Here is a 57,671-nt window from a genome sequence, read left to right as displayed (position 1 = left end):
TTCATCTTCATTAAAACGCTTATATTTAATGTATTTTCCGTTTATAAAATAGCGGTAAGCATTATCCCTTTTTTCATCAGGTTTACGTTCAAACCCTTTTTCTTCTTTCGCATGAGCATCATCATCAAGTTGAATTTCTTGATGTTTGGAGGGGTCGATATCGTAAAAGAAATTACGGATTTCGATGTCTTCAGACAACTCCCCAAGTTCTCTCATTTCTCTCAAATCTTTCTGTAGGTTCCGTTGATAAGAAATAGTAAGCAGCTGCACATCTACTTCAGGAAATTCATTCCTAAACATCTTCATGCGATTAACAACTGCTTTTGTCAACCCGCCTCTTTTAGAGGCGATAGTATTCAAGATAAAATATGGTTTCACTTGGATAGAAGACATTAGAAACTCCTCCTAACTAGTTCATAGCCCTGTAGTTTTAACCACAGGGCTACGTCATTACTTTCAAAAAACCTCTTTTACTACTCGCTCCGTTGCTTTTCCATCTTCTAAATAACAGAACTTATCATAAAAAGCTTGATATTTGTCTTTATAATCTTCTTTTATTTGATCAAGTCCAGAGAGGGCCTCAATGACTTCTGATGTTGTTTTTACAATGGGGCCTGGAGCTTTCTCTTCAAAATCAAAATAAAACCCGCGCAAGTCATCTCGGTATTCATCCAGGTCGAATGCAAAAAATACCATCGGCTTTTGAGTATTGGCATAATCGAACATGACGGAAGAGTAGTCTGTTATCAAGCAGTCTGTAATTGTATATAATTCTTGCACCTCTGGATACTTGGATACATCTATTACAAAATCCTGCATTTCTTCCGGTATCACTAATTTATTGCTGACAATGACATGCATTCGCAATAATATAATGAAATCTTCTCCCAGTTCCTTTTGCATTTGCTCTAAGTCCAGATCAAGTTTGAAAGTGAATTTATTTTTTGATTTTTGATTATCTCTGAACGTAGGTGCATATAAAACTACTTTCTTTCCTTCTGGTATACCCAGTTGCTTTTTCAGCTGTTCAGCAACTTGATAACGTTCTTTCTTGTAGAACAAATCATTCCTTGGGTATCCGGTTTCCAAAATAGTCCCTTGAAAACGAAACGCAGAACGAAAAGACTTGGTAGCATACTCACTTGGAGAAATCAGATAATCCCAATTTTTAATAGCATTACTGACTCTCTCGAGGTAATCATCGCTTCTTCCATGAATTTCTTCGATATCAAACAGCATTTTCTTTAAAGGAGTGCCATGCCATGTTTGCAAATACACAGTTTCCTTAGGTTTCTTCATGTAGGTAGGGAAATTTTGATTGTTGACCCAATATCCTGCCGTTGCCAAGTAATAGTAATATTTCGGACTTAATCGTTTGATTTTTTTCGTATTAGGGTCTTTGAAGCGGTGATTGCGATTATACACCCATACCTTTTTGTAGTTTAAGTCTTTCCTTACTATTTCTTCATAGATATATCGTGGGCTGTCAGCGTATTGTTTTCCTGTGCCACTTTCAAATAAAATAAGTGATTTGTCTACAGGAAAGCGGCGAAGTACTGAATAAAAAGCCTTCATAGTTGGGAAATACCATTTACTTTTCCTAAACCTTTTCCCCAGTTCATCCCAAATATAACTATTCTCTTTAATTATTCGTAATTTGTTGTTTTTCTTTGCCCTTTCAATTACTGAATAGATTCGTTCATTAGCACTCTGATCCTTATGTGTGATGAATTTATCACTGCGGATTTTGAATTCTTCTTTCATTTTGAAACCATCGTTTATTCTTTGCTGCAGCTTATCCAAAACCTCATCTACTTCAAAGACAATATCTCCGGGTAAGTCATTGTCCAAATCCAAATGGGAAGGACGTTTTCCGATAAACCTGCTGCGGTCGAATTGGTAGTAGACGATAGGTTTATGCAGGAAACTAAAATCAAATGCAACACTAGAATAATCCGTAATCATCAATTTACTTTCTTTTAGCAATTGCTGTACATCTACTTCTCCTTGAGTGATGACTTTTACAGGGGAATCTTCAAACGCATAACTATATTTTTGCATATTCGGATGCAAGCAGAATAGTACTTCTAAGTTATTTTCGTCTGCAATTCTGTGTAAGTCTGGATGATGGATCAATTCGTGATACCTTTGGTAATATTCAGTTTCTGTAAAGTTTTCTAGAGATCCTATATAATCACGCCAAGTCGGGATGATTAAAATCTGGTTTTTTACAGGGGTATCGGACTCGAACAATTTATCAAACCTCGAAAGTCCAGTAACAAATACCTCCTCCTCTTCATAACGGAAATCATTAATAATCATCTCTTTTTCAAATTCGGAACTAACTAAAAACAAATCAGTATCAAAAGCTGGCGAATTCTTCCCATAGTTAGCTACCATATTTTTCGTCCCCATAACACCATGCTGCAAAAACACCTTAACTGCTGTCACTTTCTTTTTAAACTTCGGTGACCGAACCGGATACAGATAGTCGGGGTGATGGGAACCAATAATCCTATTAGCTAATAAGGTATAGAGGATGTGACGTTTTGAACCGAATTCAATAACGTTACCTAAATGATCAATATTTTTTCTTTCAGGTGAATCTTTTTCTATTACATAATAAACTTCTTTGTCCGGATGATTTTCTCGCATATATTTAAAAAAGTGATAGCCGGTGTCTTGTGCTTTATATGGACGCTCCCCCACTAACCAAATATCTCTGCCACGATTCATCCACTTCAAAACCCTGGCAATTTTAAGCAATCTTTTCATGTATTGATAATTTTCATTTTTTAATTCAAACACTTCAAAAGAAAGGTTTGATTGCTTAAATGTGTAATACGGTGAAATAATACTGGCAGTATTTGAAGACTTAGTATCCGCGCCCCTTGTCAATAACCGTGTTTTAAAGGTGGGTCTTCCTACCCTTACCCATTTTTCCTCACTAAGGTCATGTATGTTTAATCTAAGGTATAAATCATATACCCCCTCATTAAGTAAAGGAGCTCCTGTTGTTTTATACAAAGGTACGTCCACCGTATATTGGTACCTATTCAACCCGAATTTCTTTCTTGTACCTTCAAAGTCATGTATTAAGGTTAATTTAACAACGTGCTGCTCTTGAGTCTCCCTCTTCACCAAAACAGCCTCTCCATTATTTACAGCTGAATTCCTGGTGAATAACTTACCAGAGATCATGTATTTATCTTTATCACGATCAGCTTTTTCTATTTGTATTTTTGTAGGGGATTGAGGTTCCTCATTAATTGTTAAAGAAATATTACCCTTTTTAGTGATATAAAATTGAAAAACATTTTCTTGGATGTGAATCGGACCATATGGCTCAACCTCTGTCTGTTGGAATCTTCCAAGTCTAATTAAGTAAAATGCTATATCTATGCCATTTTTATTGATTACCTCGGCCTTTTCTTTAATTCGATTCCATGTCTTCTCTTTAAGTGAACTTTTAGGAGTGGCCACTTTCAAATATAAATCAAAAATGTTAGTTGAGACTTCCTGTTGTAGTTTTTCTAAATCAGAGTACGTAACCTCAAATAAAAATTCATTACTTGGTTTTATTTTTCCGAGTCTACTTTCCGATGATGAGTCACGTGCTATAGCCCATAACTCCACTGCAGTATAGTTATTTCGTGCAAATTCCCCACTAAAGAAGACGGCCTTTTCTCCATACTTTATATCAAATTTGTTTTTTAATTTTTTTCCATTTTCACCTTTTTTGTTTTGCCTCAAGTTGAACAACATCAAATTCACCTGCCACTATTTTAATAAGTATATTCCTTCTTCACATAACTTCTCCATTTTCCCAGTTAACTTCAAAAGTTGTCGAACTTCTATTTCCTTTCTGTTCTGTAACTATCATTGTATAAATTGAACACTTAGATTATTGTGGTCACTTATAAGTGAAATCATAAAAAAAGCAGCTCTCCCAAACTGAGAGAGCTATAGGCTACCCTCAAATTGATTATTCTAACTTCTTCGCTTAATCTTAACTTATGCTACACCAATTTTTGTTGTATTATCAACTATTATTCCTGCAAACCGTTCTCCTTAACGATTAATCCCAATACGTACCAAAGTTCACCAACAATAGTTCGAAATTTAATCAGAGAATTAGTACGTTTGCTGGTTAAATTCAAAAAACTCCCCTGTAGCTATCCTTCACTGCTACTTGGGGAGCTTTTTGTATATTTTTGTAAACTATTGGATAGGCTTGTCTTTTTGTCCTGTTCCCTATAAAATGATTATAGCAATACCTATTATTATACCGGACTATTATTAACTAATTTTAAATAAATTGTTAAATTTACGTTATGACTGTGTAAAATTCGGCTATTATACTAGTAAACTAGTAAAACCTTTCATTTAACTGTTCAATAATTCGAGTTTACATTTTCCAGGAGGGAAAAAACATGAAAAAAGTAATAACCTATGGAACATTTGATTTGTTGCATTGGGGACATATCAATTTGCTAAGCCGTGCTAAAGAATTAGGAGACTACTTGATTGTAGCCATTTCTACAGATGAATTCAATGCTATTAAGAATAAAGAAGCTTATCACAGTTTTGAAAACAGAAAAATGATCCTTGAAGCGATCAAATATGTAGATGAAGTAATCCCTGAAGAACATTGGGAGCAAAAAGTAGAAGATGTCGTCAACCACGATGTAGATGTATTCGTGATGGGAGACGATTGGGAAGGCAAGTTCGACTTCCTGAAAGATTATTGTGAAGTGGTTTACCTGCCGCGTACTGTCGGAATTTCTACTACGAAAATCAAGAAAGAAATGGCAAAAGTTAATAATGGTTAGAGAATTACTTGTGAACGCCTATTTGATTATCTTTCAAATAGGCTTCACTTTGTTTAATGTATTTCCTCAAAGGAAAAAGACAGTCTTTGTCGCTTCTTTTGGGGATAATATTTTGTATGTGGAGAGAGCTTTGAAGGAACGATACAATGGGGAAATCATTATACTTAGAGACCCTGGCTGCCGAATCAACTTTAAAATGGATAGCCAGACAACGGTTCTCCCGTTTAATTTGAAGCGGCACCCTGTACAATTCATCCAGTGTATATATCATTTGGCAACATGCCAGAGTGTGTTCATCGATAATTATTTTGGTTTTTTAGCGGCTGCCAAGTTTCGAAAAAACGTGAAATGTGTCCAATTATGGCATGCTGCCGGAGCCGTGAAGCGTTTTGGATTGAAGGATCCATCTACTAAATATAGATCTGCTAAGGCGCAGGCTCGTTTCAACAAAGTTTATCAAACGTTTGATCATGTGGTCGTAGGTTCGGAAAAAATGGCATCTATTTTTAAAGAAAGTTTCGGGCTGACAGATGAACGTATGCTGCGTACCGGAGTACCGCGTTCGGACTTTTTTTATGATAAAAAAGTGTTAGAGAGAGTGGGATCTTCACTTCACCGCCTGTACCCTATTATTCAAAATAAAAAAGTCATCTTATATGCTCCTACTTTCCGTGATCACCAGTTGACCAACCCAAACATTCAATTGAATTTGCAACAATTATATGAGGAGTTAAACCAGGATTATGTGCTTTTGATGCGCCTCCACCCTGCTGTAAAAGCAAATTTTATAAATCCATACCCGAATTTTCTTATCGATGTCTCTTCCTACCCTAATATCAATGAGTTATTGGTAGTGACCGAAATTCTTATTACAGACTATTCATCGATACCTTATGAATTTTCTATTTTGGAACGCCCAATGATCTTTTATTCCTATGATTTAGAGGAGTATAAACGTTCGCGAGGCTTCTGGGAAGATTATCATTCCACTATTCCTGGACCTGTTGTTTCTACAACGGAGGATATTATTGCAACAATTAAACGAAATAACTTTAATATGGAACAAATCAAACAATTTGCCGAGCAATGGAATCAGTATTCCAAGGGAAATTCAAGCAGTCAGTTGATTGAAAAGCTTTATAAATGATAGAAGTATATATACGAGGAGAAGCAGGATGAAAAGAAGAGTGTTAGCGAGAAAGAGAAAACGAAAAAAATTAATTCGAAGAATGATTGCCGTTTTTATCCTGACGCTGGCAATCATCGGCGGCAGTTTAAGCTACCTATACTACCAAACCACAGAAGCTTCCAACAATGCCTACAATGATTTGAACCGGGAAAAAAGTGATTTACGTGTTGAAAATGTATCTATTTCAGATGATCCGATCTCTGTCTTATTAATGGGTGTGGAAGACTATGCAACAGGCGGCAGTCATGGCCGGGCTGATACTATTATGGTTGCTACCTTCAATCAAACAGAAGAAACGATGAAGCTCGTCAGCATCCCACGGGATACATTGGTGACCATTGCCGGTAAAGGTACCGAAGATAAAATCAATCACTCTTTTGCTTTCGGCGGGCCTAAAATGACCATTGAAACGGTTGAAGAGTTTTTAGATATTCCAATTGATTATTATGCGACCATCAACTTTCAAGGCTTTGAAAATATTATAGATATTGCCGGAGGTGTCCCAGTGGAGGTACCATTTAACTTCACCGAAAAAAATGCGGATGAGTCTGAAATCCTTCATTATATTGAAGGCGACATGGTATTAGATGGGGAAGAAGCACTTGGATATGTGAGAATGCGGAAACAGGATCCACGGGGTGACCTTGGGCGTGCTGACCGGCAGAAACAAGTCATGAAAAGCTTGATCAGCCAATTGACGAAGCCTGGCTCCTTATTGAAAGTTGATGATTTAACAGATGAAGTTGGAAATAATGTCACAACTAATCTGCAAATCCCGGAGTTATTAGCATTCTATAAGCAATATAAAGACTTCAACGTCGATAACATTAAACAACTTAATTTGTCAGGAGAAGGTGTACGATATAATGGTATTTACTATTATTCGGTATATGAATCTTCGATTAATGAAGTCCGCCAGTCACTTCGCAGCCACCTTGAGATGGAACAATCATTATCAGCAGGATCTGATGAGAAAACTGGAACTATGATACCATAATAAAAACACAGACTAGGGCATGCGTGTATGCATCCCGGTCTGTGTTTTTTATGTCCCAATCAAACTTAATAAATATAGAAACCTTACGTATTGTAGTACCGAAATAAAAAATCCGGAAGAAATTAACTTCCGGATTTTTTATTTACTTAAGCGCTTCTTCTGCTAACAATAACCCAATAGAGTAATTCTGTTTCCAAATTCTATCATAATTACTCAAAGGTACAGGCCGATTCCCAACATAGGGAGAGACTTCAGGAGTCAGACCAGGCTTTTTCAGAGAATCAATCACCCAATCCGTATACCCTCCCCCACTTGGATTAAGTGGCGGATGGAAGAGACTATACCCAGTTTTTGCACTTACCTTATCTGCAATTGCACGATATTCTTCTCTGAGCCCTCCATATGAGTTGAATGCCCAATATAAGATTTCTCCAGATGAGTGATAAGCTACATGAGAGTCAAAGTCATGTTTTTTAGTAAAATTATAAAGTGCTTGCACTTCCGGTTCTGTCAGAGGTGCTGTACCTTTATAATTGTTTGGACCAGGGGTTGAAGCGACGTACTTTATGTTCGCCCAATCAGCAGGATATTGTCTGTTTAGATCTACCCCTCTGGCATTTGCTTTCCACGCCGTAAAGTTTATACTGCCATTATTCATTCTGATTAGTTGATATTTATTACTGAAGCCATTAGGTCCGAATTGATTCAAGGTAACACCGTCCGGATTTACCATAGGTACATAGTAGATGGTTACTTGATTTAATAATTCTCTTACATCATAGCCATCTATTTTTGACCCTTTCACAAAAGCTCTGCTGTATTCATCGATTTGGTCCATGACTAAATTGGTTGTAATCCATTCCCGGGCATGATGAGAGGCATTAATAGTAATCTTTTTATCTCCATTTCCTACTTTCACCAAATATAAGTTCCGTCCTTCAACCGATTTACCGATAACATCGGTTCGGATCACCCCTGGATAAGCATTCCTCAACTTTGTAATATCCTTAACCATTTGGTTGTAAGAATAAATAGTCTTAGGATTGACTATCGGTCCGATATCAATCATTTTGTCTACTACATCGTTCTTGTGAATATAACCTATATGTCTGTTACCATCTAAATAAACAGCAGCTTCATACCAATTTGCTGTAAAAGATTTAAATTTTAATTTGGCACCAAAATTATAACCTTTCAGCGCTTTTGAATTTTTTGAAGTTTTATTGTATACAAAAACCCTATCTTTAACAGCAATGCCATCTAACGTTTTCCGCGGAGCATTTTCATCTATTACGTCTCCTTTTGAAATGAAACCTTTCTGCGGCTTCCCATTTATATAGACTACCGCTTCATACCAATCTTTCATTAACGTTTTATAGGATAATAGTTTTCCTTCATTATAAGACTTAAGTACATTTCTGCTTTTTCCAGGGGCTGAATAAACATTTACTTTGGAATGATAAGCATAGCCTTTTAAGCTCTCTTGATTTTTTACTGGTTCTTCAACATCGCTTTTTCGAATATACCCTGTAGTCCATTTTCCTGATTTATAAATAACAGCTTCATACCAGTTTGTTAAGAAAGTTTTATAATATAACAAGCTACCTTCCTGATAGGACTTCAAAGGTTGACTGTTACTGTTCGGAGTAGAATAGATATAAGTTCTGTTTAAAGCATAACCCGATAATTTTGTTTGCTCCTCCACAGGTTCTTCAATATCTTCTTTGTGAATATATCCAGTGTATTTACGTCCACTTTTATATATAGTGGCTTCATACCAGTCATTTAAAAATGTCCTATAGTAAAGCAAACTTCCCTGCTTGTATGACTTTAGTGAGGTACTATCTTTGCTAGGCTCAGAATATACATGTGTTTCTCGTAAAGCATAGCCGGATGACGACACCTGATTATCGACAGGTTTTTCGACATCATCGATATGAATGTAGCCGGTATGCCGCTTACCATCTATATAGACTACCGCTTCATACCATTCTTTCATATATGTCTTATAATATAGTTTTCTTCCTGCATTATAAGACTTCAAAGTTGCGCTTTGTCTGCCGGGCCGTTCGTAAACGTTAGTTGAAGATTTTATTGAAAACCCTTTTAAACTTTCCTGGTTATCAACCGGTTTCTCTACATCAGCAGCAGATATGTAGCCAGTAGTAGGCTCACCGTTTATATAAACTACAGCTTTGTACCATCCCTCAATAAAAGTTTTATAATATAACGTTTTACCTTGGGAGTAGTCTTTAAGTACCTCTGAATTTGTATTTGCTTCAGCATAAACATTTGTTTTACTTTTTAGTGCAATACCAGATAAAGAGACAGGGTCATCAACAGGCGCTTGCACATCATTTGTATGGATATATCCGGTTTTAGCCTTACCGTTTACAAATACAGTTGCCTGATACCAATCACTTAAATATGTCTTATAATACAATATATTCCCTTTTGGATAACTTTTCATTATTTTACTTTTATCACTTGCAAGGGAATATACATTTGTTAGACTATTTGCCGCTACTCCTGACAGATCTTCTTGGTCTTGAACCGGTGTTTCCACGTCATTTTTAGAAATATATCCTGTCCGCCATTCTCCATTCGCGTACACAGTAGCTTTGTACCACCCAGAAATGAAAGTTTGATACTTTAATAGTTTTCCTTGTGGGTAGCTCTTTAACGACATGGAGTCTTTGGAAGCTTTACTGTAAACGTGGGTTTGGTCTTTAAGTGCAACCCCATTTAAAGAATTTGAGTCTTCTACAGGTACTTCCACATCGTTTTCCATTATGTATCCTTTTGTTTCCCCTTCTGCAGTATTTACTCCTATTTCGTACCACCCATCTATGAAGGAGTGAAAAGATACTATTGTACCTTTCTCAATAGAATTCAATACCTTAGAACTGTTTACTGGGTTTTGATACACTTCCATTACATCAGCAATTACTACACCTTCTATGTATTTCTGTTCAGAGCCTACCAACGCAACTTCATCTTTATGTATAAAACCCTGCTTTTTTTGTTCTTCTACAGTAACTTCTACTAATAACCAGTTATTATCCGCTTCTTCTTCATGGTAATTGATTACTGCACCTGCCTCGTATTCCATCAAGACATCTGATTCGAAATCCTTTTCTCCATACACTTGAAGCGTATCATTTATTACTACTGCTCTGGCTGTCTCTGTATCTTCAGCTGCCGTGGAAACAGGCTGAATAATCATCCCCATCAATAAAATTATAAAAGTGATATGTAATAAATTTTTAAGTCTCAAGTTCGGTCCCCCTTTATAGTATTTAGGTATATTATATCAGTTCAAGGTCAATAAAAAAGTTCATTTTGAAATCTTTGTAAAAAAATATAATATTTTATCGAATAGATAAAAAACGAAAAACTAATACAGTGAAATTGTATAACCACTGGTACCACAGACTAACAAAAAAGATGACCTTGGTTACCAAGGTCACCTTTCACTGACTTAATACTTATTTCATAACTGCCTGTTCAATATTGTCCTTCGTCTTTTTTTCATTATGATGAGTTTTCTTCTTTTTTATCGGATTTAGCAGTCTTCTTCTTCACGGTGTCAATAACAGGCTTCTTACCACCCTTAATGACCCCTGTCATTTCAGCAAAGAGTTGCAAAAGTAATAGGAATAAAAATGTCAGCCCTAAAGCTAATGCAAAAGATGCATACGAAAATATGATACCTAAAAATCCGAACAGCGCACTGAAACCATATAAGATCAATACCGTTGATCGATGACTCAAACCAGCTGCAATCAGTTGATAATGGATATGCTGACTGTCCGGTGACATAATGCTTTGCTTATTCCTAATCCTTCTTAGAATGGAAAATAGCGTATCAAAAATGGGTATAGCTAGTACTAATATCGGAATAATGAAGCTAAAAAATGTAATACTTTTCATCAACCCCAATACGGAAATAACAGCAACGGAATATCCTAAAAAGAGCGATCCTGTATCGCCCATGTAAATTTTTGCTGGATAAAAGTTATGGGGTAAGAAGCCTAAGTTACTCCCGATGATTGCTACACAAATCATTACAGCAGCTGCATGATGATCAATAAACGCCATTACCATAATACTTGTCAAAGCTATCGTTGTAACACCTGTAGCCAGGCCGTCCAGTCCATCAATTAAATTGATGGCGTTCGTTACTCCGATGATCCAAAAGAACGTCAGTATCACTCCGGCAAAATCATTTAAAGGAATCATTCCGATCAATGGAATGGTCAGGTTTTCGATGATAAGTCCGGAACTGATTAATAGCACAGCTGCTATGATTTGACCCGTCAATTTGATTAGCGGCCGTATTTGATAACGATCATCCAGTAACCCTGTCAGCATAATAACTGTAGCCCCAAGGCAAATCGCCCAAAAATGTTCTATGTTCGGTTGTAAATATAACAAGCCGGCAACTACACCGGCGAATATTGCCATCCCACCCATCCTAGGGGTAACGGTTGTATGTATTTTTCTTAATTCCGGGTAATCCATCACTTTCAACTTTTTGGCGATTTTACGGACCGGAAAGGTCAACAAAAAGCTTGTCACAAAAGCGATCACTAAACCAATAAGTAAGTTGCTGATATCAAACATAGGGGGACCCCACTTTGTTGTTAAAATTATAATTCAGTCAAACCTCTTTCATTTTACCTTAATCTTCCGCATTCTTAAAGTGAGTAGTAAAATTGAAGGTCCCCGTTTACGAAATATTTACATTATCCAAGCTGCTGAATCAATTCTTCAATCGCTTGTTCGGTGGTTTCAATCTCTGCTGCTTCACTCTGTTTTATTATATTTTGTAAAACTTCGCTTAAATTTATGTCTTCCTTCATGATATTTACTCCTCTTCCCTTTTATTTATACCTATGCAAGGTAAGCTGTCTTGGTTTCTACTACATATATTTACATATCGATACGACATCAAACTTATTTTTCCGACCGTTTGCGTAAATATGAATTATTTCTACAAAAAAATAACAGAGGATTTGCTTTCATTCAGCAAACCCTCTGTTATTTCACTTCAAATTCAGCTATATAGAGGTTTCCGATCCATTCGTAAAGAGGCAGACCAATTAACTGTCAATGTATCCTTTTCCTGTTGTTGACTGAGCTCGAATAATTCCTCAAAGTAACGATCACTCTCTTCATATTGTCCCTGACAGTAATACTTAATTGACAAATAATGGAATAACGCTTTATCAAATGTTTTATTAAGTTTGATAAAGGCATTCGACTTGTCCAAAAAATAACTTAAATAGTTTTCTTCAATCCAACGAACATGATCAAGCATTTGCTTTTGATAATGGAAAATGGCTAAGAGTAGATGATAAATCATCTCCTGGTGGAGGGAAGAGATAGGCTGGTACAATTCAATTTTAGAGATGATTTCCTCTGCTTTATTATGTTCGCCTGTAAATAATGCTAACTGAAGGCTTTGTAATAAGTTATGAAGTCCTTGATCCGTTATATTGTGATTTTCAAAGTATGAAACAGGTCTGTCAAAATATCCACTAAGATATCTCGTGCTTGAGGGTGGCAATTGGATGAGCCCCTTCTCGAGCATTTCCAATTCTTCCATAGGGATGTCCAGCTGCTCAACCGTAATAGCATTGATATGACATAAATAATCAATCCTCGATTTTAAATTCATCATACGCCCTCCCGCATTGGATGTCAGTTGTTGATTAACATCAATGTTAGCACAGGGGAATCAAGAAGTTTGTCAGTTCTTGTAGCTGGTAACTGATTATTCTAAAAAGTTTTCGACAAATGCGGGTAATTTCCCGGGAAATAGTTTAAATAAGACAATATTATTTTCCCGGATTCTTCTTTCTCGACAGTAAAAACAGAATAGCTACAGCAATTATCGCCCCTGTCACATCCAGGATGACATCCCCGAAATATGGCGTGCGGTTAGGCGTCAACCCCTGGTGCCATTCATCTGTGATGGCATATATGACTGTCATAACCCAGGCGGCTGCCAGACGCACACTCACACTTAACTGGCTCGTTTTGGTTAGTGCGTAATAAATCAGTAATGTGAGTATAAGAAAAACAGTTACATGAGCGCCTTTTCGGATAAAGAATTCGACTAATCCTTCTGTCCCTAATGCATCGATGCTCACTTCCGAATGGTGATAGATGAAGTGGATCGGTTCTAGTATTGGTACCAGGAATGTAAGGTCAAGCTTGCCAGATAAAAAAGGTTTGATATCCTGCTCTTGATATGGCTGGGAGGAAGAATAAAAAATAACCGCCATCCACAGGATCGGAAAAATCCAATATTTCATGCTGAAAACTCCTTTCATGAAGAAAAAAACCTGCAAGCCCATGCTTACAGGTTTACGCTTCTTTAGAATCAGAATCTGTTTCATCAGCGTGTAGCTGCTCATGTTTCTGCTTCAGCTGCTTCGCTTTTTCACTATATAACTCAGCAACGGCTGGATAAATTTCTTCCAATTTGCGTTTATTCTGCTGTACTTCGTAATAAGCAATCACTTCTTCGTAGAGATGGATGGCTCTGCTGATATTTTCACTTGCCAGCATTTCAGCCTGAAGTAATGTTGCCAGTGTTTTTTCTTCTTCATTTGCGGCTGCTTTCTTTGCCTTTTCCAGGTAGTCATCAGCTGCCTCTTTATTCTCAAGGAAGTAGTTCACTTTAGCTATAGCGTGCAATTCTATGAATAGCCCTTCCTCCAACTCATGGTCTTCAGTCAACTGTAGCGCTACCCGATATTTCTCTAGTGCTTTTTGATATTTTTTCATCTTGTAGTAAAGGACACCCAGATTATGCTCCATCCGTGATTCTGTCACCGGATCCAAATCAAGCTTCCGCATTTTCTCGAAATAATGGATGGCCGTTGGATAGGATTCTTTAAGCATGTGTAAGACCCCTAGATAATTCAAAGCGATTGTAAGTCCTCGGTTGTTTTTTTGAGCTAAACTGAATTCATACAATCGCTTCATATAAGCAATTGCATGGTCATAATCATGATTGTTCATTGTAATTAAAGCCAGGTTCTGCATAATCGACACTACTTCATCCACATCACTTGTCTTTTCCAAAAGCCGTTCAAAATAAGCAAACGAGTCTTCCTTCTTTCCTTCATAAAAATATTTGACTCCGTAGTAATAAAATAGCGCTTTTTGAAAGGCTGACGACTCTATTAAAACATTATGGTCGGGCAGCATATACGCCAAATAGTCCGCTTCAATTTGTTTGGCTTCCGCTATATGATTATTTTTATAGAGATAAATGGATTTCAATAAATGAAAGATCACTTCCTGAGTCAGCGATGACATAGCCCATGGTTCATCAAGCGATTGAATGGTTTCTGCTGCTTGCTCCTTGTTGGTTAACAGCTCATGCTGAAGTGACCGCAGTTTACGAAACGCAGTAAGATCTTTTTCATTATAATCCACTAAATAGGCTACAGGTATCTGCCATACGTCTGCTAAATATGCAGCCTGACTTTGTGTCAGCGGTAAGCGCCCGGAGAGTATCTGCTCCCATTCGACTTCCATGATCTGCCCATCTGAAAAGTCGGGTGCTGGGCGTTTATGCGCTTTCATCAAATAATTCAGTCGATTTCCAATATTCATGTGTACCCGTCCTCTAGGCTTGTTTTGTTTCATCCTTTTTCTCATGTAACGATTTATAGCGCTGACTAAACTCTGAAACCATCGATTTATCGCCGACTTGTTCATATAAACGGATCAACGCTGGATATAAGTCGTCCAACTCGCTAATGAATTGTACCTTTTCATAATAGTTGACCGCCTGCACATATAAATGGAGGGCTGCTTCCGGGTTGCTCGACTCAATCATTTCCGCTTCAGCCATCTTTGCCAACGATTGTTCATCTTCATTGGCAGCGGTTTGCTGAGCCAAAGTTAAGTAATGGTCAGCCTCAGCAGGCTTCCCGATTAAGAAATAATTCCTTGCAAGAGCATGGTAGGATAAGAACAGATCCTCAGCCATCTGGTTGGTTTCTTTGATTTTTTTCGATTCGCTAAACATCTTGATGGCTTCAATATAACATTGTTGTTTTCCATACAGTACCCCAAGATTATGATACATTCTGGAGCGCATTAATGGCTTTAATTCGAGCGTTTTCATTTTTTCAAAATAATGAATAGCAGTCGGATAGTTCTTCTTCAGCAAGTAAAGTACACCGAGATAGTTCCGAGCTACGGCAAGCCCTTGGTTAGATTCATGTTCTAAACTGAAAGCTTCTAATCGATTCATATAATTGATAGCGCGGTCGTATTCCTTGTTTTCTTTCGCTATCAAAGCGAGATTTTGCATAAGCGATATGACTTCTTCCGGGTCCTGTGTCTTTTCCAGAAGTCTTTCAAAATAAGAGAACGATTCTTCCTTCTTACCTTCATAATAATATTTAAACCCATAGTAATAGAAGAGCGCTTTCTGGAATACTCCGGTTTCTTTTAATACATTAAAACCCGTCAGCATAAAAGATAAATAACCTGTCTCGATTTCTTCAGCTTCTTCTGGTTTGTTCATTTTATAATAATTAACCGCTTGCAGCAGTTTGAAGATGGTTTCCTGCATAATGGATGAAATAGCATATGTCCTGCCAAGCTGTACGAGGGTTTGTTTCGCTTTATCATCATTAGTCAATAGTTCATGCTGTAAGCGCTGTAGCTCCCGGTGGATTACTATGTCTGTTGTACCATAATCCATAAGGTAATTAACTGGAAGCTCCCAATGCTCAGCGAGGTATGCTGCCTGTTCCTCGGTTAATGGCAGCTGGCATTGTAAAATGGCATCCCACTCTTTCTCTACAATCGGGCCATGCTGAAAATCAGGTGCTATGAAACTTTTTATTTTTTGTAAGTAATTCAATCGATTTCCAATATTCATGTGTACCCGTCCTCTATGCTTGTTTCGCATCGCTGTTTTCATTGTGCAGCTGTTCCAGCTTAGCTTGAGAATCATTTGCTTTCTTATATTGTCCCAGTTGTGCAGCCAATTCTGCAAATGCTGGATAAATGGTCTCAAGCTTAGCCTTGATGTGATGGCGTTCGTAATAATCAAGCGCTTTCTCGTACCATATTAGTGCCTGTTCAGGCGCTTCTGTTTCCAATGTCTGTGCCTTCGCTAATATAAGTAATGTTTCTTCGCTTTCGTCTTGCGCATGGGTCTGTGCTTTTTCTAAATATCGTGCTGCATTCCTTTGGTCATTATTAAAATGATACGCTTTGAAGAGTGCGTGATAGGAAAGGAATAAACCATCGTTGATGCCGTAATCTTCTTTCACTTCTTTTCCGGTTTCGTACATCTCAATCGCTTGTTTGAAATTGTCCAATTTGAAATAAAGCACACCCAGATTATGATACAGCCTGGCTGTGAGGCGTGGCGATAAATCCAGCTGCTTCATTTGTTCAAAATAGTGTATCGCCTGGCGATATGCCTTTTTCTCAATATACATAGCACCGATGTAATTAAGTGCGATCGCCAATACTTGTCCATCTTGCTCTTCCTCGCTATAGCGCTTCAGACGCTTCATATAATGAATGACTCGGTCATACTCTCCATTTTCTTTTAAAATCAAGGAAAGATTCTGAATGATAGCAACGATTTCATCACGATCTGCCGTCTTCTCCAGCAATCTGTCAAAATAGGAGAAGGATTCTTCCCGTTTGCCTTCATAGAAATATTTAAAGCCATAGAAATAAAAAAGAGCCCTTTGGAATACCACAGACTCCTTCAAAATGTTATGGTCTGGCAACATGAATGCTAAGTATTCATGTTCAATCTGTTTGACTTGCTCAAATTGTTTATATTTATAATGATACACTGATTTTAGTAAGTAGAAGATGATTTCCTGAGTGATAGATGGAATCGACATCGGTTCAGCTAACCGGGCGATTATTGATTCGTCTGGGTCATGTTTAATCAGAAGCTCATGTTGAAGGTCCTGGAGTAGTCGATGTATCTGTATATCAATCTGGTAAGGTTTCATCAGGTATGCCTGTGGTACCTTCCAAAAACGGGCAAGGTAATTGGCCTGTTCCTCACTCAGCGGAAGACGGCCCTCCTGTATAACTGTCCATTCCTCCGGGAGAATTGGTCCATTTTTTCCTGTTGGATTTTGTAAATTATGGCTATGCATCATATATTGGACCCGGTTTCCGATATTCACAGCGTTTTCCCCTCTTCTGCTAATCTCTCAGTCTAGATCTATCTTAACAAACTATTATAGCACATAACATTACAAAATATGACATAAAAATACCCCAGCACCCTCCTGAATATGGAGAGCACCGGGGTGTGAGCTCAAACACCTAAAAGTATCAGTAAGATGGGAATGGTAATGAGACTAAGTAAAGTAGTTACCAGGGTGATACTTGATACAAGCCCGGGCTTAGCGTCGAACTGGAGTGCATACATTGTTGTCGTAGCGGCTGATGGACAAGCCGCGGCTACAATCAATACTTTAGCCATCATCGGATCCATCGGCAGCATCAGCGTCAACACATAAGCAATTAATGGAGATGCCAGCAGCCGGATGGAAGCAGCATAGCTGATTTTTATCCAGTTCATATTTTTGACCGTTATTTCTGCAAGCTGCATGCCTAAGGTGATCATCATCGTAGGTATTGTGGCATCTCCGACCAGGGTGATGACTGACATCAGACTCTCCGGTACCGGAATCGAACCTAGATTCATAATTAAAGCTACAATCACTGCATAGGTCGGCGGCATTTTCAGTACTGATTGGAACGCCAGCTTAATGCCGGCACTTCCTCTTGCTGCGTAATAAACGCCAAAAAAGTTCATAATAATCGCCTGCAGAACCATAAACGAAACGGCATACATGAAGCCTTCTTTTCCAAAAGCGAACAGGATGATCGGTGTCCCATAGTTTCCGGAATTCATGAATGCAGTAGATAAAATCATGCCGCTTTCAGTCGCCTGGTCGTAGTTTCTGAGTTTAGCGGCCAATTTGTTGATAACTATTATTGCAGCAAGCAAAATAGCAGCAAAAATGACCATCATAACGTATTCCTGATTGAGTTCAGCTTCATAAAAGGTGTTGAATACAAGGTTCGGCAGCATGATGTATAGCGTTATGGTCGCGAGCGACTTGATATCAAGACGGGCTACCAGCTGAATGACATAACCGGCCGCAAAGATGAGCAGTACCGGAAAGACTACCTGAAGAAAAACTGCCATGGAATGGTTCCTTTTCTATTATTATGTGAGAATTGTATTTCCATATTTAAATGTTCCTTTCTCTTTTTGTACCAGTTGAAGTTGGATGCTCTCTTCGCGTTTATATAGGAATGTTCTTTGAAAAAACTTCGATGGTAATTCCTGATTTGCTCTGGATTCCTTACCCTATTTCAAAACCTTTCTACACTCGTTTCCTCGCAATTGCTTTCCGCATTTTCGCCAATGCTTGCTGAGATTGGTCTTTCCTTTTGACACTATAATTGACATACAGTGCATCGAGGATGGATAGTTCAGCCAGCCTTGAAGATAGTGCTTCGGAACGATAGCCGGTCTCAGGAGCCACGGTATACAGACAGACATCGACTGCCTTGCTGAATGGTGATTTGGCATAATTAGTAATTCCAATCGTTTTGGCACCATTGTTTCTGGCAACCTCGATAACTTCAAGCAAATCCTTGTTTGCACCGGTATGGGATATGCATAATGCCACGTCCTCCTCTGCCAGCTGGGATGCCGCCATCAGCTGGACATGGGTATCGGTATAGGCATGGCTCGGTAAACCGCTGCGCATAAATTTATGCTGCCCATCCTGTGCTGCCACCCCAGATCCCCCATTGCCATAAAAATGAATTTGTCTGGCGCCAAGAATATAGGCAAGGGCCTGTTGAAAATTTTTTTCATTTTGTATTTCTCTCGTATATTCAATGGCATTAATGTTTGCCTGGAAAACTTTTTTCATAACTTCCATTTCGGAGTCGTTCTCATCAATTTCTTCATGGATGTCTTTGATCGGGCTGACCAGCTCGGAGGCCAGTGCGATTTTCAATGCCTGATACCCTTTGAAACTGAGCCGCTTACAGAAGCGGAATACAGTTGCATCAGCTACTTTCAAGTCATCCGCGACCTGGTTGATTGATGAATGGACAATTTTTTCCGGCTGGGAAATGATGTAATCAGCAATCTGCTTTTCTTTTTCACTGAATTGCTGATAGGACGATCGAATTCGTTGCATTACGTGCGAAGGCGCTTCAGCCACAATGCATTCCCCCTTTTCTTCAAGACATGTAATCAGTTTAAACGATTTATAATTTAATGAAAAGCAATCTGATGAAATATTTTTTCACAATAATGGGTTGTATCGAAAAAAATTTATTGTATAATCGTAACCAAAGAAAATAATTTTCATTGTTATATTTTAATCTGAAAACGCTTCATAGTTTGGAGGGAAATGGATGAAAACATCTGTCGTACTTGCTATAGATATCGGCACCACCAGTACGAAAACGCTCGCATACGATACTGCGGGACAGATCTGGGCCGAAGTGGAAAAAGGTTACCCGCTTTACTCTCCTGTTCCGACCCATAAAGAGCAGAATCCGGAAGAGATCTATCAGGCAGTGACATATACACTCCAGGAGGCAGCAAAAAAAGCCACTGGAAGGGGTGCTGCCATTGCAGGCATCAGCTTTAGTGCCGCCATGCACAGCCTGCTTGCCCTGGATGAAAACGGCAGGCTTCTGACCAATGTCATCACTTGGGCGGATCAGCGATCAGTGGAAGAGGCAGAAGCCTTAAAAGCAAATGGCGGTCATGAAATTTATCTCAGAACCGGAACGCCGATCCACCCTATGTCACCACTCACAAAGCTGTTATGGTTCCAAAAGCGTGAACCGGGAATTTTTGCCCAGGCGGATAAATGGATTTCAATCAAAGAATATATCATCTACCGCTGGTTTCACCGATTTATTATTGATTATTCGATTGCTTCAGCAACTGGACTTTTCCACTTGGAAAATCTGGAATGGGATCAGGAAGCATTGGAACTGGCCGGGATTTCAGAACAACAACTATCCAAGCCGGGACCTACGACACAAATCATTAATGGAATGGATGATGAATTGGCAGACCGCCTTCACCTCCCGACTGGCACACCAGTAGTAATTGGAGCCAGCGACGGCGTCCTGGCCAATATTGGCGTGGGGGCCATCGATCCAGGGATTGTCGCCTGCTCAATCGGAACGAGCGGCGCCATCCGCACTGTGGTAGATCGCCCCACCGTTGACCCAAAAGGCAGGATTTTCTGCTACGCACTAACCGATGAACAATGGGTAATCGGCGGTCCGATCAATAATGGCGGAATTGCTTTCCGATGGGCTCGTGATGAGCTCTACCCTGATATTAATGATGGGGAGGTGTACAAGGAGCTCACCAGACGAGCCGAAAAGATCCGGCCTGGCGCTGATGGTCTGTTGTTTCTCCCTTATCTGACTGGTGAACGCGCCCCATTCTGGGATGCTGATACGAAGGGCATGTTCTTCGGCCTGACATTGAATCACGGCCGAAACCATATGGTACGAAGCGTACTGGAAGGCGTGATGTTCCAAATGTATTCGGTGGTGATAGCCCTTATTGAAGCAGGTGTTGAGCCGAAGGAATTCCGTGCTGGAGGAGGTTTCGCCCGTTCGGAATTATGGAGGCAGATGATGGCTGATATTTTTGAAGCCGACATCGTCATTCCGGAGAGTCACCAGAGCTCGTGTCTCGGCGCTGCCTGGTTAGCGATGAAAGCCCTTCGGATGGTTGATGACATTTCCAGCGTCAAACAAGTTATCCATACGAAAGTGAAGCACAGCCCGATTGAAGAAAATATTCATGTCTACCGTGACCTGAAGCCGATATTTTTGCGGCTTGCCCGCCAAATGGGCCATGAGTTCAAAGCGATTTCTGACTTTCAGCGAAAGCACGGTCACGGGGATCAGAAACTATCAACTAAGTTAGACTAGAAAGGGGATTTTTGTAATGTATTCAACTGCAGGACTGATTATTACCGCCGTCCTCGGTGTCTTATTGCTATTATTTTTGGTTATGCGTACGAAACTGCAGGCGTTCATCGCGCTCCTGCTCGTCAGTATTATCATTGGACTTGTTGTCGGTATGCCGTTGCAGGATATCATCGGTACGATAGAAAAAGGAATGGGCGGGACGCTAGGGTTTATCGCCGTTATCATCGGACTTGGCGCCATGTTCGGAGAAATGCTTCGGGTATCCGGCGGTGCCGAACGGCTAGCCTTGACGCTCATGGATAAATTCGGTGAAAAGAACATCAGCTGGGCGCTCGGCCTGACAGGATTCATCGTCTCCATTCCGGTATTTTTTGATGTTGCACTGGTCATCCTTGCTCCAATCCTGTACAGCCTGCAACAGAGAACGAAGAAATCGCTGTTATATTTTGGTATCCCGCTATTAGCCGGTCTTGCCGTTACCCACAGCTTCATCCCGCCGACACCAGGACCAATTTCGGTTGCATCCCTGCTTGGCGCTGATCTTGGCTGGGTGATTCTATTCGGTTTCATGGCTGGTATTCCGTCGATGATCATTGCTGGTCCGATCTTCGGTAAGTATATCGCTAAAAAAATCCATATCGGTGTGCCAGAATATATGATGGAACAAATCAGAGAAACAGAGTACGATCGTGACCTTCCCAGCTTCAAAAGTGTCGTCGGCATTATAACCCTGCCGCTGGTATTGATTCTGCTCAATACGACTGCCAGTCTGGTACTCGCGGAAGACAGCCAGCTGCAAAGCATTCTGACATTCATTGGTCACCCATTTGTTGCACTGACGGTTGCAGCACTGCTGACCTTTTATGTCTTCGGTTACAAACGTGGTTATAAAAAAGAAGAAATCCAGCAGATCACCACAAAAGCATTGGAACCAGCCGGTATCATTATCCTGGTTACCGGCGCCGGTGGTGTCTTTGGCGAAATGCTGATCACCTCTGGTATTGGAGACATACTCGCTAACTTGATGAAAGATGTACAAATGCCACTCATCATTTTCGCTTTCATCACTGCGACAATCGTTCGAATTGCCCAGGGATCCGCGACGGTGTCGATGATTACTGCAGCCGGACTAGTTTCCCCGCTGCTCGATTCGTTCCAGGTCAGTGAACCAATGCTTGGTCTGTTAGTGATCGCCATTGCTTCCGGTGCCACGGTCGTTTCCCATGTCAATGATTCAGGGTTCTGGCTAGTCAACCGTTACTTCGGCCTGACTGAGACCCAAACACTGAAATCCTGGACAGTGATGGAAACATTGATTGGCCTTACAGGATTTGGTGTTGCACTTGTGTTAAGTATTTTCGTATAAAAATTATAGAAATGAGGTTTGCCATATGAAAGCAGGTTTAATCGGTTTAGGAAAGATGGGCTTTAACATTGGAGCCCAAATGTTAGAGAAAAATCATGAAGTTGTTGCTTATGATGTAAATGAAGAGTCTGTCGAAAGCTTTAAAAAAGAAGGCGGCAGCGGTGCTGCATCCTATCAGGAGCTTGTTGATCAGCTCGATACCCCACGTGTCATCTGGATGATGGTACCTGCCGGGGAAATCACCGACCAGGTGATCGAAGAATTGTCACCTTTGTTAACTGAGGGAGACATCCTGATTGATGGCGGCAACTCAAATTATAAAAAAACGCTCGCCAATCATGAGAAGCTTAGCGCGAAAGGTATTCAGTTTTTCGATGTCGGAACGAGCGGCGGAATTTCAGGTGCTCGTCATGGAGCCTGCTTTATGATTGGCGGTGACAAAGAAACTTTTGGTACCATCGAGCCATTGTTCCATGATTTATCTGTCGAAGATGGCTACCTATACACTGGAAAAGGCGGCAGCGGCCACTTTTTGAAAATGGTTCACAATGGCATTGAATACGGCATGATGGCTGCTATTGGTGAAGGGTTCGAGCTGCTGGAAAAAAGTCCTTTCGACTATGATTACGAAGAGGTTGCTAAAGTTTGGAACCACGGTTCCGTCATCCGCAGCTGGCTGATGGAACTGATGCAGGATGCTTTCCGTAAAGATGCTAACCTGGATGAAATAAAGGGAGTCATGAACTCTTCCGGAGAAGGAAAGTGGACGGTGGAAACAGCGCTTGATTTCGAGACTCCGGCTCCAGTAATAGCCCTAGCACTGATGATGCGCTATCGATCCCAGGAAACCGATACGTTCACAGGAAAAGTGGTATCCGCTCTTCGTCATGAATTCGGCGGCCACGCTACTGAGAAAAACTAGTTTTTCAAAAAAATAACCCTTGCAAAAGCCGGGTCTTACCCGTCTTTTGCAAGGGTTTTATTAGTTTTGTGTCCTTTTCCATTTATTGAACTCGAGGTACTCTTTGAATTGCTCTTTCGTGACACCTGACTCCATCGCTTCCTTTACGAGTTCCATCCAGTCATTGTCTAAATACTGCTCTTCCTGGTCGCCGTGAATTATGTAATGGATCGAAACATCGAGCTCGGAAGAAATTTTCTCCAGGAATTGAATAGAAGGGTTCGATTGCAAGTTCCGTTCGATTGAGCTCAAGTATGATTTTGCAACGTCTGCCCGTTCCGCCAATTCTGTCAATGATAGTCCACGCTGTTTACGAATCGTCTGGATCCTTTCGCCAATCATGCCCACTCACCTTCTTTCGGAGAAAATTATATCATAAAAAGAAAGGAGAGTGTTCTCTTAGGCACGCCACGAGCCTTTACCTGTGCAACGACTTCTGCTTATCTCTTTTTATCAAGGAAAAAAATGCCCTGATATCATCCTTGCTCATTCCTAACTCTCTTGCCTCTTTCATCAATTCCACCCACTCTGTGTCCAATCCTTCTGTTTTCGACTGTTTTGAAATTGTCATCGATTTAGGATCCTCCAATTAATAGTCTTCCAGGTAGTCCAGCCGCCATAGTAGCATTTCCTTTTAAAAAACGTATCCCTTAGGCCTGCGACTTTGCGCCCTCATTTTTCAACAAGTTTGCCGTTTTCTGAAGAATCTGTCTTATTTATTAAGTAGAATATACTATAGAATGCTTGTTAATGTTTGTAGAATATTGTCAGGCAATCAGTTCTAGTTTTGTCGAATGATAAAAAATGGAAATTTAATAGGGTTTAAGGGGTTGTTTTTGAGTATTTAGACTCATTAAAAGGCTTATTGCGTTACCTATAAGAAAGAAAGGCGAAATAAATAAACGTCCAGGGAGGAAACCCTGGACGTTTTTGTGTTGTTGTTTTTTCAATTTTTTTAATCATCCATGTTATTGAAAGAAGGAATTAGGTTATTTCCACATCTGCCACCCTTATTGATCTTTCAATCGTTTGACTGCCGCTGAAAAGTGTTCATTTTCTTCTTTTAGAATAGTTCGAGCTTTATCCGCTTCGATTTGGAACATTAGCATCAGGATGGCGATTCGTGCATCTCCTTCTGCCTTGACACTCGCCTCGCGTGCGTCTGATTCAGAGGCGCCGGTCAGCTCCTGGATGATGGATACCGAGCGATGTTTCAGTTTTTCGTTGGTCGCCTGGACATTCACCATTAAATTTTTATAGACTTTTCCGGTTTTGACCATGGAGGCGGTCGAGAGCATATTCAGGACCATCTTCTGGGCAGAACCGGCTTTCAGCCTGGTCGATCCGGTCAACACCTCTGGCCCGACTAATGCTTCAATTGGGTAGTCGACTGCTGACGTCAATGGCGTGTTATCATTGCAGGTCAGTCCGACTGTTTTTGCTCCAAGGCGCTTGGCTGCGTCGACGGCACCCAATACATAAGGCGTACGCCCGCTTGAAGCAATACCTACCACGACATCTTTTGGACCAGCCGCTTCCTGGATCGCTCTTTCACCTTCGTCCCAATCATCTTCCGCATTTTCGATCGCATGCCTCAACGCATTATCTCCACCAGCGATGATACCCTGGACCAGGGTTTCCGGAACCCCGAATGTCGGGGGACATTCGGAAGCGTCAAGCACACCCAGCCTGCCACTTGTTCCAGCCCCTATGTATAGTAACCGGCCCCCTTGATTCAATGCGGCGACAATGACATCAATCGCTGCTTCGATCTGCGGGAGGCTTTTTTCAATCGCAGCAGGAACGGTGCGGTCTTCCTCGTTCATCAGCCTGATGATTTCCATGGTCGATAATTCATCCAGTTGGTGGGACTTGCTGTGTCTTGACTCGGTTAACGTTCTTTCTTTTGTGTCACCCATTCATTCAGCCCCCAATTTCTCTGTTTTTGATTGGACTTGCTTATATGACTCTTTCATGGTGGTTATCGCTGTATCGGTCACCGATATACCTGCTTCAAGTAAGGCACAGCAGTACGCACCAACGGCCGGCGGCATTTCCGCTTGTAAAAATTCAACCTTGGGATTGAAACGTATATCGCTTTTGTGTCGGAATAATTCCGTAAAGTATCGGGATTGAAAAATTCCGCCCGCCAGAACGATTGGTGATACAGCGTTTGCTTTTTTCCTATGTGCTTCGATCAACTGTAACAGCTCTTCTATCGCAGTTTCCACGATGCTCTCTGCAACCGTATCGCCCTCCGATACGGCCGCTATCACTTCATTTGCTGTTGAGGCGATCACCTGCCTCGGATATTCATGTTCGTAAATGAACGTAATCAATTCTTCCGGGCTTTTTAAACCAAATCGCTTCAATAAACGATCCGTCAATGCGGTTGCTCCCTGCCTGCCATCATACGCTTGCATGACTGCCTGCAGTCCGCGCCTGCCGATATCAAACCCGCTTCCTTCATCGCCAAGCAGGTAGCCCCACCCCCCGGTACGTATCGGATCAGCTCCGGGCTGAAACGAATAGATGATTGAACCGGTTCCGGCAATCAGTACAGTCCCTTGTTTAGAAAAAGTCGTGCCAGCCAGTGCGGCAATCGCATCATTTTCTACGGTAATAGCGCAGTCAGCACCAACAATGTCACTTATCCATGACTTCCAGCGATGCTTATCTTCCCTGCGGTCGCCGCCAGCTGCCGCTACGAAAATATGCTCCGGGGTAGTGGCAATAGCGTCCTTAAGCAACTGGTGGACAGTATTTCTCACCTGGGTTTCCTTTCGTGACTTCAAGTTCGTGGACGCTCCTGTTTTCGACAACATCACATTTCCGGTCTCATCACCGATGACAAGCTCTGTTTTCGTGCCTCCGCCATCAATTCCGATAAAGTATCTGTTATTTGATGGCACCGGCAGTCAGTCCTTCCATGAACTGTTTTGAAGCGATGAAGAAAAGAATCATCATCGGCAGCGAAGATAATGTCAGTCCTGCGAATAACGCTCCCCAATCGGCAGAATACTCACCGAACAACGACAGCATCCCGACTGGAATCGTCTTTTTCATTTCATTCGAGATGAAGATGAGCGGGAAAAAGAAATCGTTCCACGCCTGAATGAAGTTGATGATCATGACCGTTCCAAGCGCCGGACGCATCAATGGCAAGAGGACATTCCATAAAATCCGGAGATCGGTCGCGCCATCGATCCGGGCCGCTTCTTCCAGCTCGATCGGCATTGTCCGGAAAAAACCTGTCAAAATCAGTATCGATAATGGAATTCCGGTGGCCGTGTAGATGAAGATCAATGACCATAACGAGTTGGTCAGTCCAAGGTCTTTCATCAAAATGAATAAGGGCACGATTCCTAACTTGATCGGAATCATCATCCCCATCAGGAAAAAGAAAAACAGCGCGTTATTCCACCAGAAGGTATACCGGGCGATATAGAAAGCCGCAAGCGAGCCGCAAATTAATATCAACAGCACCGCCGTTACACTTACGACGACGCTATTATAGAAGTATGTCATGAACGGCACTTGCTCAAGCAGGTTCCGGTAAGGTTCCAAACTGAAACTTTTCGGAAGGGACAACGGATTCATGAAAATTTCGTTGCTTGGCTTGAAGGAGGACATGATCATCAGGAATATCGGATACAAACTGATGGATGCGACTACAAAAGCAATGACGTAATACAGCGGCCTGGTCCAGATGTTTTGTTTCATGTTCATCCCCTCCTACATTTCTACTTCTTTTTTCCTCATGAAATAAAGCAAGATTGCTGTGAAAACCGATATAAATAGGAACAACACGACTGCCAATGCCGACCCTAACCCAATCGCAGACGATCCGCCGCCGGATGACCCGCCGAACGCAAGACGATAGAAATAGATTGCCAGTGTGTCGGTTGAATGGTACGGCTCCCCTTGCGACCCCTGCATGGCATACACGAGCTCGAATGCCTCGAACGACTGGATGAATGTCAGCACAGTGATGATAGTAATCGCAGGCATCATCAATGGGATAATGATTTTGCTCATCATCTTCCACCCTTTGGCACCGTCCAACGTCGCGGCCTCAATCAATTCGTGAGGGATCGATTGCATACCCGCCAGGAAAATCAACACAGCAAACCCTAAACCGAACCACGAGTTTACGAGAATGATAGCTGTCAGTGCCGTATCCGGATCGCCAAGCCACGCTTTTTGCAGCGATTCCAGACCGAATTTTCCTAAAATCACATTGAGTGCCCCGAAGTTCGGGTTCAATATCAGTTTCCAGAGGAAACCGACAACGATAATCGATAGCAGACGAGGCATGAAGAAGGCGATTTTGAAGAATTCCGCCCCTTTGATTTTTTTATAAATGATGAATGCGAGTATGAATGCCAGCCCGTTCTGTGCAATCAACTGTCCTAAGAAGTAAACGATATTGTGCTGGAAAGCATTCCAGAATAACTCTTTATATGGCTCCAGTGAAAATAGAGCCTGGAAGTTTTCCAGTCCGATGAATGCACCACGGACGAGTCCATCCCAATCAAATAAACTGTATGTAAATGCAGCAAGAATTGGATAAACAATAAATAGTCCATAAATAACTAAGGCGGGAATAGGGAAAAGATGGATGGCCCATCTTTTCCATTTCCTTTTGGTTTTCGTTTTTGCAGCTGGCTTGTTGACAGCTTTGACTTGAGATTCAGCAGTATTCAACGTATTCACCGCCTTGATTAATTATTTTTGAAAAGGCTCGTAGTAGCTTTCCGCACTTTTTTGGACCGCTTCGGCTACTCCTTCAGGTGTCTGTTCTCCTAAATACATACCTTGCAGTTCTGTTTCCAAGGTTGCTTTCGTTGATGGATTTCCTTTTGCGAAATGTACCAGAATCAGGTATGGTGTAGAGTTTTCCTCTGCCGCTTTGGCTAGATCGCTGACCAGCTGGTTATCGGATTGGACACCAGGCACAGCGCTGACCATGCTGAATTCTTCCGTGAACATTTGACCGAACTCTTCTGTCGTCATCCACTCTAGGAACTTCTTCGCTTCTTCTTTATGTTCAGAGTTAGCATTGATCGCGTAAGATCCATCCACCCATGTCGTGATGGTAGGTTCTTTGCCGACAGCAGATGGCATCGTGAAGAAATCAAGCTGCAGGTCAGGGTTCATTTCCTTCAATACTTCGATTTCCCAGCTTCCCAACGGGAACATCGCTGCTTTTTCTGTAAAGAATAAGGTACGGATGTCTTCCATTCCAAGACCTTCATAGTTGTCCGGGAAGTAAGCTTTTAATTCGTCCATCGCCTCGATAGAAGCCTTGAACTCATCACTGACAAAATTGGTTTCTCCGTTTTCAATTTTTTCAACGAATTCGTTAGCTCCATATTGAGATGGTCCGACGATTCCGTGCATCAAAGACATCAGCCAGCCTTCTTTGGTACCCATCGCAAGCGGCGTGTACCCTTCCTTTTTCAAAGTTTCATTGATTTCAATGAACTCTTCATAGGTTTGTGGTTCTTCCAATCCCAGTTCATCAAAAATCTTCTTATTATAGAACATTTGCGTCGTACTCATGTTCAACGGAACACCATATTGCGTACCACCAGAACCTTGCGCTGCCATTAAAGATGATTCAGGGAATGTATCCAATCCATTAAGATCGTCAATCGGCTCTAGGTAACCTGCATCAGCGAGCTCAGCACCCGCTGCATAAGGACGAAGCTGAAGGATGTCTGGTCCTTCTCCACTTTTCAATTCCGTGTTCAAAATCGTATTGTATTCGGTATTTTTCGATGGTTTGAACTCTAACTTGATGTCAGGATGCTTTTCGTTGAAAGCTTCAAACAGCTTTTCGTACTTTGCTGTATCTTCCGTCCGCCAGCTCCCGACTTCCAATGTAACAGCATCGCTGTTCTCTTCGTTACTGCTGTCGCCGCCTTCTTCTGACCCTGCATCTGACGAACAGCCGGTTAAAATCAAAATGAACGCTAAAAATCCAATCATCCAACCTTTCGTGATTTTCCCCATTTTCTTACCTCCTGTAAAAATAAATTTTTATTTTGCAAAACATTGATGCACATGACTGTGTAATTCTTTACGAATCATTTTCAGGTTATGACTTCTTCCATAATGCACGACATTCGTCAGAAAAACGGTTATGATTTCATCTTTTGGATTGATCCAGAGGCTCGTGCCGGTGAAGCCGGTATGGCCGAACGATCCTTTCGGCCAAAGCTCTCCGCATGAAGGCGGCGGTCCTTTGCTGTTCCAAACCTCCCAGCCGAGCCCGCGGCCTTGCTTATGTTCCTGGCTCGCTCCTTTAAGTAAGGACGGAGCAATCACAGCCTGTGAACCAGGGTAGAGCCATTTCAGCCCATAGGCTTCTATGTCTTCAGCAGTGGTAAACAACCCGGCGTTTCCACTTACCCCGCCCATCTGGAATGCTTTTTCATCATGGACCTCTCCCTGGAGAAACTGCCCGTTGTCCCATTCGGTCGAGGCCGTTTCCGTCTTCTGTTTTTCGGTTAGTAGATATGTAGTGTTGGGCATGTTCCAGTGTGGGTAAAGCTCTGTTTCTACCAGGTGATTTAAAGTTTTTCCACTGATTCTTTCTATTACTTTTCCCAGTAATATCATGCCAAGGTCTGTGTATTTCACTGTCTCACCTGGTTGGGTGACAAGTTTTGAAGTGAGTACTTCATGAAAGACATTCCGTTTATGATACCGGCTTTTATGAGATAAGTCGGCGGATAGTCCTGCTGTGTGGGTCAATAGATGATAGATGGTGATGGGCTTGAAGGTGAATTCTGGGATGTAGTGTTGAACCGGTGCATGAAGGTCCAGTTTTTCCTGATTGATCAGAAAAAGAGCTGCCGGCAGCGTCGCCATTACTTTCGTTAACGAGGCTGCATCAAACCGCGTAGACGTTGTAATTTTCTTACTGGCCCCGTCTCTGGCCTGGTAACCCCCGAACGCCTTGAAATATTTCCGTTCCCCTTTGACATTAATTAGAACGACGGCGCCTGGAATCTCCCGGTTTTCCACGAGATGCTGCATGTAGGTTGTGATCACTTAATCATTTTCACCACCTTTCTTGTTTTATCAAGGGCTTCGATGTTAGCCGCTTGATTGGAACGCGTGATTCCGAGAAACAAAATATCAATGACATTTAATTGGGCAATTCGTGAGCTGGTGGCACCGCTTCGGATGTTTTTTTCCAATGAGGTGGTATATAAAGCAATGTCAGCCAGGGTTGATACTGGATTTTCACCCATTTTTGTAAGCGTAATGATCGTTGCTCCATTTTCTTTGGCGACCTTCAAGGACTCGTAGATATCACGAGTCTGGCCGCTGTAGGAGACCCCAAATGCGACATCCTCTTTCGTCAGGTTGGCTGAAATCGTCAGCTGGGCATCGATATCGAGACCGACTTCGCACCAGTTATCGATCCTGGTCAGTTTCTGCTTGAAATCCTGTGCGATGAAACCGGAAGCACCAATGCCATAAACCGCAATCTTGCGTGCTTTGGTCATCAATTGGATGGCGGCTTCCACATCTTCGGGTGCCAGGATATTGAGTGTATTTTCCAGGGACTGTATATTGTTATAGGAGACATTGTTGATGAGCGACTCGATAGAATCGTCATCAGGGATGTCCTGGTATTTTTCTGTCGATGTTTCAAATACAGCCATTTCCCTTGCGATGGTCAACTTGAGATCTTGAAAACCCTTACATTTAAGCTTTTTTGAAAGCCGGATGATTGTCGCTTCACTCACTTCGGTTTTCTCTGCGAGCTTCTGAATCGATAAATTCACGACTTCATCGGGATGCTGCAAAATGTAATCGGCTACTTTCTTTTCAGAAGGCTTACAGCTGTCCAGCGCTTCCTGTATAAAAATCAATTGATTGCTCATATGCTTTGCTCCAATATCAAATATTTTCAACTTACTGTATATCTTACAAAATAATATTACTTAATACAATATATTTTATGAAACTTTATTACATTTTATTATCATTTGGTCATTTATATGCAAAAAAACACACGGTGATAGGCCGTGTGTCCTAAATTGAAGTTACGGTATCCAGTGCCAGGTGAATCGCTTCGATAAGATCGCTTTGGGCCCAGCTTGGTACTTTGCCATGCCGGATGGCGAGATCATGGGAAGCTGGCATATGGATAAAACCTGCAGGCTTGATTTGGTCTGTTTTATGAAAATGATAAAGCGCATGATACATGACGTTATTACATAAATACGCTCCCGCTGTGTTGGAGATTTCCGCAGGGTAGCCATTCTCCTGCAGCCGCGCGGTTATCTTTTTGATTGGCAGGGTAGAAAACAATCCATTCGGCGCTTCCTTTATGATAGGTTCTCCGTCAGGCTTATGGCCCCGATTATCAACCGGGCCGTCATTACAGTTGATTGCAATTCGCTCCGGCGTGATTTTCGTCCGGCCAGCTGCAAGGCCGAGCGCGATGACGATGTCTGGATTCACTTCCTCTATGTACGCGAGCATTTTCTCCCCGGATTCGTGAAAATCGACCGGCAGCACTTTTCCAATAATTTCGCAGTCATTGATTTTGCTGCCGTCCAGTTGATTAACAATTTCCATCGTTGGATTGATGGGAAAATCTAAAAATGGCTCGAAACCGGTTAACAGTAACTTTTTCATGATTAGCTCACTCCTTTTCCGTAAGGATATCATTAATTTGGCGTTCCCACTAAGCCGAACCGCCTGCGTTGATGTTTTTTTAACCGGGAATCCGTTATAATAAGAGGAAACATCATTTTTACATACAAAGTAGGTGTCAACGATGAACGGGTCTAAAGAAGAACTGGAGCTTGCCGAGCGATTCGAGATCGCATTCAACCAGATTCACCAGCAACTGAAAGTGATCAACGGTTACCCGAAAAACGACAATTTCATGGAACTGCTTCAACGCTCGAAGATGAAGCATAGTGTCATCCGGCATCATTTTGACAATTTAAAACAATATGCAAAGCTCAGGAACGCGCTTGTCCATGAAAAAATCCGCGATGATTACTATATTGCCTACCCCCACCGGGAGGTCGTCGAAGAAATTGAAGAAATTAAACAAACGCTTGATCAGCCGCCGAAAGCAATCGATGTTGCGACACGCCCCGTGCTATTTTTCAAATCGAACTCTCATCTGACAAAAATTGTCGAGGCCTTCAATCGTTTTAAAGTGTCCCAATTCCCTATTTACGGAGAGGATCAGCAGTTTTTGGGGCTGTTGACGAATGATGGGGTCGTGCGTTGGCTGTCACGAAACATGCACAATGACTGTATCCAGATGGGTGATGTCCGCGCTTCCGACATTTTGCAGCTGGAAAAGAACCATAACGTCCGTTTTTTAAGTGAAAAAAATTCTATCTTCGATTTGGAATCTTCATTCGAACGCAGCTTCGAACAGAATCTGAAGCTGAAAGCAGTCATCATCACAGCGGATGGAGCCCAGCATAGTAAACCCCTTGGAATCGTCACGACCTGGGACCTGATCAAAATCGACCGCTATGGGGACGAGAATTGATATTTCTACTAAAATACGGAGCGGAGAGGAGAAATTATGTACTACCGAAGAAATGAAGCCTTCCGTTATTCATTCGAGCCACCTTTGGCGGCGAAATTCATCGCAAACACCAGTGAACAGACAAAAGGTGAACTGTATATTTTAGATATCAGTTTAAACGGAATGAAAGTCGAGCTTCCTGCACATGCATATCAAAAAGGGGATATGATATTCATCCAATTCATGCTCGTCAATCAACAGTTCGATGTCGACGGTGAAATCGTCTGGCTGAAACCCCTTGGTAAAAAGGTTCAGGCAGGTATCCAGCTGTCTACGACAGAAGCGGTCCGAAAGCAACTGGTCAACCAGTTGAAGGTGTATGCGAAACAAAAGAATGATTCAGCCGGATGAACCTCCACACTAACATTACTTACAAAACATAATAGGCTGTCCCATAAGTCTATAAGAGACTTATGGGACAGCCTTTTTTCGTTATTGTTGATACCGGAAAAGTGGGGCTGGGAAACGATTCCCTTTCCACGGGGAAGACGACAAGTCTCCTCGGGCTTCGCCCTGCGGGGCCTCGTCAGCCTTGCCTCTCCCGTAGGAGTCTCATCGTTTCCCTGCCCAAATTGGCAATCAACAATGCAAAAATCTCTTTTTTACATACCAAAAATCGCCTCATTCGTTAATGTAAGCGATCAAACCAACAAAAAACGAAAAGTGAGGCGATTTTTATAAGTAACTCTTCAACTACTTTCATTGCTTATAACATGGGGCAGTGGGTTCTACCAATGGACTTCAGTGATTTAATTCCTGAGGACCATGTGGTTCGTGCACATTGCCTTATTTTTCTTTACGGAACCAGCCAGTCACTTTATTGGAAAGGTCATCGAAGTAGGTATAGACGACCGGGATCAATAACAGCGTGAACAAGCTGGAAATCGTCAATCCGAAAATGATGGTAACAGCAAGCGGCTGCTGAGCTTCTGCACCCTGGCCGAGGCCAATAGCTAGCGGAATCATCCCTAAAACAGTCGTCAGGGTCGTCATCAGAATCGGGCGCATTCGGCTTGGCCCTGCTTCTAAGATTGCTTCGTAGCGGTCAATGCCCTTCCTGCGCAATATGTTGATGTAATCGACAAGTACGATCGCATTGTTGACGACAATCCCGGCGAGCATGATGATCCCGACGAATGCCGGCAGACTCAATGGCAAGCCGGTAGTGAATAGTCCAAGCATAACGCCGATGATAATGGTCGGAAGCGAGAACATGATGATGAACGGGAACAGGAAGTTCTCGAATTGTACGGCCATGACGGCATATACTAGGAAAATCGAGAATACGAGCGCGAGTGCCAGGTCTCCAAAGGCTTCCTGCATATCCTGCGCCTGGCCGCCGATTTCATAACTGTATTCATCAGGGAAATTCAAGCGCTCCAGTTCCTGCCTGATATCTTCAGTCACACTTCCGAGGTCGCGTCCGACGATTTCACTTTCCACGTTGACCTGGCGCTGCTGGTTTTCACGCAGCAAGGTAACCGGTCCCTGTACTTGCTTGAGTTCTGCTACACTGGCAAGTGGAATTAAAGAACCTGTCGGTGTCTGCAGGGTCATGCCTTCCAGATCTGCTATCGTCTGACGCTCTTCTTCCGGCAAAATCATTCGTACATTGATTTCGTCGCTGCCGTCCCGGTAACGAGTCGCCACTTGACCGTTGAAGCCGAGTTCGACCTGGCTGAGCACCTGCTGATAGCTCAAACCGTACTGAGCGGCTTTATCACGATCGACCTGGACTTGCATTTCAGGACGCCCCTCGTTGGTCGAGGACTCTGGGTTATGGACGCCGTCTACATCTTCTATCATGTAGACGACCTGATCAGCCAGTTCACTTAAGACATCATAGTCCGGTCCATTCAATTGAATTTGAACAGGTGCTCCGGTACCTAGGCCCGCCCCGATTTCACTGACGGAAATTTCTGCACCTGGTATCCCCGAAACATCTTTATCAATCGCCTGCATGATTTCACTGGTACTCCGCTCACGGTCACCCGGACCGACAAGCTGCATCGTATAGGTTGCTTCATTAGCCGACGATGAAAAACTTTCGAACCCGCCGCCTCCAATGGTGACGTAATTCGTTTCGATGACATCTTCATAGGGTTTTAATTTTTCATTCACTTTTCCGGTAACTTCTTCGGTTGTCGAGAGCGATGTCCCGGCAGGGGTTGTCACACTAACCTCAATTTGTCCCTGATCTGACGGGGGAATGAATTCTGTTCCGATCATCGGAACGAGAAATCCGCTGCCCGTAATCGCTAACAGGGTCACGAGAATCGTAGTTTTCCTCCATTTCAATACCCGTCGAAGCATAGACTGATAACCATCATTCACTTTGGCTAAAAAGCGGTCGAACCAGTACCGGCGGCCTGATGTCTGTAATGGTTTCGTCAACAGCTTCGAAGACAGCATGGGTATTAAGGTCACTGACACGATCAAGGCCGCAATCAAGGCAAAGGAAATGGTCAGGGCAAGCGGTGTGAACAGCTCTGATGCGATTCCTTCAACGAAAATGATCGGCAAGAATACGACGATGGTTGTGGTCGCCGATGCAATCACGGCTGGTGCGAGTTCCGACGCGCCTTCTTTTGCCGCTTCCACCATGGAATATCCCTGCTGCCGGTAGCTGACGATGTTTTCCAGAATAACGATGGAACTGTCGACCATCATCCCGATTCCGAGTGCGAGTCCCCCCATGGTGAGGACATTCAACGTTTCCCCCGTGAAGTACATCAATGTAAACGTTGAAATGATGGCAATCGGTATCGAAATCCCGATAACCAGCGTTGCACGGATACTTTTTAAGAATAAGAGTAATACCAGAACAGAGAACACCCCACCGATGATGATATTCATCATCACCGAATCGATTGACTGCGTGATGAATTCAGAGGTGTCCAGCACTACTTTCATGTTGACGTTTTCCGGAAGACGTTCTTTGATATCTCCCATGGCGGCTGTGACATTATTCGCCGTTTCCACGGTATTCCCATCTGATTTCTTTAAGACTGACAATACTACGGAGGCCTGACCGTTGACCTTGGAAATCGTCGAAGCGTCTTCATATGTATCTTCGACGTCTGCAATCTGATCGAGACGGATTTGTGCTCCGCCTTCTGTTTGCAGCAGGGTGTCTTTGATTTCCTGCACCGATTCGAATTCTCCATCGATTCGTATTTGCAGGTCTTTGTCCCCTTTTTCTACCGCACCAGCGGAAGCCGATTGGTTAGCGGCGTTCAAGGTCTGAACGATGGTCTGGGTGTTAAGCCCATATTCATTCATCTGACCACGGTCGATCAGCACACGGACTTCCCGGTCTTTTCCTCCCTCAATACTGACAGAGGCTACGCCTTCCTGACGTTCAAGAAAAGGAACAACCCGGTTTTCTGCGATTTGCTGCAATTCTTCCGGGCTGTCACCGGTAAGGCCGACCCACATGACAGGAATTTGCTGGGGATCAAAACGAAGCACATTCGGCTCGCCCGCTCCTTCAGGCAACATCCCCTTCACCTGATCGACTTTTTCCCGGACGTCCAACAGTGCGTTATCCAGGTTGACCCCGGTGTTGAACTGCATGAATACGATGGATGCTCCGGTTTGCGATTGTGATTGCACGGTTTCCATGCCCTCTATAGCACTAACTGAAGATTCAATCGGTTCGCTGATCAATTTCTCCGTTTCCTGTGGAGCTGCTCCTGGATAGTTGGTAGAAACGACCGCAATCGGCAAATCGATTTCAGGATATAAGTCGATAGCAAGATTTCGTAACGACATGAATCCTAATGCTAAAATAGCCAGCACAATCATAATGACGCCGACCGGGCGTTTGACTGATACGTTAACGAGTCTCAAATCAAGCATCCTCCTTTATGATGCTGACTTTTGCTCCATCTGTCAGGGTCAATTGCCCGGTGGTGACGATTTCAGCTCCTGCTGTAATTTCACCTTCAATCGCAGTCGTCTCGGACTGTGCTTCGACGATGGTCACTGCTATTTTTTCTGCTTTTTCATCAACGATTTCATAGATATACGCTTCTCCGCCTTCTTCCACTACCGCTTCTGTCGGTACTAAGAAGGTATCAGCTACGACGGTTTCCGGAAGCAGGAAGGTTGCCATCGTCCCCGGCTTGATCATTTCTGATTCATTGTCGATTGTTGCTTCAACCGGGTACAAGCCCGTATCATTTGGCACAGAGGCAACATAGTCCACCGTTGAGGTAACCGGATTTTCTACCCCATTGATAGCTACGTCAATTTCCTGACCTTCTTCAAACAAATTGAGCTGGTCTGAAGTCACCGTAGCTTCAACAGTCATCGGGTTCAAGGCGACAATCGCACCGATCGGCTGCTGATTGGACACCATATCGCCAACCTGCGCTTCCAGGGAAGTGATTTCACCTGCGGCACCCGCATAAATGGTATTATTGGAAGCCTGCTCCTGGGCCTGGTTCAGCTGGACCTGCGCCTGCTCGACTTGAAGCTCTGCCTGTTCAACACCGACTTCGGCCTGGTTGAGCTGTGACTGCGCTTGATCGACCTGTGCTTCAGCCTGCTCGATTTCAGCAGAAGAAGGCGCTTGCTGATTTTTCGCCTGCTCGTACTGGGCGTAGGCTTGATCGGCACGGCTTTTCGCCTGTTGGTATAGAACTTCCGGAATCGTGCCTTCATCCGCTAATTTTTTTGTCTGATCGGCAAGCTCTTTCGCTTGTTCATATTGCTGGTAGGCCGCCTGTTCCTGTCCTTTTGACTGTTGGGCCTGTGCCTGTTGGGCTTGCTTTGCCGCATCTAACTGCTTTTTAGCGTTTTCTACTCCCAGTGCTGCCTGGCGTCTGGAGATTCTGGCATTTTCAAGCTGCTTACCCGCTTGCTCTACTGCGTTTTTCTGCAGATCCACCTGGCTCTGAGAATTCTGGGCATCTACTTGCCCGATGGCATCGCCCTTTTTCACACGATCCCCTTTTTCTACATTCAAAGCAACCAGCTCTCCCGGTGAACGCGGGATAATCTGTGATGTATTTGCCGGTTTGGTCCGTCCGACAATTTTACGTTCGATACTCAAATCACCTTTTTCTACCACAGCGGTCTCTACCGGGGTTATTCGTTCGACTTCTTCTGCTTGCTCACTATCATTATTTGAACAGCCGCTGATCAATCCAAGCAACAGTACCGCCAGGATAAACGGGCCAATTAATTTTTTCATAAAAAGACTCCTCTCACTTTCTTAAATCAATTCGATGTTCAAGTCCTGGGCGATTTGTTGACATTCTTTTTGAAAAGCAGCTATGCCGGTAAAATGAGAAAGCATGCCCTGGAATAAAATGTGCTGCGGCTGATCTTTCTTGATCTCGTTAAGCAGCACATCGATGGTACCATGCAGGTCTTCCCGCTTTTGTTTAGACATTTTTAACGAATCAATTTTCCCTCGCATCGAGGTCAGCTTTTCTTTCACCCTGCTATGAGGATCCTGCTCTTCAAATGTGGGAAAATGCTGTTTAACATTATCGAATGTAATTAACGGTTCTGATTCTTTTTTCAGCATGCCCTCGACAACATCGACAATACGTGCCTGAATGAAAGACGCCAGCCTTTTCGGTTCGACCTCGAGGTCATCGATGACCAGCCACTTGGAATACCCATCTAATATACCCTCCATCAATATCGAGCTATCGACGATATAGGGTTCAATCGCTGTCCCGAACAGTTCCTTCAGATTTTCACTCGTCCAGCGAAAACTCTCCTTTTTCATTTCAAGTAAAAAGTCATCGACCTGAGGGCTGAGCGAGATATTATCTCTTAGATGCATCAAAATAAATTCTTTATTTTCCATCAGGCTTGTGACGAGCATTTCGATCTGGCGCGTCATTTTAACCTTAGGATCAAGGTTCATCTGACGCACTTCTTCCACTTTTTCCATCATTTGCTGATAGTAAAATTTATAGATAGACAGAGTAAGATCTTCTTTTGAATCAAAATGCAGATAAAAAGCTCCTTTAGAAACACCGCTCTGAGAAGCGATTTCTTGTATGGAGGTGGCATGGTAGCCTTTTTGTGCAAACAACTTCATTCCTGATTCAATCAGCTGCCGCTTCCGTTCGTTCATATGTATTCCCTACTTTCATCACTTTCTGACCAGTCAGTCACAACAAGGTTAATCGTACTAAAATATGGAGAAATTTTCAATTGCTAAACCGTTATTCCACAAAAAAACTGGATGACTATTAAGTCATCCAGTCCTTTCTGCTATCAGGAAAGCCGCCTTCCCAATTCAGAAACGATCAAATCCAGTTTTTTCACTTTCGAAAGGCCGCTCTTAGGAAAACGTTTATCAAAGTGATCGAACATCACTTGCAAACTCTCTTCGTCCAACAGCTCGCTATACGTATCATAGGTATGGCGATACTGGTTGATGTACCTTTTCATTTTTTTATAGAACGTATTTAAATGATAGGTCGATGAAAAATCGAACGCCTTGGCTACATCACTATCATACGTAGGAAAATATCCGTTAAGTGTATGTAGCATAGCGGTGGCAAGCGGAAATTGCATCGTCGGGTTGCCTTTATGGTTTTTCACTTCGTAAAGTTCGGTCACGACACGGACGATATTCGGTCGTTTTTCATGCCTTTGCTTTTCCATAATTTCAAAGAAACGATCCTGAAACTCCTGGGTCAGGCTCGGATTGTCCAACTTATAGAAATAACGGAAGTTAAATTGGAAAACTAGATCCTTGGTGACATCTGTCTTCTTGAACCGGTCGTGCAGAAAGTGATAGACGTCGATTTTTTCTGGGTCGATGTTATTGATTATGGTTTCCTGATCATCAAGCAGGAGGTCTTTGATGTCAGCTGCCGTTCTATATTTCATCCGAATCACCTCTCCTAATCATTTTCCCTCTACCATCAACGGGAAAACTATCAATTTTTCTCATAACTCAAGTGTAGTAAAACGTTTCCACGTGTTTGATTTGTTTTTATCTTACCATAAAAACCTGGCGGGAAAAACGAAATGGCTATTCGGAAAGGCGCGGAATCCTCATCTTCTTCCTTTCTTATGTATAATGTTTCCTATTTACCAGACGGGCTGCCAGATTATATTGACGTGAAAATGAAGATTGCGAGATGTCAATCTGGTAGGAAGTATTGTCCGTAAAGAGAATTTCCATCGTCCCAGGTGAACTGACCCGCTGATCTTTGACATGATGGTAGGCAATCCACACCTTTTCTCCTGAAGCATTGCAACGTAGTGGAAACATTACAATACGTGATGGTGCACTCACTTCAACCGGCAGTTTTTTATCTGTATGTAAGAAAGCTCTTGAAAAATCCCTTCGTCCATTAAAGGATGCTCCGTACAAAAGACAACTGTTATCGAGTATTTTTTGGACGTTCTTTTTGGTGCAAATAACGTGACTTTCTTCCCTTATGAAGGTGGATACTTTATTTTCTCCTACATTCGGTTTTAACATCATAGTGTTACGGTTTATTAAGTAATCTGAAGCTACTTCAACACATTCCACATCTCTATCCCCTTTTTCTCTCTTTTCTATTACATAAGACTATATTACTACACCAAAGTATGAAAAGCTCAGCTGAGCGTGTCAGATTTGTGAACGATAACCAGATTGTCCATATTTTGGTCGACCCATGGCCTCAGTTTTATGTTTTATCCGCTCAAGTTAACCGTTTACTCGTCGATTGATTTCTTAGGGTTATGGTCGATATTAAAAGAGAAGATGGAGAGAAGGGAGTGAAGTTATGGATGTTGCTACAGTGTCTGTTCTTATGAGCCAGCATTACGTTAAGCAAAATGCCAGCCTGGCTGTGATGGATAAGTCGATGGATCAGGCAAAGGAACAAGGATCTCAGATGATCGAGATGCTTAAGACAAACATGCCCGAGGCCCAGCACCCGACGCTCGGTGGCCGGATTGATTTGAAAGGGTAAACCAAAAAAGTCAGAAGCTGCATAAACTCAGCCGCTGACTTTTTTACTTATTCGTTGTTATTTTCTCCATCTTCCATGGTATCTTCGTTCGTCATATCTTCTTCAGCCGCTTCGTCTTCCATCTCTTCTTCACTTGTTCCTGTGCCTTCATCTTCTTCCGCATCGTTTTCCTTTTCAGCTTCATTTTCACCTTGTTCTTCCGGAGCACCGTCATCTTCTTCCTGCATATCCGCTTCTTCGTTTTGTTCGGTATTGTTATCACCAGCATCATCATCTTCCGTAGCACATGCGCCCAATAAGAAAATCGCCAATGTAGCCGCGCCAAATTTCATCCACCATTTATTAACCATTATTTATTCCTCCTATTCAATATATTTCACGCCTATCTTTCCCAATCTGGCAAAAATAAACCAAAATATAAGTAATTTTTTGGCCAAAAAAACGCCCCGCCAACTGGCGAGGCCACTGAAAGTTGTTTATACTCATGAATCGCTTACCGGTGGATGCTTGCCGCGGGCACGGCCTCAGCTAACTTGGTCAAGAAAATCACTTGACCAAGTGGATCTTCGACTCGCGCTGTTCCCGCAGGCGTCACCACCGAACGCTCATCGTGGAATCAACAGAGTACCGTGTATCTTCCGGGTTCCGATGACAATCTTTACAGCCAATGTGAAACCAACCAAATGGAGGAACGTTTTCTTCTTATTTCAAAGCAAACATGATTTCAGCTTCACACGCTAACTCACCATCAACGGTCGCTTTTGCTTTTCCTTTGCCCATTGGACCTTTGGCACGTACGATTTCCACCTCAAGCTTCAGGCGGTCGCCAGGCTGAACCTGGCGCTTGAACCGGCACTTATCGATTCCTGTGAAGAAAGCAAGCTTACCCTGGTTATCTTCCTTTTTCAGCATTGCGACAGCTCCGACTTGTGCGAGAGCTTCAACAATCAAAACTCCAGGCATGACAGGATAATCAGGAAAATGGCCCTGGAAAAATGGTTCATTGACCGTGACATTTTTGTAGCCTACAGCTCGCTCTCCTTCCACTACTTCTTCTATCTGGTCGATCAACAGGAAGGGATAGCGGTGTGGGATGATTTCTTTGATTTCGTTTATGTTCATCATATGTAACAATCTCCTTTCGATATCAACTATGCCTATTATATACATGTTTGCCTGTTTCGACAAAAACCATGTAATGAAGATTCGTTTCTTTTCTCTAAGGCCGATAGTTGGTCCGTTATCATGAAAGAGATGGGATGGGCTTGAAAACGACTCGCTTTCCAGCTTCATCGCCTAGACACTCGCGACATAAGCAGTCCATCAACGGGAAGAAAGAGCCCTTCCCTTTTGCTGTTCTGCTTATGCGTGTCGTGTCTCCCAAGGCGATTACGCATTCATTTCTTTCCTGCAGGGGACCTGGCAAGCTTCCTCGGGCTAAAGCCCTGCGGGATCTCGCCTAGCTCCTTCTCCCGCGGGAGTCTCGCCGTTTCCCTGCCCATCCAGCAAGTTTTGTACTAAACGGACCCTTCAAAAGGAGAATGCGTGTTTAACTGAAACTTTCTTCTTGATGCATTTATAAAGGATGTAAAGCGGCCAAAGTCTTCTTTCTATTATCATGGGGCAGTTTCTACAAGTGAGATTTCGAGGCCTTCCTATAGCAAGGTCCGGTGGGGAACGGGGAGACTCCTACGGGAAATGAGTTTCAGGTGAGACCCCACAGAGCGTTAGCTCGAGGAAGCTCAGCGAACGCCCGTGGAAAGCGACTCGTTCCCCAACGCCCCTTTCTCGCAACTAATATCTCGAAATCAAGTCTTCGACTTTTCGATCATACCATTGATTAAGGCATTTATGAGAAAATCAGGGGGCAGCTGGCCGCTGCCGGAGTACACATCAATTGGAGGATGCTGATTTGGCAGGGGATTGTTGCTGCTGTATCTCCACTTGTTCAACGTCTGTGTTTACTTTTTCTGCTGCTTTCGGTGTCAGCCAGAAGGTAAACCAGGAGCCTTCTTTGATGATTGGGTCGAGATCGAACATGTCAAAGTCGCCTTTTGAGAAGATGGAATCCAGGTCGGATTGTTTCGGCAAAGCGTATAAATTGGAATGAGCAACAAAGAAACTATTGAATGCGGAAGAAAATGCTTTGCCATGTTCGGTACCGCTTAGCGGTGTTATGACAGAAACCACACCATTATCATCTAAGTTTTGATTTATTTTTTCCAGCAGCCTGCTGCGTTCATCCGGATGGATATAATGGAAGACGTTGTGGAGGAGAATCATATCGACCTTCCCCTGTTTCGGCTCCCATTCTTCAAAGTCCCCAACTTCAAAGGTAAGGTTTGGGTAATCCTTCGATTGCAGACGTGCGCTTTCAATCACTTTTTCATTGATATCAACGCCGATCATCTGAATATCCGGAAAGTGATCGGCAAGTTTTCTTAAGTAGCCGCCATGACCACAACCCAGATCGACGATGGTTTCAATTTTTTGTTCGCGTACCTTACGTTTGATTTTACGAATGGCAAAATGTTCAAGCAGTGCGGATGTCTCGGCGACAATTCCGCCATATTCTTCATGATCGAACGATGCTCGTTCCTTTGAGCGCATGATATTCGGATAGGCCAGCAAAGTCGGTAAATGCAATTCCATCATTTCTTTTAATAACGCCGCCACACCAGGAGAACCATAATCTGACATCAGCGCACTGCATCGTTTTTTTGAGGTTCGGAATTTATCATCTTTTTTCTTCAGATGCTTCAGTTCCACTCCGACCTGCACCCAGGATTCAAGCAGGTCCTCCGGGTAACCTGTCCGTGAAGCTACTTCTTCCAGTGTCGCCGGTTCTTTAAATTCATCGAACAACCCCAGTTCTGATCCTACATAAGCATGCCAGCTATATAAGAATGATTCATTTTTCTTCATCCATTTACGTGCCTGCATGGCAATCGTCCATTCATTCATCCCATTCTACCCCTTCCGGTTATCATTTTGTTTCCATGGATAATCATCATTTTCATCAAAGATATATCGTTTCTGCCGGTTGTCGGAGATTTTCTTTTTCCGGACCGGCAGTATACTGCCCTGTATAGCCCGGTCTACAAGGGAAAAATCCCACATACCCAGGCCGGAAGTATTCAGCATTTGTTTGACATGAAGCCGGTCATCTTCATACATACGGTCCACTGCCCGCATCCTGACCTGACGCCACCACCGGTAAGGGTACGAATAAACAAGCGCTGATAAATGGCTTAATTTCAATAAGAAATCCACCCTCGGTCTTCGCACCTGTTCATAATAAGGAAGGTAGGCATGGTAAGGCTGCTTATGCTCTTTACACCAGCTGAGCAGTTCACCCAGCACTTCGGCATCCTGAATAGCCAGATTCATCCCTTCACCGGCCATCGGGTGGACGGTATGAGCAGCATCACCAAGGAGTGCCAGGTTGCCCTTTACATACTTATCGACATGGTAGGTATACGGCACCATCAACTGAATTAGCTTCCAATCCTTGAGCGAGCGGACATCTTCCTTCAACCTCGGTTCCAGTTGGCCGTACGCTTCATATACATGCTCGAGACCGTTTTCTTTGATTGCTTTATATTCGCCTGCCGGAATCATATAGACCGTCCTTATCTGGTTATCCGGTAGTGGAAACATACCAAGGAAAGCTGTCCGGCTTGTCACGATTTTCCCCTCCCGGAACGATTCCGGACGTGGGATTGTCACCGTTAAAAAGTGGTGATTATAATCTTTACGATTTATGGACACCTGCATCGCCTGGCGTGTTGGCGAGCTGCGGCCTTCAGCCCCGATATAGACATCTGCCGTGACAGCCTGTACTTGTTTCTTGTATTTGAGTTGTGCTTTCCCATTTTCAAACCCAAGAAAACGGGCACCGGACAGATACTCGAAGTAACCTTCATACTCTCTGGCTTTATTTTTTAAAATCTCTTTGATCTTTTCATGAGGAATCATAATCGCATAATTATAATTACTCGCTATGCGATTATAGGTCAGGTCCGTACTTTCGATTACCTCAGGGGCGGCACCGGCATTCACATTTACTTCCTGAAACGCCAGTGTTTCAATTTTATGGCCGTGCTCTAATACTTCCGGCAGCACGGCTAACTGATCTAATATGGCGATCGTTTTTGGCTGGAGGAGTTCTCCTTTGTATAAAGGAGATTCATTCTTCAACTGTTCGGCAACCATGACCCGAACACCGCGGCTTGCCAGTTTGACGGCGAGCGCAAGCCCTCCGACTCCACCACCTGCTACGAATACGTCCGTTTGCAAAATCTAACCCCCTTTTGTAGCTGGTGCTATTCTAGTTCCACAAAACGAGTCAGCGAAAACGCAATGATACACCAAAATACCCCGGGACATCCAGATAATGGATGTCCCGGGGTATTTTTAAAATGAAAAAACCCGCTTCAGCTCTATGCTGTACGGGTTTCAGATCGTGTCATTCGGTTTTTGTTGCGATATTCCATATATGTTCCCATGTCTCTAACTTCAATACATCCAAAGGTTGACCTTCACCAAGCACACCATAACCTACCATCAACCCGACAATCAATGCGACAACACACAAAATAGTGATGAAAATCAGGCGCAGCCAAATCGGAAAAATCCTGCGGCGCGGTGGTTTTTCTTTGTTCGAGCGTACTTTCTTAGCAGACCCTTGCTTATCCTTCGTTTCTTTGACGGCTTTAGGATTCTCTGGCGTATTTTTATATTGTTTTCTGGTCGTCGGCTGTTTCTGACCGGTAGGGTTTGTTGACATAGTTGTGTAACTCCTTACAGTTAAGATCTCAGTTGATTGACCAATCCACTCATCTGGTCACTCAAAGAAATAGATTGGCCATTGAATTGATAGGCGCGTTGTACCATCAGCATATCTGTCATCTGTTTTGCCATATCGACATTAGAAGATTCGAGAGCACCGCTTTTTATCTGTACGTTTTCTTCATCCACTGTCTGAATGATTTCTTCCGTATCCTGTCCCGCAGGCACGCGGAAAATATTGCTGCCCTCCGACTCGAGCATACGTGGACGAACGGCCTCAACGATTGCAAGGCGGCCTTCGACAGCCTGCCCCTCATCTCTCTCTACTGTAATGGTACCATTTTCACCGATCGTCAATCCATTAAAACCTTCTTCCAGTAAAATTGGACCGTCTTCACCAAGGACTGGCGCGCCGTTGGTATCGGTCAGCATCAATTGACCATCGGCTCCAGGGTTCAAATAAAAATTCCCCGCCCTTGTATAGCGAACCTCCGTGCCTTGCTCTGTCGGTACTGCTATTTGGAACAAGTGATTATCGGTAATTAAGGCCGCATCAAGGCTTCGATCTGTCACTTGCAATGAGCCTTTCGATAAATCCATCGTCACTGTTCCAAGCTTCGCTCCGGAACCGCTGCGGATACCTTCAGGCGTGGCGCGTGGGGGTGCTGGATCATTTTCATTAAGATTATTAATCTGCTGGTACAGCAGTGAAGAAAATTCAGCATTACGGGTTTTATAGCCTGGCGTATTACTGTTCGATAGATTATTACCGATCACGTCCAGCTTCTGCTGCAGCTGGCCCATCGTGACCGCAGCCTGGATCATCGATCTAGACATGCTACGTCCCCCTTTACCTCAACCTGCCGATATCATTGACAGCCTTGTCCATACTTTGGTCATAAGCTTTCAAGACACGTTGATTCATTTCGAAATTACGATATGTATTCATCATTTCTGTCATCGTTTTACCCGCATCTACATTAGAACGCTCGAGATGGTTTTGCTGAACGGAAAAATTAACACCAGCCACCTGTCTGGCATCCAGGGCTTCTCCTTCGGCCAAACGGAAAGTGGTGTTCCCTTCTTTGACCAGGCTTTGTGAATTGGCAATATAGGAGATCCCTAAAGGAATATCTCCCCCAGGAAGTGCCACGGTTCCGTCTGTGGAGACTTGGAATTCCATGCCGTCCACCGCAATCTGATCACCTGACTCATCAAGTACATAAGCACCCTCCTGGGTCACCAGATACCCTTGTCCATCTACAGTAAAATTACCGTTACGTGTATAACGGGCCTCCCCGTCATCACTTTGCACGGTAAAATATAATGATCCCATCTCATCCGGGAGATTGCCATTGATAAGTGCCATATCCGTCCCGACCCCTGTCTCGCGGATATCACCCTGAGCAAAATCAGGAATGGTTTCCTGCAGGTATGCACCTGTGTTCAACGATCCGATCCTTTGATTCATTGGAACATGCAATCCCCTGCCGGATGGAATGCTTTTCGCTTCAACCCGCTGCATCAACAGCTCTGGAAAAGCACGCATAACACCCTGGTCGGATTTGTAGCCAGGTGTGTTGGCATTCGCCATATTATTGGACAATGCTTCTTGACGTCGCTGCTGGGCAATCATGCCGGAAGCAGCCGTATAGAATCCTCTCAGCAAGGGAATCGCTCCTTTATTTGGACTTGATTATCTTCTGATTTTATTCTTTGCGATTTTATCGATGTTTTCTAGCATGATGCCTGTACCTTTCGCGACACAGTTCATCGGCTCTTCCGCTACTAATACCGGTACCTTCAGTTCTTCTGCCAGCAGCTTGTCGATACCATGGATCAACGCACCACCGCCCGTGATAATAATACCGCGGTCGATGATATCTGCTGACAATTCAGGCGGCGTGCGCTCCAAAACCGATTTGGCCGCCTGGACGATGACCTGCACCGATTCATGGAGCGCTTTTTCGATTTCAGAGGAACGGACAGTGATTGTTCTCGGGAGCCCGGAGACCATATCCCGGCCACGTATGTCGATCTCTTCATCGCGACCATCAGGAAATACGGTGGCTACACTGATTTTGATTTCTTCAGCAGTCCGTTCACCGATTAGCAGCTTGTACTCTTTTTTGATATAACTAAGGATTTCCTGGTCGAATTTATCCCCGGCCATTTTGATAGAAGAAGCAGTTACGATATCACCCATGGAAAGGACTGCAACATCTGTTGTTCCCCCGCCGATGTCAACGACCATATTTCCGCTCGGCTGGAAAATTTCCATACCCGCACCGATGGCAGCCACTTTAGGCTCTTCTTCCAGGTATACTTTTTTCGCACCGGATTTCTCCGCTGCTTCTCTAATCGCTTTTTGCTCCACCTTTGTGATATTCGTCGGACAGCATATCAACATGCGAGGCTTTGATAAAAAGCCACGCACATTGATTTTGTCTATAAAATGCTTCAGCATCGCTTCTGTCACATCAAAATCCGCAATCACGCCATCTTTAAGAGGGCGGATCGCCTCTATATTACCCGGGGTACGACCGACCATCCGCCGGGCATCCTCTCCTACTTCTAAGACTTTTCCAGTGTTCCGATCCATTGCGACCACAGAAGGCTCATCCAAGACGATCCCTTTTCCGCGTACATGGATCAGCACATTGGCAGTACCAAGATCAATTCCGATATCTCTAGCTAGCATGTTTAGTAGATCCTCCCTGTTCAAAACAAGACTTTTCTCGCATCCGTCCGAAAACTTCATGCATCTAATGTTATATTCTATCACAAAAACGCGACCATCGTCGCACCTCTAATGAAAAAACTTTCCATAATTCAAGGAAATTATACAAGGGAGGATCTTTTTTCAAATTATTGAGAGGGCTGAACAGGCTGACTGGACTCTGGTTGTATTTTCATCTGATACTTCCGCTTGGTGGCTTCTCCACCGCGGAGATGGCGGATTTCCTTATGGTAATCGAGGATCTTTTTTACTTGTACAGCCATTTCCGGATTCAACTCAGGGAGCCGTTCAGTCAAATCCTTATGGACGGTACTTTTCGACACGCCGAACTCCTTTGCTATCACTCGCACTGTTTTTTTCGTTTCCACAATGTATTCCCCTATCTTGATGGTCCTCTCTTTGATGTAGTCATGCACATCACTCGCCTCCTATGGTTGACTATCCAAGGTGTGTATTGAGACAAGATGATTCACTTGGGGTATGTTTTTTATGAAAAAGCAATTGACCGAAAGCTTTTCGTTTCTAGGATCGTAACGTTCACCTCGGATGCTACCGAATGCTCGGTTAATTACATCTTATTAGTCGGCAGTCAGGAATATGTATGAAAAACAAGGCGACAAGTCCTGAAAATAAAGGAATGACGTCCTTCTCTAGATAACCGGGGGAAAATAGGAGGAATAATCGAAGGAAAAACATGCATAATATTCCAAACGGTGCGCAAAATAAAAAAGCCGCGCTGGACGCGCGACTTTTCTTAAGTTTGTGTCATGGAAATGGAGGATTCGGCATCTTCATCCATCTCAGGCTCTTCTTCAACGCCTGTTTCTTCGTCACCTTCCCCTGGGGCTTCTTCTTCCGCTCCAGGCTCAAGTTCTCCAATTTCCTCTTCACTTATATCTTGATTTTGTTCTTCTTCACCAGATGTTTCATTGTCTTCACCTTGTTCAGGCTCATCGGCTTCTTTTTGCTTTTTCAATTCACTTAAAGGCTTTCCGAAGAATGTCTCCGGGTTAAGTGCTTCCCCATCTTTGCGGACTTCAAAGTGTACGTGGACTCCACTTGCCTGTCCGAAGATGTTTCTGCCTGCTGTACCAATGACGTCGCCTTGCTTGATTTCAGTACCAGCTTCAATTTGGACTTCATCAAGACTTGCATAGACCGTAGTCACTTCCTGACCATGATCCAGTTGAACGACATTGCCATAAAGCGGATCTTCTTTAACTTCAGTTACTGTACCACTTAGAGCTGCTGTGACGTCGAATTTTTCATCATTTTTTGTGATGTCGACACCTGTACTTTGATAATACTTATTGTTATACAATACAAGTGCGTTTTCCTGATCTTCATCTGAAGCATCGTAGTCATAGAACTTTGTTACAATTTGAGAATTTTCTTCGTCAGCGACTGGCATTGCCATCTCTTCACCTGATTCCATGACCGGTACAGCATCTTCGTCACCGAATGGATCTTCTGTAATCACTTCATCGTTTACATTCGGATCATTGGCCAAATCAACTTCTTCTCCACGTTGTTGATACCAAAGCACCCCAGCTAACACTAGAGCTGCAATCGAAAGATAGATTGCCGGATACACCCACTTCTTGCCTAACAAGCGTCGGAACTTAAGTTTTGTGACGCTCTTTTTTTCTTCGTCTCTCATTTGTTCATCACCTCAGCAACCATTCTGAGCAAAAAATGAGAGACTTATACATCCAAAAGAAAAAATTTTGATAAACTGGAAGAAAATTCTGTTAATACCCAAAGGGCTCCGTTATATAACGTGTACGAAGGGAGGTTGGAAACGACTCGCTTTCCGCGGACGTACGGTCAAGCCTCCTCACTTCGTTGCGGGGTCTCGACTCGTACTTACTTCCGCAGGAGTCTTGCCGTTTCCAATCTCCCTTAACTTTATTATTTAATATCGGAGCCGTTAGAATATTATGGCTTAGTGAGTATCAGTTGTGGAAGTGTTTTGTGCCTCTTCTAACTAGTGGTGAGACGAATACTACCAGACTACTGCGTTGTAAGCGAAAAGGCTGACGATATATTATCGCCAGCCAGAGACGTTACCTGCTTTTTATTATTCATTCGGGTTGATCATGGCTTGCAGGGAGTTCAACTGCTCCATTTCGGTTACTTTCGCTCCCTGGTAGTAATGCTGGACGATTTCTTTATAATCGCTCCCTTGTTTCGCCATCCCATTCGCACCGTACTGGCTCATTCCAACCCCATGGCCATATCCTTTCGTTGTGAAAATCAAATGGCCATCTTTTTGGTCAATGGAAAAATCACTGGATCTTAGGCCAAGTTTTTCGCGGATTTCTCTTCCTGAAAACTTTTTGCCGCCTACTTCAATGCTGCTCACTCGATTCCCTTCGGTCAAATTAATGCGGGAGGCGGTGACGTCGGCTGGGAAAGTAACACCGAGCTTCGCTTCCACTTCTTGTACAGAGAGTACCTTTTGATCCAGGAATTTCGGTGACTGTTTATCCCACGGACTTTCGACACTTTTTAAATAAGGAAAGGCATTTTTCCAATAATCTTCTGAGTTTTCTGTGTAGCCATTGCTAGTGGAAAAGAAAGCTGCAAAAATCGGTTTTTCTTCGTACGTGATAATTTCACCGGCTGTTTCTTTTACTGCCTGGTTGATTTTGCTCATGTTTGCAGTATATTCACCTTTCCACTGCTTCCTTAACTCCGAATCGTTCTTATAAACTTGATGATCGACAGTATCGGTTACATCTGCCTGTTCCGAGATATTTTCTCCGTTGGAATAATGCTGTACGATGTATGTCCTTGCTGCTAATGCTTGTGCCTTCAACGCCTCTTTTTCAAAATTCGCAGGCATTTCCGAGGCTACTACCCGTGCGACGTACGTCTCAAGAGGGACTTCTTCTACCTGATTGGTATTTGTTCTAAGGACATCGATGCTGAAAGGAGATAGATCATCCGGAACTTCTACCATTGGTGTTGTTTTGTCCGGATGCTGCTCTGTGATTCGCTGCTCCTTGCCTGAATCAATGAACGGTATGACAATTACTGCGGGAATGATAAGAATCATCAAGACTAAAAATAAAAAAGTGATTAACCCTGGCCGTTTCCAATTTTTCATCCCATGCCCTCCTGCTAGAACGTTAATAGATGTCTCTAGTAAATACTTATACAAAAAAAGGATATGATAGAACCCTTTTTATCAGAAGTGAACAAAAAAAGCTTACCCTGCCCAATGAGGCAAGATAAGCTTTTTACATTTATCGTTCTTAGGAAGTAGCCTTCACAGAATCATCCACCGGTTCTTGTTCATTAGCCGGAGTATCGTTGATACGTTCAATATCCGCCCCAAGCTGTGCAAGCTTTTCAGCGAAATCGACATAACCACGATCCAAATGCTTCAGTTCTGTTACCCGTGTATAGCCATCTGCTACCAGTCCAGCGAGAATCAATGCTGCACCTGCTCGCAGGTCTGTAGCTGCTACCTCAGCTCCTTGCAAATCAGAAGGACCTTCGATAATGACACTGCGTCCTTCAATCTTCATCTTAGCATTCATGCGGCGGAACTCTTCTACGTGCATGAACCTGTTTTCAAAAACAGTTTCTGTAATCACACTGGTTCCTTTAGCAGAAAGCATCAATGCCATGATCTGGGACTGCATATCTGTCGGGAAGCCAGGATGAGGCTGAGTTTTGATATCTACTGCCTTCAAATGGTTCGGACCAATTACACGCAAGCCATCGTCTTCTTCTTCAATGATGACTCCCATTTCCTGCATTTTAGAAACAAGGGAACGAAGGTGTTCCGCTTCCGCTCCTTTAACAAGTACGTTTCCTTTTGTGATAGCCGCTGCTACCATAAAGGTACCTGCTTCAATCCGGTCTGGAATGATGTTGTGTTCCGCACCATTAAGCTTATCCACTCCGGTGATACGGATCGTTTCTGTACCAGCACCGACGATTTTAGCTCCCATCTTATTCAGGAAGTTAGCTAAATCAACGATTTCTGGTTCTTTTGCACAGTTTTCCAAAATTGTTTTACCATCAGCAAGCGCTGCAGCCATCATGATGTTCTCCGTAGCACCGACACTTGGTACGTCCATGTAAATCTTGGCACCCTTCAAACGGCCATCTGCATTCACTTCGACGAAACCATTGCCGACATTCACTTTGGCACCCATGGCTTCAAAGCCTTTCAAATGCTGGTCGATTGGGCGGGATCCGATAGCACAGCCACCTGGCATAGCGACCTTGGCATGACCATAGCGGGCTAAAAGTGGTCCCAGTACAAGCACAGAAGCGCGCATTTTGCGTACAAATTCAAATGGGGCTTCTGTTTTAATTTCGCCAGAAGCATCTACGGTTACTGTATTGTTTTCAAAACTTACTTCAGCATTAATATTACGTAAAACTTCATTTATGGTAACTACATCAGCTAATGCTGGAACATCATGAAGGACACTTTTTCCTTCACTTGCAATTATACTTGCTGCGATGACAGGCAGTACGGCATTCTTGGCCCCTTCAACTTTAACGGTGCCATTCAGCTGCCTCCCACCACGGACGATGATTTTTTCCACGGTTCATTCTCCTCCGAGTCCATATTCATTATTATTAATATTCAGACGTGATAATCGGCGTGCCTATTGTAATGTTTGTCTTTGCGCCCAAACCTTTACGGACGGCAAACTGGACATTCATAGCACCCGCTGGCAGTGGGATCGTCTGCTCCCACTCTGGTGTATATCCGGAAATACTTTTAAAGTCTTTTTCATCTATCATTTCGATTGTTTTTATGTCTAAGGCTTGTTCTAATTTTTTATACACTAAAACATCATCAATAATACCATTAATTTCTGCCTCAATACAAGAGAAAATAGCGACATCTTCCGAGAATATACGATCTTTTTCAACAAAAAAATCATTTGTCAAGTAACGTTCACTCTCTTCCCCCCAGCTTGTCCCAGTTATTTTATAAATGACTTCAATATAATGGCGTTGTTTCTTCGGGACAACCACAATAAACGTTTCGGTGATGCCGGGGGCTTTTTGAGGGTAGACCATTGAATACTTTTCACTGTTACGATCAGAAGTTTGCTGCCATTGAGCTTGTGGCAGCTCTTCTTCTACCAAACCTTTGATCCTGTCGAGATGCTGACGTGAAAATGATTCCTTAGCTATCACTTCCCATCCATCCGCCTCGATACCCTGGGATTGTAATTGAGCAGCAATCATACCCAGCGGTAACTCTTCTTTGTTTTTGACCCCTGCGAAAGTTTCTAAATCAGTACTTAGCATCAATACGGCAACCAGGATGATCAACAAACTTCTCATCGTAACAATCCTCTCCTTGGTAGATTACTATTTTCATTGTTTCCAAGGAGAGGGTGTTACATACTGTCTATTTCTCTACATATCACGACAATTAAAAAAGATGGATCAATTGCTGGGACCATTGCAGGAAGTCGAGGAAGAAATTGCTGACGGTAGTACCTATCGTTATCGTCACCAATATCATCAATACTCTTACTTCAAACACGTGGTCTCTGCGTATCCAACCTTCTAATTTTATCGCTTGGAGGACCCTCCAGGTAATTATGATGAAAATCAAGTGAGAAATCATCCCGATAAGGGCTTGTTGACCCGCCTGTTGCATAAAAGTATCTACCATGTTTTTACACCTCTTCAATTTCATTTCCCAAATTCAGTATAATCCTTTCCAAAGATGACACGGAGAAATGAAATTGTCAAACCAACGGATATCCTAATCTACTACTACCTTTATTCTCCTACTTGTAAACCTGCCTGCATAAAAAAATCCCCCTGGATATGCTGTGAATAACATACCCAGAGGGTTATAGGGGCTTTAATAGAACATTTCTGCAAAGTTGAATTGGGTTTGGAAGAACTCCAGAATCAACCCTGGAAACAATCCCAACATAATCGTACCTACTGCACAAAAGACCATGGTGATGGTTACTCCAACAGGTAATCGCACCTGAGCTGCACTTCCTGCCGGCCGCATGAACATCTGAGCCATGATGCCAAAATAGTAAAAGTAGGATATTACGGTAGTTCCAATCATTACCGCTGCTAATATATACCTGGACGGATCAGAAAACAGGGTACCGATAAATATATTCAGTTTTCCGATGAACCCCGCAGTCCCTGGGATCCCTGCCAATGACAATAAGAAGACAGTCATCATGATCGCGACCCATGGCCGGCGATAATAAAGACCAGCGAAAATAGAAACATCTTCTGAATCATTATGTTCAGTCATCACCTGGATGATGGCAAATGCGCCAATGTTCATCAGTAAGTAAGCCACTAAGTAGAACCACATACTTTCAAACATCAATTCAGAGAATGCTACAAACGGCACCAGCAGGTAACCGGCATGCGCAATACTTGAATAGGCAAACAATCGCTTTATATTACGCTGTTTCAAGGCGATTGTATTCCCCACAATCATGGTTACACCTGCAAGAATACTTAGGAATATCATTAAAGAATGTAACAGGGAAGTATTCTCCTCAAACCCTTGGGTGAACGGAAAAATACTTATCAGTACCCGAATGATGATGATGAACCCCGCTGTTTTAGAAACGACACTAAGGAAAGCGGTTACAGGGGTTGGTGCTCCCTGATAGACATCCGGTGCCCACATTTGAAAAGGCACCGTTGATATTTTAAATGCCAACCCAACGAAGGTGAGGATAAAAGCAATGCTCAATAACACCTGGCCATTAGCCGGGGTAATATTCGATATTTCCCGGGAAATGTCGGCAAGATTCGTGCTTCCTGTCAGGCCATAGATGTAACTCATGCCAAACAAGGTAAATGCTGTCGATATTCCTCCGTTGATCACGTATTTCATCGCAGCTTCATTTGAATACCTTGATTTTTTCCTGGTTCCAGCCAGAATATAAGAAGAAATTGATAGCAGCTCCAAGCCGACAAACAAGGTGATCAAGTCCGCACTGCTTGCCATCATCATCGCACCTAGCAGCGCTGTGAGAAGCAGGTAATAGAATTCTCCCCGGTAGGTCAGTTCCCCTTTCGCCTCAAAGGATACTCCCATTAACAACACAAGAAGAGAACCTAGTAAAAGGAGAATTTTAAAACTTAAGGAAAATGCATCCAATCTGTAAGTATTAGCTAAAATCATTGCAGGCTCATGACCTATTTGACTGAAAGAGAAAATCAAAGCGATAGCTATGCCTGCGATACCAAACCAGCCGAACAGTTTCCGATCTACGTTTTTACTGGCGAATAAGTCAATTAAGGAGAGGGCAGTAGCAACGAGCAATATGGTGAATTCTGGTGCCATCATGCTCCATTCATAGCTTAATAATGTATCTATATCCATACGCTTACCCTCCTATCCCAAGCATGATTGATTCTAGTGCAAATTGCAGTGTATGGGTTATGAAGTTCGGATAAACACCGATCAAAACGATCAGCGCCAGCAACGCTGCTGCTGGAATCATTTCCCTTCTTGTGAGGTCGTACATCCCGGCAAAAGATTTCACTGTTTTTCCGTAGGTAACTCCAAGGACTGCACGCAGGATATAAACTGCAGTCATAATGATTCCGAGCGTACCGATAGCAGCAAGCCATGGCATCGACTCAAATAGTCCGAGGAATGCCATAAACTCCGATACAAAACCGCTCATGCCCGGAAGTCCTAAGGAAGCCAATCCAGCCGCAAGTAAGAATCCTGCTGCTAACGGCATTCCTTTGGCGAGTCCGCCAAGGCTTCGCAGCTTCGTCGTATGTGTCCGTTCGTAAATGACGCCAACTAACAGGAACAATAAAGCAGCTATCAAACCGTGTGATAACGTTTGAAAAATCGCCCCCTGGATTCCCGCTTCGTTCATCGCTGCTACCCCCAGCAGCACAATGCCCATATGGGAAACACTCGAATAAGCAAACACACTCTTCAGCTCGTTTTGTACGAAAGCAAGAAATGCTCCATACAATAAGTTGATCAGTCCCAGCACCGCAATAAATGGGGCTACCTGTGCGAATTGATCACCGAAAATTCCGATCCCAAAGTTAATCAAACCGTAAGCACCGATTTTCAACAGGATGCCTGCGTGAATCATTACGACAGCAATAGGGGCATGGACGTGGACCCTTACCATCCAAGTGTGCAAAGGAACGATCGGCAGCTTCACACCGAAAGCAATCAATAGTGCAAGCAAACTTCCAAACCGGAATTCTTCACTGACTGCATTCCCACTCCCCATAATCGTTTTTAATTCTTCGATGTTGGTGGTTCCTGTTTTTGCAAAAATAGCAGCAAACAGGATTAAAAGAACCGCAGATCCTAAACCATTATAAATAAGGAAACTGTAAGCCGCTTTTTCTCGTTCTACAAATCCCCACCTGCCAATGAGGAAGAACATTGGAACTAATGTAATTTCAAAGAAAATGAAGAAAAGTATCAAGTTTTCCGCTGTAAACACACCGAGCATCCCTATCTCCAGGATAAGGAACCAAAGGAAATAGGCCTTCAATCCTTGCTTGATTTGAGCAGCAGCAACACTGGCAGACAGTGTCGAAACAATTGTGGTCAGTAATAATAACAGCAGGGAGAATCCATCGACACCTAATTCGTAATCTATCTGAAATATTCCATTACCAAAACTGATCCATTGGTGAGAAACAGCTAAATCTCCTCCACCATGAAACTGAGCGTAGACTACCAAGGATAATAGTAATGGTAAAACCGTAGCCAGAATCCCTATCAGGTTGATGGTCACCTTCTGTTCCGCCTTTTGTAAACTTAAAATCAAGATCCCGATTAAAGGGGAGAAAATCAATATCGTCAACCAGTCCATTATAGATACCCCCCTGTCCAGACAACGAGGAAGACAAGGATGGCCAGACCTACGAAAGCCACAGCTCCATAAGTTTGTACCTGTCCCGATTGCAGCCTTGAGCCGAGGCTTCCCACACTTTTAACAACCCCGGTAACTGCAGCTACGATCACTTCCACGATATATTTTTCTATGAAACTTCCGAGATAACTGACCGCACGGGCGCCATACTCGATTGTATATTGGTAAAACTCATCGATGAAGTATTTGTTAAACACCAGTGTATACGTGTTTGGCATATGACTGGTAAGAAAATCCCGTTGCAATGATTTTTTATAATAGATCAGATAAGCCACTCCGATTCCAGCAAAAGCAATCAAGCTTGTCACCAGCATTACCCATATCGGTCCCTCATGATGTTCAAAAGGCAGAAA

52 protein-coding genes and 1 riboswitch (2 of these 53 only partly in view) are annotated in these 57,671 nt (G+C 43.0%); of the genes, 9 read left to right on the top strand and 43 right to left on the bottom strand.

From position 1 onward, the window contains the following. Positions 1-393: the 5' portion of a glycosyltransferase gene (locus ACGTN9_RS03005; RefSeq protein WP_499590366.1), read on the bottom strand. Its footprint begins 1,644 nt before the window's first position; the window shows 393 of its 2,037 coding nt (coding positions 1-393); its start codon is at positions 391-393; its stop codon lies beyond the left edge, outside the window. A 63-nt stretch (positions 394-456) separates the two neighbouring features. Continuing rightward, positions 457-3,753 carry a CDP-glycerol glycerophosphotransferase family protein gene (locus ACGTN9_RS03000; protein WP_499590364.1) on the bottom strand — a complete coding sequence of 1,099 codons (3,297 nt, stop codon included), beginning with the start codon at positions 3,751-3,753 and terminating at the stop codon, positions 457-459. A 680-nt stretch (positions 3,754-4,433) separates the two neighbouring features. On the opposite strand from ACGTN9_RS03000, the gene tagD reads away from it, so the two are divergent. From tagD to ACGTN9_RS02985, 3 genes are read left to right on the top strand one after another with little or no spacing between them, the layout of a single operon-like run. Further along, entirely contained in the window at positions 4,434-4,832 is a 399-nt protein-coding gene (gene tagD / locus ACGTN9_RS02995; RefSeq protein WP_028784051.1) for a glycerol-3-phosphate cytidylyltransferase, read from the top strand. Next, complete coding sequence (locus ACGTN9_RS02990; protein ID WP_499590362.1) at positions 4,825-5,979, top strand: CDP-glycerol glycerophosphotransferase family protein; 1,155 nt, start codon at positions 4,825-4,827, stop codon at positions 5,977-5,979. Before tagD ends, ACGTN9_RS02990 begins: the two co-directional genes overlap by 8 nt. Positions 5,980-6,007: 28 nt before the next feature. After that, positions 6,008-7,018 carry an LCP family protein gene (locus ACGTN9_RS02985; RefSeq protein WP_499590360.1) on the top strand — a complete coding sequence of 337 codons (1,011 nt, stop codon included), beginning with the start codon at positions 6,008-6,010 and terminating at the stop codon, positions 7,016-7,018. Between the two features lie 142 nt (positions 7,019-7,160). Here the strand turns inward: ACGTN9_RS02985 and ACGTN9_RS02980 are convergent, their stop codons facing one another. The 9 genes from ACGTN9_RS02980 to ACGTN9_RS02940 all read right to left on the bottom strand — a co-directional run bounded on the left by ACGTN9_RS02980 (position 7,161) and on the right by ACGTN9_RS02940 (position 19,287). Next, entirely contained in the window at positions 7,161-10,295 is a 3,135-nt protein-coding gene (locus tag ACGTN9_RS02980) for a M14 family metallocarboxypeptidase (protein ID WP_499590358.1), read from the bottom strand. A gap of 257 nt (positions 10,296-10,552) precedes the next feature. Then, on the bottom strand, positions 10,553-11,644 hold the full coding sequence (locus tag ACGTN9_RS02975; protein WP_499590356.1) for a glycosyltransferase family 4 protein: 1,092 nt from the start codon (positions 11,642-11,644) through the stop codon (positions 10,553-10,555). Positions 11,645-12,077: 433 nt separating this feature from the next. Continuing rightward, the gene (locus ACGTN9_RS02970; RefSeq protein ID WP_499590354.1) at positions 12,078-12,701 is read right to left on the bottom strand and encodes a hypothetical protein; all 624 of its coding nucleotides are present in this window, start codon (positions 12,699-12,701) and stop codon (positions 12,078-12,080) included. Between the two features lie 160 nt (positions 12,702-12,861). Then, positions 12,862-13,341 carry a VanZ family protein gene (locus ACGTN9_RS02965; RefSeq protein ID WP_499590352.1) on the bottom strand — a complete coding sequence of 160 codons (480 nt, stop codon included), beginning with the start codon at positions 13,339-13,341 and terminating at the stop codon, positions 12,862-12,864. 52 nt (positions 13,342-13,393) lie between these two features. Next, positions 13,394-14,653 carry a tetratricopeptide repeat protein gene (locus ACGTN9_RS02960; RefSeq protein ID WP_499590350.1) on the bottom strand — a complete coding sequence of 420 codons (1,260 nt, stop codon included), beginning with the start codon at positions 14,651-14,653 and terminating at the stop codon, positions 13,394-13,396. A gap of 13 nt (positions 14,654-14,666) precedes the next feature. Further along, positions 14,667-15,935, bottom strand: coding sequence for a tetratricopeptide repeat protein (locus ACGTN9_RS02955; protein WP_499590348.1), 1,269 nt, complete (start codon positions 15,933-15,935; stop codon positions 14,667-14,669). A 13-nt stretch (positions 15,936-15,948) separates the two neighbouring features. Continuing rightward, positions 15,949-17,217 carry a tetratricopeptide repeat protein gene (locus ACGTN9_RS02950; protein WP_499590347.1) on the bottom strand — a complete coding sequence of 423 codons (1,269 nt, stop codon included), beginning with the start codon at positions 17,215-17,217 and terminating at the stop codon, positions 15,949-15,951. A 134-nt stretch (positions 17,218-17,351) separates the two neighbouring features. Continuing rightward, positions 17,352-18,251 carry an AEC family transporter gene (locus ACGTN9_RS02945; protein ID WP_499590345.1) on the bottom strand — a complete coding sequence of 300 codons (900 nt, stop codon included), beginning with the start codon at positions 18,249-18,251 and terminating at the stop codon, positions 17,352-17,354. 181 nt (positions 18,252-18,432) lie between these two features. Continuing rightward, the gene (locus ACGTN9_RS02940) at positions 18,433-19,287 is read right to left on the bottom strand and encodes a MurR/RpiR family transcriptional regulator (RefSeq protein ID WP_499590343.1); all 855 of its coding nucleotides are present in this window, start codon (positions 19,285-19,287) and stop codon (positions 18,433-18,435) included. A 196-nt stretch (positions 19,288-19,483) separates the two neighbouring features. On the opposite strand from ACGTN9_RS02940, the gene gntK reads away from it, so the two are divergent. The 3 genes from gntK to gnd are packed head-to-tail and all read left to right on the top strand — an operon-like array spanning position 19,484 to position 23,322. Next, the gene (gene gntK / locus ACGTN9_RS02935) at positions 19,484-21,034 is read left to right on the top strand and encodes a gluconokinase (RefSeq protein WP_499590341.1); all 1,551 of its coding nucleotides are present in this window, start codon (positions 19,484-19,486) and stop codon (positions 21,032-21,034) included. Between the two features lie 16 nt (positions 21,035-21,050). Further along, positions 21,051-22,400: a GntP family permease gene (locus tag ACGTN9_RS02930; RefSeq protein WP_499590339.1), complete on the top strand. Its 1,350-nt coding sequence runs from the start codon at positions 21,051-21,053 to the stop codon at positions 22,398-22,400. Positions 22,401-22,425: 25 nt separating this feature from the next. Further along, a complete protein-coding gene (gene gnd / locus ACGTN9_RS02925) occupies positions 22,426-23,322 on the top strand; it encodes a phosphogluconate dehydrogenase (NAD(+)-dependent, decarboxylating) (protein ID WP_499590337.1) in 897 nt (298 codons plus the stop codon). A 60-nt stretch (positions 23,323-23,382) separates the two neighbouring features. Here gnd and ACGTN9_RS02920 read toward each other — a convergent pair whose 3' ends face one another. The 10 genes from ACGTN9_RS02920 to ACGTN9_RS02875 form a co-directional block, all read right to left on the bottom strand. After that, entirely contained in the window at positions 23,383-23,703 is a 321-nt protein-coding gene (locus ACGTN9_RS02920; RefSeq protein WP_499590335.1) for a helix-turn-helix domain-containing protein, read from the bottom strand. Positions 23,704-23,779: 76 nt separating this feature from the next. Next, positions 23,780-23,932, bottom strand: a complete 153-nt coding sequence (locus ACGTN9_RS02915) for an anti-repressor SinI family protein (RefSeq protein WP_499590333.1) — start codon at positions 23,930-23,932, stop codon at positions 23,780-23,782. Between the two features lie 29 nt (positions 23,933-23,961). Then, positions 23,962-24,064: riboswitch (cyclic di-GMP riboswitch) on the bottom strand. Between the two features lie 307 nt (positions 24,065-24,371). Continuing rightward, positions 24,372-25,280: an N-acetylmuramic acid 6-phosphate etherase gene (gene murQ / locus ACGTN9_RS02910; protein ID WP_499590331.1), complete on the bottom strand. Its 909-nt coding sequence runs from the start codon at positions 25,278-25,280 to the stop codon at positions 24,372-24,374. Next, on the bottom strand, positions 25,281-26,273 hold the full coding sequence (locus ACGTN9_RS02905) for an N-acetylglucosamine kinase (RefSeq protein WP_499590329.1): 993 nt from the start codon (positions 26,271-26,273) through the stop codon (positions 25,281-25,283). Continuing rightward, positions 26,260-27,084: a carbohydrate ABC transporter permease gene (locus tag ACGTN9_RS02900; RefSeq protein ID WP_028784064.1), complete on the bottom strand. Its 825-nt coding sequence runs from the start codon at positions 27,082-27,084 to the stop codon at positions 26,260-26,262. The genes ACGTN9_RS02905 and ACGTN9_RS02900 overlap by 14 nt, the downstream gene beginning before the upstream one ends. A 12-nt stretch (positions 27,085-27,096) precedes the next feature. Next, complete coding sequence (locus ACGTN9_RS02895; protein ID WP_499590528.1) at positions 27,097-27,984, bottom strand: carbohydrate ABC transporter permease; 888 nt, start codon at positions 27,982-27,984, stop codon at positions 27,097-27,099. A gap of 105 nt (positions 27,985-28,089) precedes the next feature. Continuing rightward, on the bottom strand, positions 28,090-29,379 hold the full coding sequence (locus ACGTN9_RS02890; protein ID WP_499590327.1) for an ABC transporter substrate-binding protein: 1,290 nt from the start codon (positions 29,377-29,379) through the stop codon (positions 28,090-28,092). A gap of 27 nt (positions 29,380-29,406) precedes the next feature. Next, on the bottom strand, positions 29,407-30,423 hold the full coding sequence (locus ACGTN9_RS02885; protein ID WP_499590325.1) for a serine hydrolase domain-containing protein: 1,017 nt from the start codon (positions 30,421-30,423) through the stop codon (positions 29,407-29,409). Next, positions 30,420-31,265 carry a MurR/RpiR family transcriptional regulator gene (locus ACGTN9_RS02880; protein WP_499590323.1) on the bottom strand — a complete coding sequence of 282 codons (846 nt, stop codon included), beginning with the start codon at positions 31,263-31,265 and terminating at the stop codon, positions 30,420-30,422. The genes ACGTN9_RS02885 and ACGTN9_RS02880 overlap by 4 nt, the downstream gene beginning before the upstream one ends. A 151-nt stretch (positions 31,266-31,416) precedes the next feature. Further along, the gene (locus ACGTN9_RS02875; RefSeq protein ID WP_499590321.1) at positions 31,417-32,025 is read right to left on the bottom strand and encodes a pyroglutamyl-peptidase I; all 609 of its coding nucleotides are present in this window, start codon (positions 32,023-32,025) and stop codon (positions 31,417-31,419) included. Between the two features lie 142 nt (positions 32,026-32,167). Here ACGTN9_RS02875 and ACGTN9_RS02870 point away from each other — a divergent pair, with 142 nt between their 5' ends. Both ACGTN9_RS02870 and ACGTN9_RS02865 read left to right on the top strand, forming a co-directional pair. Next, a complete protein-coding gene (locus ACGTN9_RS02870; RefSeq protein WP_499590526.1) occupies positions 32,168-32,905 on the top strand; it encodes a CBS domain-containing protein in 738 nt (245 codons plus the stop codon). Positions 32,906-32,941: 36 nt separating this feature from the next. After that, positions 32,942-33,295, top strand: coding sequence for a PilZ domain-containing protein (locus ACGTN9_RS02865; protein WP_499590319.1), 354 nt, complete (start codon positions 32,942-32,944; stop codon positions 33,293-33,295). 435 nt (positions 33,296-33,730) lie between these two features. Here the strand turns inward: ACGTN9_RS02865 and ACGTN9_RS02860 are convergent, their stop codons facing one another. The 5 genes from ACGTN9_RS02860 to ACGTN9_RS02840 form a co-directional block, all read right to left on the bottom strand. Then, the gene (locus tag ACGTN9_RS02860) at positions 33,731-36,796 is read right to left on the bottom strand and encodes an efflux RND transporter permease subunit (RefSeq protein WP_499590317.1); all 3,066 of its coding nucleotides are present in this window, start codon (positions 36,794-36,796) and stop codon (positions 33,731-33,733) included. Between the two features lies 1 nt (position 36,797). Then, positions 36,798-38,144 carry an efflux RND transporter periplasmic adaptor subunit gene (locus tag ACGTN9_RS02855; RefSeq protein ID WP_499590315.1) on the bottom strand — a complete coding sequence of 449 codons (1,347 nt, stop codon included), beginning with the start codon at positions 38,142-38,144 and terminating at the stop codon, positions 36,798-36,800. Positions 38,145-38,165: 21 nt separating this feature from the next. Beyond that, complete coding sequence (locus ACGTN9_RS02850; protein ID WP_499590313.1) at positions 38,166-39,044, bottom strand: TetR/AcrR family transcriptional regulator; 879 nt, start codon at positions 39,042-39,044, stop codon at positions 38,166-38,168. A gap of 143 nt (positions 39,045-39,187) precedes the next feature. Further along, a complete protein-coding gene (locus ACGTN9_RS02845; protein WP_499590311.1) occupies positions 39,188-39,808 on the bottom strand; it encodes a hypothetical protein in 621 nt (206 codons plus the stop codon). A 184-nt stretch (positions 39,809-39,992) separates the two neighbouring features. Further along, positions 39,993-40,460, bottom strand: a complete 468-nt coding sequence (locus tag ACGTN9_RS02840; protein ID WP_499590309.1) for a competence protein ComK — start codon at positions 40,458-40,460, stop codon at positions 39,993-39,995. A 238-nt stretch (positions 40,461-40,698) separates the two neighbouring features. Between ACGTN9_RS02840 and ACGTN9_RS02835 the strand changes: the two genes are divergently transcribed. Continuing rightward, on the top strand, positions 40,699-40,887 hold the full coding sequence (locus ACGTN9_RS02835; protein ID WP_499590308.1) for a YjfB family protein: 189 nt from the start codon (positions 40,699-40,701) through the stop codon (positions 40,885-40,887). 47 nt (positions 40,888-40,934) lie between these two features. Here the strand turns inward: ACGTN9_RS02835 and ACGTN9_RS02830 are convergent, their stop codons facing one another. From ACGTN9_RS02830 to nuoL, 17 genes are all read right to left on the bottom strand, one after another. Continuing rightward, positions 40,935-41,237: a hypothetical protein gene (locus ACGTN9_RS02830; RefSeq protein WP_499590306.1), complete on the bottom strand. Its 303-nt coding sequence runs from the start codon at positions 41,235-41,237 to the stop codon at positions 40,935-40,937. 352 nt (positions 41,238-41,589) lie between these two features. After that, positions 41,590-42,012: a 3-hydroxyacyl-ACP dehydratase FabZ gene (fabZ, locus tag ACGTN9_RS02825; RefSeq protein WP_028784076.1), complete on the bottom strand. Its 423-nt coding sequence runs from the start codon at positions 42,010-42,012 to the stop codon at positions 41,590-41,592. A 768-nt stretch (positions 42,013-42,780) separates the two neighbouring features. Then, the gene (locus ACGTN9_RS02820; protein WP_499590304.1) at positions 42,781-43,851 is read right to left on the bottom strand and encodes a class I SAM-dependent methyltransferase; all 1,071 of its coding nucleotides are present in this window, start codon (positions 43,849-43,851) and stop codon (positions 42,781-42,783) included. 6 nt (positions 43,852-43,857) lie between these two features. Further along, positions 43,858-45,186, bottom strand: a complete 1,329-nt coding sequence (locus ACGTN9_RS02815; RefSeq protein WP_499590302.1) for an FAD-dependent oxidoreductase — start codon at positions 45,184-45,186, stop codon at positions 43,858-43,860. Between the two features lie 169 nt (positions 45,187-45,355). Next, complete coding sequence (locus ACGTN9_RS02810) at positions 45,356-45,676, bottom strand: DNA-directed RNA polymerase subunit beta (protein ID WP_499590300.1); 321 nt, start codon at positions 45,674-45,676, stop codon at positions 45,356-45,358. A gap of 20 nt (positions 45,677-45,696) precedes the next feature. Beyond that, a complete protein-coding gene (locus ACGTN9_RS02805; RefSeq protein ID WP_499590298.1) occupies positions 45,697-46,515 on the bottom strand; it encodes a flagellar hook-basal body protein in 819 nt (272 codons plus the stop codon). Positions 46,516-46,528: 13 nt separating this feature from the next. Next, positions 46,529-47,347, bottom strand: coding sequence for a flagellar hook-basal body protein (locus ACGTN9_RS02800; RefSeq protein WP_499590296.1), 819 nt, complete (start codon positions 47,345-47,347; stop codon positions 46,529-46,531). A gap of 27 nt (positions 47,348-47,374) precedes the next feature. Beyond that, positions 47,375-48,379, bottom strand: coding sequence for a rod shape-determining protein (locus tag ACGTN9_RS02795; RefSeq protein ID WP_499590295.1), 1,005 nt, complete (start codon positions 48,377-48,379; stop codon positions 47,375-47,377). 167 nt (positions 48,380-48,546) lie between these two features. Then, entirely contained in the window at positions 48,547-48,834 is a 288-nt protein-coding gene (gene spoIIID, locus ACGTN9_RS02790) for a sporulation transcriptional regulator SpoIIID (RefSeq protein ID WP_093044820.1), read from the bottom strand. 338 nt (positions 48,835-49,172) lie between these two features. Beyond that, on the bottom strand, positions 49,173-50,078 hold the full coding sequence (spoIIQ, locus tag ACGTN9_RS02785) for a stage II sporulation protein SpoIIQ (protein ID WP_499590292.1): 906 nt from the start codon (positions 50,076-50,078) through the stop codon (positions 49,173-49,175). A 420-nt stretch (positions 50,079-50,498) separates the two neighbouring features. Then, entirely contained in the window at positions 50,499-51,530 is a 1,032-nt protein-coding gene (gene spoIID, locus ACGTN9_RS02780) for a stage II sporulation protein D (protein ID WP_499590290.1), read from the bottom strand. A gap of 148 nt (positions 51,531-51,678) precedes the next feature. After that, positions 51,679-52,989 carry a UDP-N-acetylglucosamine 1-carboxyvinyltransferase gene (gene murA, locus ACGTN9_RS02775; protein ID WP_499590288.1) on the bottom strand — a complete coding sequence of 437 codons (1,311 nt, stop codon included), beginning with the start codon at positions 52,987-52,989 and terminating at the stop codon, positions 51,679-51,681. Positions 52,990-53,023: 34 nt separating this feature from the next. Next, on the bottom strand, positions 53,024-53,743 hold the full coding sequence (locus ACGTN9_RS02770) for a YwmB family TATA-box binding protein (RefSeq protein ID WP_499590286.1): 720 nt from the start codon (positions 53,741-53,743) through the stop codon (positions 53,024-53,026). A 91-nt stretch (positions 53,744-53,834) separates the two neighbouring features. Beyond that, positions 53,835-54,080, bottom strand: a complete 246-nt coding sequence (locus ACGTN9_RS02765; protein WP_499590284.1) for a DUF1146 family protein — start codon at positions 54,078-54,080, stop codon at positions 53,835-53,837. 195 nt (positions 54,081-54,275) lie between these two features. Then, positions 54,276-55,781 (bottom strand): NADH-quinone oxidoreductase subunit NuoN, encoded by a 1,506-nt coding sequence (nuoN, locus tag ACGTN9_RS02760; protein ID WP_499590282.1) that lies wholly within the window; start codon positions 55,779-55,781, stop codon positions 54,276-54,278. Between the two features lie 4 nt (positions 55,782-55,785). Continuing rightward, on the bottom strand, positions 55,786-57,258 hold the full coding sequence (locus tag ACGTN9_RS02755; protein ID WP_499590280.1) for a complex I subunit 4 family protein: 1,473 nt from the start codon (positions 57,256-57,258) through the stop codon (positions 55,786-55,788). Further along, positions 57,258-57,671, bottom strand: the 3' portion of a protein-coding gene (nuoL, locus tag ACGTN9_RS02750) for an NADH-quinone oxidoreductase subunit L (RefSeq protein WP_499590278.1). It continues 1,452 nt past the right edge of the window; the window shows 414 of its 1,866 coding nt (coding positions 1,453-1,866); its start codon lies off the right edge, out of view; the stop codon is at positions 57,258-57,260. The genes ACGTN9_RS02755 and nuoL overlap by 1 nt, the downstream gene beginning before the upstream one ends.

The organism is Halobacillus sp. B23F22_5 (genome assembly GCF_043497085.1).
Lineage (GTDB): Bacteria > Bacillota > Bacilli > Bacillales > Halobacillaceae > Thalassobacillus.
This window is presented reverse-complemented; position numbering and strand designations above follow the sequence as displayed.

Bases quoted from the DNA above. Each gene is read 5' to 3' on its own strand.
- tagD (WP_028784051.1), top strand. From the start codon at position 4,434: ATGAAAAAAGTAATAACCTATGGAACATTTGATTTGTTGCATTGGGGA.
- ACGTN9_RS02990 (WP_499590362.1), top strand. From the start codon at position 4,825: ATGGTTAGAGAATTACTTGTGAACGCCTATTTGATTATCTTTCAAATA.
- ACGTN9_RS02985 (WP_499590360.1), top strand. From the start codon at position 6,008: ATGAAAAGAAGAGTGTTAGCGAGAAAGAGAAAACGAAAAAAATTAATT.
- ACGTN9_RS02975 (WP_499590356.1), bottom strand. From the start codon at position 11,644: ATGTTTGATATCAGCAACTTACTTATTGGTTTAGTGATCGCTTTTGTG.
- ACGTN9_RS02970 (WP_499590354.1), bottom strand. From the start codon at position 12,701: ATGAATTTAAAATCGAGGATTGATTATTTATGTCATATCAATGCTATT.
- ACGTN9_RS02965 (WP_499590352.1), bottom strand. From the start codon at position 13,341: ATGAAATATTGGATTTTTCCGATCCTGTGGATGGCGGTTATTTTTTAT.
- ACGTN9_RS02960 (WP_499590350.1), bottom strand. From the start codon at position 14,653: ATGAATATTGGAAATCGACTGAATTATTTGATGAAAGCGCATAAACGC.
- ACGTN9_RS02955 (WP_499590348.1), bottom strand. From the start codon at position 15,935: ATGAATATTGGAAATCGATTGAATTACTTACAAAAAATAAAAAGTTTC.
- ACGTN9_RS02945 (WP_499590345.1), bottom strand. From the start codon at position 18,251: ATGGCAGTTTTTCTTCAGGTAGTCTTTCCGGTACTGCTCATCTTTGCG.
- gntK (WP_499590341.1), top strand. From the start codon at position 19,484: ATGAAAACATCTGTCGTACTTGCTATAGATATCGGCACCACCAGTACG.
- ACGTN9_RS02930 (WP_499590339.1), top strand. From the start codon at position 21,051: ATGTATTCAACTGCAGGACTGATTATTACCGCCGTCCTCGGTGTCTTA.
- gnd (WP_499590337.1), top strand. From the start codon at position 22,426: ATGAAAGCAGGTTTAATCGGTTTAGGAAAGATGGGCTTTAACATTGGA.
- ACGTN9_RS02920 (WP_499590335.1), bottom strand. From the start codon at position 23,703: ATGATTGGCGAAAGGATCCAGACGATTCGTAAACAGCGTGGACTATCA.
- ACGTN9_RS02915 (WP_499590333.1), bottom strand. From the start codon at position 23,932: ATGACAATTTCAAAACAGTCGAAAACAGAAGGATTGGACACAGAGTGG.
- murQ (WP_499590331.1), bottom strand. From the start codon at position 25,280: ATGGGTGACACAAAAGAAAGAACGTTAACCGAGTCAAGACACAGCAAG.
- ACGTN9_RS02900 (WP_028784064.1), bottom strand. From the start codon at position 27,084: ATGAAACAAAACATCTGGACCAGGCCGCTGTATTACGTCATTGCTTTT.
- ACGTN9_RS02890 (WP_499590327.1), bottom strand. From the start codon at position 29,379: ATGGGGAAAATCACGAAAGGTTGGATGATTGGATTTTTAGCGTTCATT.
- ACGTN9_RS02880 (WP_499590323.1), bottom strand. From the start codon at position 31,265: ATGAGCAATCAATTGATTTTTATACAGGAAGCGCTGGACAGCTGTAAG.
- ACGTN9_RS02875 (WP_499590321.1), bottom strand. From the start codon at position 32,025: ATGAAAAAGTTACTGTTAACCGGTTTCGAGCCATTTTTAGATTTTCCC.
- ACGTN9_RS02870 (WP_499590526.1), top strand. From the start codon at position 32,168: ATGAACGGGTCTAAAGAAGAACTGGAGCTTGCCGAGCGATTCGAGATC.
- ACGTN9_RS02865 (WP_499590319.1), top strand. From the start codon at position 32,942: ATGTACTACCGAAGAAATGAAGCCTTCCGTTATTCATTCGAGCCACCT.
- ACGTN9_RS02855 (WP_499590315.1), bottom strand. From the start codon at position 38,144: ATGAAAAAATTAATTGGCCCGTTTATCCTGGCGGTACTGTTGCTTGGA.
- ACGTN9_RS02850 (WP_499590313.1), bottom strand. From the start codon at position 39,044: ATGAACGAACGGAAGCGGCAGCTGATTGAATCAGGAATGAAGTTGTTT.
- ACGTN9_RS02845 (WP_499590311.1), bottom strand. From the start codon at position 39,808: ATGAAATATAGAACGGCAGCTGACATCAAAGACCTCCTGCTTGATGAT.
- ACGTN9_RS02835 (WP_499590308.1), top strand. From the start codon at position 40,699: ATGGATGTTGCTACAGTGTCTGTTCTTATGAGCCAGCATTACGTTAAG.
- ACGTN9_RS02830 (WP_499590306.1), bottom strand. From the start codon at position 41,237: ATGGTTAATAAATGGTGGATGAAATTTGGCGCGGCTACATTGGCGATT.
- fabZ (WP_028784076.1), bottom strand. From the start codon at position 42,012: ATGATGAACATAAACGAAATCAAAGAAATCATCCCACACCGCTATCCC.
- ACGTN9_RS02820 (WP_499590304.1), bottom strand. From the start codon at position 43,851: ATGAATGAATGGACGATTGCCATGCAGGCACGTAAATGGATGAAGAAA.
- ACGTN9_RS02810 (WP_499590300.1), bottom strand. From the start codon at position 45,676: ATGTCAACAAACCCTACCGGTCAGAAACAGCCGACGACCAGAAAACAA.
- ACGTN9_RS02805 (WP_499590298.1), bottom strand. From the start codon at position 46,515: ATGTCTAGATCGATGATCCAGGCTGCGGTCACGATGGGCCAGCTGCAG.
- ACGTN9_RS02795 (WP_499590295.1), bottom strand. From the start codon at position 48,379: ATGCTAGCTAGAGATATCGGAATTGATCTTGGTACTGCCAATGTGCTG.
- spoIIQ (WP_499590292.1), bottom strand. From the start codon at position 50,078: ATGAGAGACGAAGAAAAAAAGAGCGTCACAAAACTTAAGTTCCGACGC.
- spoIID (WP_499590290.1), bottom strand. From the start codon at position 51,530: ATGAAAAATTGGAAACGGCCAGGGTTAATCACTTTTTTATTTTTAGTC.
- ACGTN9_RS02770 (WP_499590286.1), bottom strand. From the start codon at position 53,743: ATGAGAAGTTTGTTGATCATCCTGGTTGCCGTATTGATGCTAAGTACT.
- ACGTN9_RS02765 (WP_499590284.1), bottom strand. From the start codon at position 54,080: ATGGTAGATACTTTTATGCAACAGGCGGGTCAACAAGCCCTTATCGGG.
- nuoN (WP_499590282.1), bottom strand. From the start codon at position 55,781: ATGGATATAGATACATTATTAAGCTATGAATGGAGCATGATGGCACCA.
- ACGTN9_RS02755 (WP_499590280.1), bottom strand. From the start codon at position 57,258: ATGGACTGGTTGACGATATTGATTTTCTCCCCTTTAATCGGGATCTTG.